This is a genomic window from Shinella sp. BE166 (genome assembly GCF_051201095.1).
In the GTDB taxonomy this organism is placed as follows: Bacteria; Pseudomonadota; Alphaproteobacteria; order Rhizobiales; family Rhizobiaceae; genus Shinella; species Shinella lacus.
Genome location: NZ_JBPEHL010000008.1, coordinates 170,131 through 226,672, shown reverse-complemented (window position 1 = coordinate 226,672; position 56,542 = coordinate 170,131). Strand labels below are relative to the sequence as shown.

At 60.0% G+C, this 56,542-nt stretch carries 54 protein-coding genes, 1 tRNA gene and 2 pseudogenes (2 of these 57 running past the window's edge); 21 read left to right on the top strand and 36 right to left on the bottom strand.

Annotation, left to right across the window (positions count from 1 at the left end):
• A protein-coding gene (locus tag J2Y63_RS20795) for a hypothetical protein (protein ID WP_435267632.1) crosses the window boundary here: on the top strand, positions 1–437 show its final stretch. Its footprint begins 439 nt before the window's first position; 437 of the gene's 876 nt are visible here — the last part of the coding sequence; the start codon falls outside the window, past its left edge; it ends in the stop codon at positions 435–437.
• Between the two features lie 373 nt (positions 438–810).
• Here J2Y63_RS20795 and arsK read toward each other — a convergent pair whose 3' ends face one another.
• From arsK to J2Y63_RS20775, 4 genes are all read right to left on the bottom strand, one after another.
• Positions 811–2,016 carry an arsenite efflux MFS transporter ArsK gene (gene arsK, locus J2Y63_RS20790; RefSeq protein ID WP_435267682.1) on the bottom strand — a complete coding sequence of 402 codons (1,206 nt, stop codon included), beginning with the start codon at positions 2,014–2,016 and terminating at the stop codon, positions 811–813.
• Between the two features lie 2 nt (positions 2,017–2,018).
• Positions 2,019–3,434 (bottom strand): NAD(P)-binding domain-containing protein, encoded by a 1,416-nt coding sequence (locus J2Y63_RS20785; RefSeq protein ID WP_435267631.1) that lies wholly within the window; start codon positions 3,432–3,434, stop codon positions 2,019–2,021.
• 57 nt (positions 3,435–3,491) lie between these two features.
• Positions 3,492–3,818 carry an ArsR/SmtB family transcription factor gene (locus J2Y63_RS20780; RefSeq protein ID WP_435267630.1) on the bottom strand — a complete coding sequence of 109 codons (327 nt, stop codon included), beginning with the start codon at positions 3,816–3,818 and terminating at the stop codon, positions 3,492–3,494.
• Positions 3,819–3,881: 63 nt separating this feature from the next.
• The gene (locus J2Y63_RS20775) at positions 3,882–4,673 is read right to left on the bottom strand and encodes a sulfite exporter TauE/SafE family protein (RefSeq protein ID WP_435267629.1); all 792 of its coding nucleotides are present in this window, start codon (positions 4,671–4,673) and stop codon (positions 3,882–3,884) included.
• Between the two features lie 201 nt (positions 4,674–4,874).
• Between J2Y63_RS20775 and J2Y63_RS20770 the strand changes: the two are divergent.
• Positions 4,875–4,997 (top strand): annotated as a pseudogene (locus tag J2Y63_RS20770) (CapA family protein); the annotation flags it as partial.
• 194 nt (positions 4,998–5,191) lie between these two features.
• Here J2Y63_RS20770 and J2Y63_RS20765 read toward each other — a convergent pair.
• From J2Y63_RS20765 to J2Y63_RS20740, 6 genes are all read right to left on the bottom strand, one after another.
• Positions 5,192–5,500, bottom strand: a complete 309-nt coding sequence (locus J2Y63_RS20765; protein WP_435267681.1) for a DUF433 domain-containing protein — start codon at positions 5,498–5,500, stop codon at positions 5,192–5,194.
• Between the two features lie 447 nt (positions 5,501–5,947).
• On the bottom strand, positions 5,948–6,697 hold the full coding sequence (arsH, locus tag J2Y63_RS20760; RefSeq protein WP_435267628.1) for an arsenical resistance protein ArsH: 750 nt from the start codon (positions 6,695–6,697) through the stop codon (positions 5,948–5,950).
• A 10-nt stretch (positions 6,698–6,707) separates the two neighbouring features.
• Positions 6,708–7,787 carry an ACR3 family arsenite efflux transporter gene (gene arsB / locus J2Y63_RS20755; RefSeq protein ID WP_435267627.1) on the bottom strand — a complete coding sequence of 360 codons (1,080 nt, stop codon included), beginning with the start codon at positions 7,785–7,787 and terminating at the stop codon, positions 6,708–6,710.
• Positions 7,788–7,851: 64 nt separating this feature from the next.
• On the bottom strand, positions 7,852–8,286 hold the full coding sequence (arsC, locus tag J2Y63_RS20750) for an arsenate reductase (glutaredoxin) (protein WP_435267626.1): 435 nt from the start codon (positions 8,284–8,286) through the stop codon (positions 7,852–7,854).
• The gene (locus J2Y63_RS20745) at positions 8,283–8,810 is read right to left on the bottom strand and encodes an arsenate reductase ArsC (RefSeq protein ID WP_435267625.1); all 528 of its coding nucleotides are present in this window, start codon (positions 8,808–8,810) and stop codon (positions 8,283–8,285) included. The genes arsC and J2Y63_RS20745 overlap by 4 nt, the downstream gene beginning before the upstream one ends.
• The gene (locus J2Y63_RS20740) at positions 8,807–9,160 is read right to left on the bottom strand and encodes an ArsR/SmtB family transcription factor (RefSeq protein ID WP_435267624.1); all 354 of its coding nucleotides are present in this window, start codon (positions 9,158–9,160) and stop codon (positions 8,807–8,809) included. The genes J2Y63_RS20745 and J2Y63_RS20740 overlap by 4 nt, the downstream gene beginning before the upstream one ends.
• A gap of 185 nt (positions 9,161–9,345) precedes the next feature.
• Between J2Y63_RS20740 and J2Y63_RS20735 the strand changes: the two genes are divergently transcribed.
• The 7 genes from J2Y63_RS20735 to J2Y63_RS20705 all read left to right on the top strand — a co-directional run bounded on the left by J2Y63_RS20735 (position 9,346) and on the right by J2Y63_RS20705 (position 17,879).
• Complete coding sequence (locus J2Y63_RS20735; protein WP_435267623.1) at positions 9,346–10,182, top strand: substrate-binding domain-containing protein; 837 nt, start codon at positions 9,346–9,348, stop codon at positions 10,180–10,182.
• On the top strand, positions 10,179–11,645 hold the full coding sequence (locus tag J2Y63_RS20730; RefSeq protein WP_435267622.1) for a sensor histidine kinase: 1,467 nt from the start codon (positions 10,179–10,181) through the stop codon (positions 11,643–11,645). Before J2Y63_RS20735 ends, J2Y63_RS20730 begins: the two co-directional genes overlap by 4 nt.
• Complete coding sequence (locus J2Y63_RS20725; protein WP_435267621.1) at positions 11,635–12,945, top strand: sigma-54-dependent transcriptional regulator; 1,311 nt, start codon at positions 11,635–11,637, stop codon at positions 12,943–12,945. The genes J2Y63_RS20730 and J2Y63_RS20725 overlap by 11 nt, the downstream gene beginning before the upstream one ends.
• Before the next feature lie 170 nt (positions 12,946–13,115).
• Positions 13,116–13,637 (top strand): arsenate reductase (azurin) small subunit, encoded by a 522-nt coding sequence (locus tag J2Y63_RS20720; protein WP_435267620.1) that lies wholly within the window; start codon positions 13,116–13,118, stop codon positions 13,635–13,637.
• A 10-nt stretch (positions 13,638–13,647) separates the two neighbouring features.
• Complete coding sequence (locus tag J2Y63_RS20715) at positions 13,648–16,113, top strand: arsenate reductase (azurin) large subunit (RefSeq protein ID WP_435267619.1); 2,466 nt, start codon at positions 13,648–13,650, stop codon at positions 16,111–16,113.
• A gap of 59 nt (positions 16,114–16,172) precedes the next feature.
• Positions 16,173–16,556, top strand: coding sequence for a c-type cytochrome (locus J2Y63_RS20710; RefSeq protein WP_435267618.1), 384 nt, complete (start codon positions 16,173–16,175; stop codon positions 16,554–16,556).
• A 39-nt stretch (positions 16,557–16,595) separates the two neighbouring features.
• Positions 16,596–17,879, top strand: a complete 1,284-nt coding sequence (locus J2Y63_RS20705; RefSeq protein ID WP_435267617.1) for a molybdopterin molybdotransferase MoeA — start codon at positions 16,596–16,598, stop codon at positions 17,877–17,879.
• 200 nt (positions 17,880–18,079) lie between these two features.
• Here J2Y63_RS20705 and phnE (J2Y63_RS20700) read toward each other — a convergent pair whose 3' ends face one another.
• From phnE (J2Y63_RS20700) to J2Y63_RS20645, 12 genes are all read right to left on the bottom strand, one after another.
• The gene (gene phnE / locus J2Y63_RS20700; RefSeq protein ID WP_435267616.1) at positions 18,080–18,898 is read right to left on the bottom strand and encodes a phosphonate ABC transporter, permease protein PhnE; all 819 of its coding nucleotides are present in this window, start codon (positions 18,896–18,898) and stop codon (positions 18,080–18,082) included.
• Positions 18,898–19,710, bottom strand: a complete 813-nt coding sequence (gene phnE / locus J2Y63_RS20695) for a phosphonate ABC transporter, permease protein PhnE (RefSeq protein ID WP_435267615.1) — start codon at positions 19,708–19,710, stop codon at positions 18,898–18,900. Before phnE (J2Y63_RS20695) ends, phnE (J2Y63_RS20700) begins: the two co-directional genes overlap by 1 nt.
• Entirely contained in the window at positions 19,707–20,546 is an 840-nt protein-coding gene (gene phnC, locus J2Y63_RS20690; protein ID WP_435267614.1) for a phosphonate ABC transporter ATP-binding protein, read from the bottom strand. Before phnC ends, phnE (J2Y63_RS20695) begins: the two co-directional genes overlap by 4 nt.
• Positions 20,547–20,617: 71 nt before the next feature.
• Positions 20,618–21,574 carry a phosphate/phosphite/phosphonate ABC transporter substrate-binding protein gene (phnD, locus tag J2Y63_RS20685; RefSeq protein WP_435267613.1) on the bottom strand — a complete coding sequence of 319 codons (957 nt, stop codon included), beginning with the start codon at positions 21,572–21,574 and terminating at the stop codon, positions 20,618–20,620.
• Between the two features lie 165 nt (positions 21,575–21,739).
• The gene (locus tag J2Y63_RS20680; protein WP_435267612.1) at positions 21,740–22,426 is read right to left on the bottom strand and encodes a winged helix-turn-helix domain-containing protein; all 687 of its coding nucleotides are present in this window, start codon (positions 22,424–22,426) and stop codon (positions 21,740–21,742) included.
• A 16-nt stretch (positions 22,427–22,442) separates the two neighbouring features.
• Entirely contained in the window at positions 22,443–23,126 is a 684-nt protein-coding gene (gene phoB / locus J2Y63_RS20675) for a phosphate regulon transcriptional regulator PhoB (protein WP_435267611.1), read from the bottom strand.
• A 14-nt stretch (positions 23,127–23,140) separates the two neighbouring features.
• Positions 23,141–23,869, bottom strand: a complete 729-nt coding sequence (gene phoU / locus J2Y63_RS20670; protein WP_435267610.1) for a phosphate signaling complex protein PhoU — start codon at positions 23,867–23,869, stop codon at positions 23,141–23,143.
• A gap of 51 nt (positions 23,870–23,920) precedes the next feature.
• On the bottom strand, positions 23,921–24,736 hold the full coding sequence (gene pstB, locus J2Y63_RS20665; RefSeq protein WP_435267609.1) for a phosphate ABC transporter ATP-binding protein PstB: 816 nt from the start codon (positions 24,734–24,736) through the stop codon (positions 23,921–23,923).
• 13 nt (positions 24,737–24,749) lie between these two features.
• Complete coding sequence (pstA, locus tag J2Y63_RS20660) at positions 24,750–26,051, bottom strand: phosphate ABC transporter permease PstA (RefSeq protein WP_435267608.1); 1,302 nt, start codon at positions 26,049–26,051, stop codon at positions 24,750–24,752.
• On the bottom strand, positions 26,051–27,421 hold the full coding sequence (gene pstC, locus J2Y63_RS20655) for a phosphate ABC transporter permease subunit PstC (protein ID WP_435267607.1): 1,371 nt from the start codon (positions 27,419–27,421) through the stop codon (positions 26,051–26,053). The genes pstA and pstC overlap by 1 nt, the downstream gene beginning before the upstream one ends.
• A 71-nt stretch (positions 27,422–27,492) precedes the next feature.
• Positions 27,493–28,530, bottom strand: coding sequence for a PstS family phosphate ABC transporter substrate-binding protein (locus J2Y63_RS20650; RefSeq protein WP_435267606.1), 1,038 nt, complete (start codon positions 28,528–28,530; stop codon positions 27,493–27,495).
• Positions 28,531–28,842: 312 nt separating this feature from the next.
• Positions 28,843–29,394, bottom strand: a complete 552-nt coding sequence (locus J2Y63_RS20645; RefSeq protein ID WP_435267605.1) for a recombinase family protein — start codon at positions 29,392–29,394, stop codon at positions 28,843–28,845.
• Positions 29,395–29,614: 220 nt separating this feature from the next.
• On the opposite strand from J2Y63_RS20645, the gene J2Y63_RS20640 reads away from it, so the two are divergent.
• The 8 genes and pseudogenes from J2Y63_RS20640 (at position 29,615) to J2Y63_RS20605 (ending at position 36,121) form a co-directional block, all read left to right on the top strand.
• Positions 29,615–30,247, top strand: coding sequence for a hypothetical protein (locus tag J2Y63_RS20640; RefSeq protein ID WP_435267604.1), 633 nt, complete (start codon positions 29,615–29,617; stop codon positions 30,245–30,247).
• 149 nt (positions 30,248–30,396) lie between these two features.
• Positions 30,397–31,494: a flagellin gene (locus J2Y63_RS20635; protein WP_435267603.1), complete on the top strand. Its 1,098-nt coding sequence runs from the start codon at positions 30,397–30,399 to the stop codon at positions 31,492–31,494.
• 59 nt (positions 31,495–31,553) lie between these two features.
• Positions 31,554–31,724 (top strand): annotated as a pseudogene (locus tag J2Y63_RS20630) (transposase); the annotation flags it as partial.
• A gap of 26 nt (positions 31,725–31,750) precedes the next feature.
• The gene (locus J2Y63_RS20625) at positions 31,751–32,308 is read left to right on the top strand and encodes an IS5 family transposase (RefSeq protein WP_435267680.1); all 558 of its coding nucleotides are present in this window, start codon (positions 31,751–31,753) and stop codon (positions 32,306–32,308) included.
• 730 nt (positions 32,309–33,038) lie between these two features.
• On the top strand, positions 33,039–33,371 hold the full coding sequence (locus J2Y63_RS20620; protein WP_435267602.1) for a hypothetical protein: 333 nt from the start codon (positions 33,039–33,041) through the stop codon (positions 33,369–33,371).
• 153 nt (positions 33,372–33,524) lie between these two features.
• Complete coding sequence (locus J2Y63_RS20615; protein ID WP_435267601.1) at positions 33,525–34,136, top strand: hypothetical protein; 612 nt, start codon at positions 33,525–33,527, stop codon at positions 34,134–34,136.
• Positions 34,137–34,278: 142 nt separating this feature from the next.
• Positions 34,279–34,644 (top strand): glycosyl hydrolase 108 family protein, encoded by a 366-nt coding sequence (locus tag J2Y63_RS20610; protein ID WP_435267600.1) that lies wholly within the window; start codon positions 34,279–34,281, stop codon positions 34,642–34,644.
• Positions 34,645–35,602: 958 nt separating this feature from the next.
• Positions 35,603–36,121 (top strand): hypothetical protein, encoded by a 519-nt coding sequence (locus tag J2Y63_RS20605; protein WP_435267599.1) that lies wholly within the window; start codon positions 35,603–35,605, stop codon positions 36,119–36,121.
• Between the two features lie 14 nt (positions 36,122–36,135).
• Here the strand turns inward: J2Y63_RS20605 and J2Y63_RS20600 are convergent, their stop codons facing one another.
• From J2Y63_RS20600 to J2Y63_RS20570, 7 genes are all read right to left on the bottom strand, one after another.
• Positions 36,136–36,402: a hypothetical protein gene (locus tag J2Y63_RS20600; RefSeq protein ID WP_435267598.1), complete on the bottom strand. Its 267-nt coding sequence runs from the start codon at positions 36,400–36,402 to the stop codon at positions 36,136–36,138.
• Positions 36,399–36,707 (bottom strand): hypothetical protein, encoded by a 309-nt coding sequence (locus J2Y63_RS20595; RefSeq protein WP_435267597.1) that lies wholly within the window; start codon positions 36,705–36,707, stop codon positions 36,399–36,401. Before J2Y63_RS20595 ends, J2Y63_RS20600 begins: the two co-directional genes overlap by 4 nt.
• A gap of 368 nt (positions 36,708–37,075) precedes the next feature.
• Positions 37,076–37,360: a hypothetical protein gene (locus J2Y63_RS20590; protein WP_435267596.1), complete on the bottom strand. Its 285-nt coding sequence runs from the start codon at positions 37,358–37,360 to the stop codon at positions 37,076–37,078.
• Between the two features lie 31 nt (positions 37,361–37,391).
• Positions 37,392–39,308 carry a DUF4209 domain-containing protein gene (locus J2Y63_RS20585; RefSeq protein WP_435267595.1) on the bottom strand — a complete coding sequence of 639 codons (1,917 nt, stop codon included), beginning with the start codon at positions 39,306–39,308 and terminating at the stop codon, positions 37,392–37,394.
• Between the two features lie 48 nt (positions 39,309–39,356).
• Complete coding sequence (locus J2Y63_RS20580) at positions 39,357–40,097, bottom strand: hypothetical protein (protein WP_435267594.1); 741 nt, start codon at positions 40,095–40,097, stop codon at positions 39,357–39,359.
• On the bottom strand, positions 40,081–41,250 hold the full coding sequence (locus tag J2Y63_RS20575) for a RelA/SpoT domain-containing protein (protein ID WP_435267593.1): 1,170 nt from the start codon (positions 41,248–41,250) through the stop codon (positions 40,081–40,083). The genes J2Y63_RS20580 and J2Y63_RS20575 overlap by 17 nt, the downstream gene beginning before the upstream one ends.
• Before the next feature lie 138 nt (positions 41,251–41,388).
• Complete coding sequence (locus J2Y63_RS20570; protein ID WP_435267592.1) at positions 41,389–41,874, bottom strand: hypothetical protein; 486 nt, start codon at positions 41,872–41,874, stop codon at positions 41,389–41,391.
• Positions 41,875–42,231: 357 nt separating this feature from the next.
• Here J2Y63_RS20570 and J2Y63_RS20565 point away from each other — a divergent pair, with 357 nt between their 5' ends.
• Positions 42,232–42,615, top strand: a complete 384-nt coding sequence (locus J2Y63_RS20565; RefSeq protein ID WP_435267591.1) for a hypothetical protein — start codon at positions 42,232–42,234, stop codon at positions 42,613–42,615.
• A 168-nt stretch (positions 42,616–42,783) separates the two neighbouring features.
• On the opposite strand, the gene J2Y63_RS20560 is transcribed toward J2Y63_RS20565, so the two are convergent.
• Together J2Y63_RS20560 and J2Y63_RS20555 are read right to left on the bottom strand one after the other, a co-directional pair.
• Positions 42,784–42,860 (bottom strand) — tRNA-His (locus J2Y63_RS20560).
• 147 nt (positions 42,861–43,007) lie between these two features.
• The gene (locus J2Y63_RS20555; protein ID WP_256120680.1) at positions 43,008–43,457 is read right to left on the bottom strand and encodes a phasin; all 450 of its coding nucleotides are present in this window, start codon (positions 43,455–43,457) and stop codon (positions 43,008–43,010) included.
• 243 nt (positions 43,458–43,700) lie between these two features.
• Between J2Y63_RS20555 and J2Y63_RS20550 the strand changes: the two genes are divergently transcribed.
• On the top strand, positions 43,701–47,318 hold the full coding sequence (locus tag J2Y63_RS20550; RefSeq protein WP_435267590.1) for an ATP-binding protein: 3,618 nt from the start codon (positions 43,701–43,703) through the stop codon (positions 47,316–47,318).
• Positions 47,319–47,508: 190 nt separating this feature from the next.
• Complete coding sequence (locus tag J2Y63_RS20545) at positions 47,509–49,086, top strand: ABC transporter permease (RefSeq protein ID WP_435267679.1); 1,578 nt, start codon at positions 47,509–47,511, stop codon at positions 49,084–49,086.
• 249 nt (positions 49,087–49,335) lie between these two features.
• Here J2Y63_RS20545 and J2Y63_RS20540 read toward each other — a convergent pair whose 3' ends face one another.
• Entirely contained in the window at positions 49,336–51,285 is a 1,950-nt protein-coding gene (locus J2Y63_RS20540) for an acetoacetate--CoA ligase (protein WP_435267589.1), read from the bottom strand.
• 185 nt (positions 51,286–51,470) lie between these two features.
• On the opposite strand from J2Y63_RS20540, the gene J2Y63_RS20535 reads away from it, so the two are divergent.
• On the top strand, positions 51,471–53,306 hold the full coding sequence (locus tag J2Y63_RS20535) for an AsmA family protein (protein WP_435267588.1): 1,836 nt from the start codon (positions 51,471–51,473) through the stop codon (positions 53,304–53,306).
• A 3-nt stretch (positions 53,307–53,309) separates the two neighbouring features.
• Here the strand turns inward: J2Y63_RS20535 and J2Y63_RS20530 are convergent, their stop codons facing one another.
• The 4 genes from J2Y63_RS20530 to J2Y63_RS20515 all read right to left on the bottom strand — a co-directional run.
• A complete protein-coding gene (locus tag J2Y63_RS20530) occupies positions 53,310–54,128 on the bottom strand; it encodes an ABC transporter permease (protein ID WP_256120684.1) in 819 nt (272 codons plus the stop codon).
• 3 nt (positions 54,129–54,131) lie between these two features.
• Complete coding sequence (locus tag J2Y63_RS20525) at positions 54,132–55,043, bottom strand: ABC transporter permease subunit (protein ID WP_435267587.1); 912 nt, start codon at positions 55,041–55,043, stop codon at positions 54,132–54,134.
• 3 nt (positions 55,044–55,046) lie between these two features.
• Complete coding sequence (locus J2Y63_RS20520) at positions 55,047–56,189, bottom strand: ABC transporter ATP-binding protein (protein WP_435267586.1); 1,143 nt, start codon at positions 56,187–56,189, stop codon at positions 55,047–55,049.
• An 80-nt stretch (positions 56,190–56,269) separates the two neighbouring features.
• Positions 56,270–56,542 carry the end of a polyamine ABC transporter substrate-binding protein gene (locus tag J2Y63_RS20515; protein WP_435267678.1) on the bottom strand. 837 nt of this gene lie beyond the right edge of the window, so 273 of the gene's 1,110 nt are visible here — the last part of the coding sequence; its start codon lies off the right edge, out of view — the gene reads right to left on this strand; its stop codon occupies positions 56,270–56,272.

The window sequence follows — 56,542 nt, the reverse complement described above, 5'->3', positions numbered from 1 at the left end:
TTAGCAAAGGCGTACGCGAATACATTGACGCTGCTCACCAGCTGATGCTTTGGGACCCAGCCGCGAGGCTGGATATTGCCGAAGGTCTGACTGACCTGTTCCTCAACCGCGATTGGTCGCCGTTTATCGCGCCCCACGACCTTGAAGCAAGGCCCGTCACCGTTTCTGAGGTGGAGCTTTTTGCCAGGTTGGACGATACCGAATGGCTTGTCAGGTTCCACTACGTGAACGGCGCAGATAGCGGCTACGAGATCGAATTTGCTGATGTGAAGCGCGGCCGGCTGACCGTACGACGCAGTGCGTACAGCGCACTGCGGTCGCCCGTGCCAACGTTTCGAGGCGATCAGCTTTTGCAGGTGTATGACGCGCTACAGCCCGGAATCGATAAGGCGTGGGTGGCAAAGCGCGTTGAAATGCCTTGGGGTTCGGCGCGCTGAGCGCGTCGACCAAATCAATCATCTTTACGGAGGGGAAATATGACGATTGCCACCCTCAACAGCGGCGAAACAGCGACAGCCCGTCAAAACTCGGCCGCGAGTATCGCCGCCTTTTCGGCACGCCGCAGCGCAAGGACATCGTCCGGCCCCAGATCCCTAAAGACGCCACCGGAACGGGCTACGGGTTGTGTCGGAACGACAGATTGGCGCCCTATCTATGCAATTCGGCCCAACCATTGAAGTCGCCAACAGCGGACCTCGTGACGATGGAAAATCGGTCGTGATTGCGTTGAGTCATTGAAATGCCGTAACTGAGAAGCCTTGGACGGATATCCGCCCACAGCCGACATTCTCCTCGGCACGTTAACCGACCTTACCCAGAGACCAATTGCGTGGAGCGTTTTGGAACTAAGAGGATCAGGGCAAACGCCACAGCCCCCACAAGTCCCGCAGCTGTCACGATCCAAAGGGAGGCGGAGACGCCGACCTCCGCCATCGACAAAGACATGGTGAACGGGGCCAAGGCCGACGTCACCTGTTTCGCCGAGGTGGACCAGCCGAGCCGCGATCCGTATCCATGTCGGCCGAACAGCTCTAGCGGCAGCGTCCCGCTCACAATGCTCGTCAGTCCCGAGCCGAGGCCCATGAGAACCGCAAACACGACTGCACCCGTAAAGGACGGCGTGGTCCCCAGCAGAACGACGATGCCGATGGGCATCAGCACCGCTGCGATGACGGCGAGCCAGACCTGCGACAGGTCTCCGCCAAAGACGAGGTTGATCAGACGACTCGCCACCTGCGCCGGGCCGAAGAGAGAGGCGACCACGAGGCCCGCTGCGCCGAGGCCAAGCGCCTGCGTCAAGGGAACGATGTGCACCAGCATCGCCGAAAGCGCGTAACCTTCGATCGCGAAGCCGAGCAACATGAGCAGGAAGACGAGATTGCGGTTTTGTTGGACGACCGTCTCCTCCAACGAAACATCGGCGCGATGAGCGTCGGCGACCGCGCCGGAGGTCAACCGCGCGAGCCCCCAGTGCACGGGCAAGCAGATGACGATATGGAGCGCGGCGTAAAGCAACAGGACCTCCCGCCACGTCATCGCCGAATGCAGCCATGTCGTGAGCGGCCAGAACAGCGAGGAAGCGAAACCCGCAATCAATGTGAGGTGGACGATGGAGGTCTGCGCCTTACGACCGCCCGCCTGGATGATGGCGGTGAAGGCCGTGGAGTAGAGAACTCCTGCCGAGACGACCTGCATCAGGGCAAGCGCGACAGCGAAGGCCCACGCGCTGGGCGTGAGTGCCGTGAGCACCAATGTGGCCGCCGATCCGATCGATCCGAAGGCCATGACCCGGCCAGCGCCCCACCTGTCGGCGAGCTTGCCGGATGTCGGAGCGGCGAAGGCACCGACAAGCAGCGCCACGGAGAACGCACCGAAAACCCAAGGTTCCGACACCGCGAGATCACGCGCGATGTCGGGCACGAGGATGCTGATACAGTAATAAAGAGTGCCGTATCCGATGATCTGGGTTGTCCCCAATCCGGCGAGCGCCCAGGCGGGGAGTTTAGCTTCTGGCATCGTCAAATGCTCTCGATCACGTTCTCTGACGCGGCTTTCGAACCGCAACCACATCCCGACCTGCCCGCGTCCTTCGCGACGGCATCGGCAACGCAACAGGCATCGTCGCGCGTCACGGCCGGGCCACCGCAGCATCCAACCGCTGTGGTTTCCGACCTTGCCGGGCCGAGGGCGACCGAGCAAACGCCCGTCTCCGGCAGGACCAGTTCCACCCGGCGCGCGGCCTCGTGGTCGCCCGCGATCTCGGCGACGACCGAACGGACCTGCTCGTATCCGGTCTTCATCAGGAAGGTCGGTGCGCGACCATAGCTCTTCGAGCCGACGATGTAGAAGTCCTTCTCGGGATGCGAAAGCTCCCCGACGCCATGGGGCGGCACGGTGCCGCAGGAATGCAGGTTCGGGTCGATGAGCGGGGCGAGCGCGGGCGGCGCCTCGACGATGGGATCGACCTCCACACGCAGCTCGCGGAGGAAGCCGAAGTCCGGCCGGAACCCGGTCGTGACGACCATCTGGTCGACGGTGATCTGGAATGGTTGGTTTCCCGTCCGGGCGAGCACGGTGACCCTGTCACCGTGCTCGATCACCGACTCGGCGGAGAACGCGGTCAGCATGTTGAGCCTGCCTTCGTCCATCGCCTTCTTGGCGGCGAGACCGAGAGCGCCGCGCTCCGGAAGCTGGTCGTTGAGGCCTCCGCCGAGCAGTCGGTCGACACCTTGGTGGCGGAGCGCCCAGAAGATTTCCGTCTTGGGATCGGCATCTTGGAGGTCCATGAGACTGATCGCGACGTTGATCGCAGAGTGGCCGCTGCCGACGACGAGCGTCCGCTTGCCGCTGAACTCGTCCCGGCGCGGGCCGGCCACGTCGGGAATGCCGTAGGAGATGTTGGTTGAAGCGCGCTCCCCCCTCACCGGAAGACCGTCGACGCCCATCGGGTTTGGTTGGCCCCAAGTACCCGAGGCGTCGATGACGGCGCGCACGACGACGTCACGCTCTTCCTCTCCATCGAGATAGCGCACCACAAACGGCGCTTGGTCCCGACCTTTGGACGCGATCTTGCTGAGGCCCTTTTTCGTGATCGCGGTGACGGTCACGCCAAGCTTGAGACCAATCCGGATCGACGGGACAGCCGCGAGCGGGACGAGGTATTGGTCGACGAGCTCCTTGCCGTTCGGCAGCGCTTCCGGATCGGGCGCTACCCAATCGTGGGCTTCGAGCAGCCGACGGGCCGCTTCGTCGATGTTGTACTTCCACGGGGAGAAGACCCGCACATGGCCCCAGTCGAGCAGTGCGGCGCCGACTGATGAGCCCTTCTCGAACACCACGGGCCCGATTCCCCGTTCGACGAGGTGAGCCGCCGCCGCCAGTCCAACCGGACCTGCACCTATGATCGCCACCGAGAGTTCTGAGTTCTGTGACATTCTTCTCTCCTTTTATATTTCCAGAAGGATCGAACTATTAGGTAAAAAAAGGGGCGACTAGGCCGCCACCTCGTCTTCGTCGTTCGCTGCGACGCATCCCTCGTCTGCGCAGCACTCGTCCGAGAGGAACCCAATCAACGACTGCATGATCGGATAGTCCGCCCGGCAAATCAATGTCGTCGCCTGCCGCTCCTGGGACGCCAGCCCGGTGTCCACGAGTCTCTTGAGGTGGTGCGACAACGTCGATGCCGGAATGCCAACGCGCTCTTGAAGCTGGCCGACCGCAATGCCATTCCGGCCCGCTCTGACGAGCGCGCGATAAATCTTGAGTCGGGACGTATTGCCCAGCGCTTCGAGTTGGGATGCCGCTTTTTCGATGATCATGGAAATAGGCTATGCAGCGGCGGCCGTCGCGTCAATCTTTATTTCGGCGAAATTCGAAATAAGCTATTTGTGCCGCCAAACCTTCACGGCCGAGATGATCAGGATCACGGCCAACAAAGGGAGCAGGACGGTTTCCGGCACCAGCCCGAGAAGGCGGCCGCCGATAAACGTTCCCACGATGGAACCCGCCGACATCACTAAGAGGAAGGCAGAGTTCCTACCCAGCACAGCGAAGGTGCTGTCGCGGCTATACCGCGTGAAACCGACGATCATAGTCGGCAGACTGATGGCCAGCGAGAGGCTTCCGGCGAGCTTGACGTCGATGCCGAAGAGAAGGATGAGCGTGGGGATCAGCAACTCGCCGCCGGCGACGCCGAGAAGCGACGCTACGACACCTATCACGAAGCCCGCCGCGACCCCAGCAATGACCTGCGCGGGTCCCGAGAATACCGAATATCCTCCCCCACCGGGTTGGTGGCCGATAACAAGGACGGCCGCAATCAAGACAAGCAAGACAGCGATCACCTTATGGAGTGTCTCCGATCTCAGCCGCATCGCCCACCCCGCACCGAACCAAGCTCCGATAAGGCTCCCCGCAAGAAGATTGAGGATGACCGACCAGTGGGAGATGACATCAGAAAATGGAATCGCCGCCGCCCGGAACGGCAACGCCGTTGAGACCACCACGAGGCTCATCGCCTTGTTAAGAATAACGGCATCCAGAGCCCGGAAACCAAATATGCCGATCAGCAAAGGCAACCGGAATTCTGCTCCCCCGAGGCCGATCAGGCCACCCAGAGCGCCGATCACCGCGCCGCTGCCGAATGTGGCCGCCTTGTTCTGTATCAACGCCATCGCCTCCTGCCGCCGTGGCTTAACACGGCGGCAGGAGGTCGCCAACTGAACGGTACGTCTAGGTGGCAGCCTTGAGGCTCACCGGAGCTTCCAGTTTGGCGGCCTCCTCCGTCCGCTCGCTGTAGCGGTCGGTCATGTACTCCATCACCAACATCGAGCTTCTGATCGGTACAAGGTTACGAATGGGCCGGCGCCGTCGCGAAAAAATTCAATGGTTGGGGCGCGGCCATGCTTGTTAGCTATGGCGCCCCCGTTCTCCCGCGGGTCGAAATCTATCGTGACCGACCAATCTTCCACAGCTTGGGCAATTTCGTCTTCCCGTAAAATCCGAGAATTTACAGTGGAACGCGCAGGAGGTGTGGGAAAGCGCGATAGGACTACACGCGTTCGACGAGACGGCAAGCTACCAGTATAGCTTTCCATCCGGTAGCTATCGGAGGCAGCGAAACGTCGCAGACGTGACGCCCTGGAACAACATATGCAAGCTGCACTCGGCTACCAGCCATAAACCGTCGCTTTCAGATGCGCCCTCGGCGCTCCTCGCCCGAGACAGGCCTTGAGGACTTCCGAGGTCGACCGCGAGGCGGATGAGCTGCTGACCAGATTTCAGCAAGCTCGACCATGCGTGGCGTGAACGAGGGATAGCTCTGAATGATTTCTTCGGTACTTGCACCCCGGGCTTTTTCCGCAGCAACGAAACGCACTGCTACGTGCGAACCAATGAAGACAGGCTCGCCACCTGAGAGCCCTTTGCGACATCGGATAGCTCGCTCGGCCTCCAATAGCGCCTTGCTCCGAGCCGCAAGCCGGTCCCTCGCTACTGCCACATTGACGGTCAGAAAGTCGCTAGCTTGTAGGGAATGAGCGTCGGGAGTAGCGGCCAACGCGTCCAGTAGGCCCTTTCGGCGGTCGGCAGAAAGCAGTAGCCCGACACAGCACCAGATCACCAAACGAAGAAGATCCAATTCGGAAAACACTCGTCCCCGGTTCCCCGCCCGTCGACCACGAATAATCTTCTTGTCGATTGCCGTGTAGACCGACTTAACTGGCACTTCGCAGACTACTGCTGCTTCAACCGGTGTGTATTCTCGCGCCCTAGTTGTCAAGAAAATGGTCCTTCATGGCAGCCAGCGTGGCCCTCCCAGAGGGCTGACTGTCGTCTCGAGTACAGACGGCTTTAAGAGGCTGCGTGTGCCCTCAGCCAGCGCGGGTCACCTTCACCCCTAAACGCCGATATTTTCGCAAGCCCTGAGCTCGAGATTTCCGCAAGCGGTCTATCGTCCTTGCGTACCAATTGCGATCGCCGACAGATCCGACTCGATAGCGATCGGGCGCTGTGTCTCCTTTCGCTCCGAGTAGCGGTCTGCAAACACCTCAGCATGCGGGCGGAGAAGAACCGTGAAACGCACAAGTTCTTCCATGACGTCGACAATACGATCGTAGTAGCTCGACGGTTTCATTCGGCCGTCACTCTCGAACTCCTGGAACGCCTTGGCGACGCTTGACTGGTTAGGAATCGTGAACATCCGCATCCAGCGGCCGAGGATACGGAGCGTATTGACTGCGTTGAAACTCTGCGACCCCCCGGAAACCTGCATGACGGCAAGCGTTCGGCCCTGCGTCGGACGAATTCCGCCGATGCTGAGCGGGAGATGGTCAATCTGCGCCTTCATAAGGCCTGTAATCTGCCCGTGCCGCTCAGGTGAGCACCAGACCATGCCCTCCGACCAGATCGCATGGTCGCGTAGCTCCTTAACGGCCGGATGGTTGTCGTACTTCACCTGATCGGGCAAAGGCAGATCGAACGGATTGAAGATGCGTGTTTCCGCACCGAAATACTCCAGGAGCCGAGCCGCTTCCTCGGTTACGAGACGTGAATAGGAGCGATCGCGCAACGAGCCATAGAGCAGGAGAATCCGTGGCTTCGGCTCCAGCGGCGCAAATCCCTGCGCCGGCTGGCGATAGGCGTAGGCAGGGTCAAGCGCCGGAAGGTGGGCGGCATCGGCAAGAGAAAGCAGTCGCATCAGAACCCCCTCACGCCTTTGAAGCCAGAGCCGACGGCGCGGTCTCAGGAAAGTAGCGGCGGCCAAGCCAAAGCGCGAGTTGCACAAGCAGGATCAGCACGGGCACCTCAACCAGCGGCCCAATGACGGCGGCGAACGCTACAGGTGATGCAAGGCCAAAGGCGGCGATCGCCACGGCGATGGCGAGTTCGAAGTTGTTTCCGGCAGCAGTGAATGCGACGGCGGTAGAGCGCGGATAATCGGTGCCAATCATCTTTGCCATAACGAAACTGACGGCGAACATGACAAGGAAGTAGATCGTTAGCGGAATCGCGATCCGCACCACGTCGAACGGCAAGCGCACCACGTCACTGCCCTTGAGGCTAAACATGGCGACGATGGTGAAGAGAAGAGCCGCCAACGTGAGCGGGCCGATCTTCGGCAGGAAGACGTTTTCGTACCAATCACGTCCCTTAGCGCGGGTCAAAATACGGCGCGACAGGTAGCCTGCGAGGAAAGGAACACCCAGATAGAGAAGGACGGCCTCGGAGATCGTCCAGAAGGAGACATCGATCACGCTGCCTTCCAAGCCGAAAAGCGGAGGCAGGAAGGAAAGGAAGAACCAGGCGTAAAGCGAGAAGAACAAGATTTGAAAGATCGAATTGAATGCGACGAGGCCGGCGACATACTGGTTGTCGCCGCGTGCGAGCTGGTTCCAGACCAGCACCATGGCAATGCAGCGGGCAAGTCCAATCAGAATGAGGCCGGTCATGTATTCCGGCTGGTCCCGCAGAAAAACGACCGCCAGCGCGAACATAAGGACGGGGCCGATCAACCAGTTTTGCACCAACGACAATGCCAGAACGCGGCGGTCCTCAAAGACTCGATGGAGTTCCTCGTAGCGCACCTTGGCGAGCGGTGGGTACATCATCAGAATGAGGCCAATGGCAATCGGCACATTTGTCGTACCGAAGGACATGCTGTCGAGTGCGGAAGGCAATCCTTCGAAGACGGTGCCTAATAGCAGGCCGAGCGCCATTGCGGCAAAAATCCAGACAGTAAGATACCGGTCGAGGAAGGAGAGGCGGACGGTCGGTGCGGCGGGCTGCATGGTATTCTCCACGAAATGCGGGGCCGGCAGAGCACACCCTGCCGGCGACAAACGGAGCTTTGGGTCAGGCGATCCTGTGGCCCGAAACGTCGACGATCTGCTCGCCGTCCTCCTTGGCAAAAGCGCCCTGCTGCGGTTTTGGCAGGATGTCGAGGACGACTTCGGAAGGACGGCAGAGCTTGACGCCAACAGGTGAGACCACAATCGGGCGGTTGATGAGGATCGGGTGTTCCATCATGGCATCGATCAGCGCGTCGTCCGACAGCGACATATTCTCTAGGCCTAGCTCGCTATAGGGCGTGCCCTTTTCGCGCAGAAGATCGCGGGCAACGATCCCCATTCGGCCGATCAGTTCCTCTAGCATCGCCCGGCTTGGGGGTGTCTTCAGATATTCGACGACATGCGGCTCAATGCCTGCGTTCCTGATCATCGCCAGCGTGTTGCGTGACGTCCCACAATCGGGGTTGTGATAGATGATGATGTCGATGGCGGACTTCATGCGACGTCGGGCCTCCGGTCAGTAGAACCTTCCATCTGGCCGATTTCTGTGAGCTTCGCAGAAAGGGTCAGACGCTCAAGACTCTCAACAGGCAGGGCAGTGAAGGCAGCTATGCGCAATTTCATCTGGCGGAGAGCCGTGGCAAAGGCGATGCGTATTTCAGCGTCGCTTCCCTCGACGGCCGCGGGATCCTCGAGCCCCCAATGAGCTGTCATGGGCTGCCCCGGCCAGACGGGGCAGGCTTCACCCGCCGCATTGTCGCAAACTGTGAACACAAAATCGAGTTCCGGCGCACCGGGCACTGCAAACTCGTCCCACGCCTTCGAGCGAAGCCCTTCGACCGGATAATTGTGCCCGGCGAGCGTTTCAATCGCATATTGGTTCACGACACCCTTCGGCTGGCTGCCGGCCGAAAAGGAATTGAACTTCGTGCCTCCGTCCTTGCGCAGGACGCTTTCGGCGATGATGGAGCGAGCTGAATTACCCGTGCAAAGAAAGAGCACATTGAATGTTGATTTAGTCATGAGGACACCTTTTGAGGCGGACAACAGGGAATGAGTTCGGCAATAAGCGGGGTGCAAAGCCTCGCGTCCCCACCGCAGCAATCCTTGACGAGAAAGAGCGTAAGATCGCGCAACCGCAACATGTCAGCGCGGTAGACGATGAGGCGGCTACGTCGCTCTGACGTCACGAGCCCGGCGCGAGATAGAATATTTAGGTGCGCCGACATCGTGTTCTGCGGCACCGCAAGTGCACGAGCGATCTCCCCAGCGGGCAGGCCGTCTGGCTCGTGTCGCACGAGCAACTTATAGGTCTCAATTCGAGTTGACTGCGCAAGCGCGGCGAGCGCAAGTATCGCGTTTTCTTGTTCCATATATCCAGATTGCTGGAAATATGGACGTTGTCAAGTGTCGGTGATAAGAATGTATGGTGCTGTTGGAGGACGGCACCCAGTTTTGCCGAATTGGCAGACGGTGGGAGGGATCATTGGGACAGGCACAACGGAGCGACATTGTCCGTCATCGAAACCAAGGCGTGTGGCCGACCCGCCGAAGGTTCATGGTCGGCGCAGCCACATCTCTTGCTCTGCCCAAGGTCGCAAGCGCAGCCCGTGCAGAGCGCACGATCCGCTTTGGCCTCACGCCGGTCTTTCTATCCAATGATCTCGATGTTCTCGACGAACTGCAGTCCTATCTCGCTGAAGCCGTCGCGCGGCCAGTCGAGCTTATTACGCAGCGGACCTATCAGGAGGTCACCGCCCTTCTAGTTTCTGGTAGCCTCGATGCAGCATGGATTTGCGGTTACCCTTATGAGGCATACAAAAATGAGCTGGCACTCGTCGCAACGCCGTTGTGGCGAGGCAAACCTCTCTACCAATCCTACCTGATTATCGGTACTGGCCGATCGATACATTCGTTCGAAGACTGTCGGGGCGACATTCACGCGTTTTCAGATCCCAACTCGAATTCTGGTTATTTGGTCACAAAGGCCTATCTGGCCGAACGGCGCCTCTCCGAAGACACTTTCTTTCGTCGCACATTCTATACTTACGGCCACCGAAACGTGATTCGGGCCGTCGCCTCCGGGCTTGCGCAATCCGGCAGCGTGGACGGCTATGTCTGGGAAGTGATGCGCGAGCTTGAACCAGATCTCGTCGCAGGAACCAAGGTGCTGATAAAGTCCGACTGGTACGGCTTCCCTCCAATCGCGGCGCCTGCGCGCCCTTCGGATGACGCCATTCAGGAAGTTATGAAATCAGCTTTCCTGAACATGAAAGAGCATCCCACGGGCCGCAGCGTTCTGGCGAGATTGCGGCTCGATGGCTTCGCAGATCTGCCGCCTGCCATCTTCGACAGCATCGCCGCAAACGTTGACCTCGTGAGGAGGCTCGGATGAACGTTCTCTCATGGCTGCGCCGCACGCCGCTTGTCATCAAAGTACCGGTTTTCGTCGCCGGCTTGATGATCGTCATCAGTGCGGTCATCTCGGAGCGGGTATTGTCACGTCTGTACGATTCTCAGCAGGAAAACTTGAAGGCGATTGTTGAAACCTACCTCGACGGCCTCGCTACGACCCTTACACCACCGGTGCTCCGCGATGATATATGGGACGCCTACGACATTCTCGACCGCACACCTCCGATATACGGCGCACTCGCCCCGATCGAGACGGTAGTGACCGGCAGGGACGGGCGAGTGCTCGCCTCTAGTAATCCAAAGTCGGTACCCGTGCTTTCGTCACTTCCCGCGGACTATCGAAGTGGAAATGTCATCGCGTCAGGCCTCGAGATCGACTGGACGTCCACGATCGGCTACGCAGAACGCGCAATCGAATACCAAGGGAGGACGGTCGGCGCGATCCATGCCTCCTTCGATACAGCCCACCTTGTTGCTGAACGTCGCGACGTACTCCACACCCTGCTTGTAACGAATTCCGCGCTGGCGCTGATTTTTGCCGCAATCGGATATGCCCTCGTGCGGCGTATGGTACAGCCAGTCAAGACCCTTGCCGACCACATGCAATCTGGAGCACGAGGAACACCTCAGACCATCGCAGAGAACGAGTTTCCCCAGAAGGAAGGCGAGTTCGCTGACCTTTTTGAGGGCTTTAATGCATTGGTCGAAGCTGAGCGAGAACGCGTCTCACTTACGAAGAGGCTTGCGGAGGAGGACAAACTATCAAGCCTCGGGCGCCTCGCCTCAAGCATGGCGCACGAGATCAACAATCCACTTGGCGGTCTTTTCAACTCAATCGACACCTTGCGTCGCCACGGTAGCGATGCCTCGGTACGCGATAGCACTCTAGCACTTCTTGAACGAGGGCTGGCAGGAATCCGAGACGTTGTTCGCGCAGCACTCGCCACTTACCGCCCGGAACGGAGCATCAGACCGCTTCAACTGCAAGATTTAGACGACATTCGAGTGCTTGTCGAACCGGAGATTTCGCGGCGGCGGCAGACGCTGGATTGGGAACGATGTCCCGTCACGGCGCACTGCGGCACGCTGCCTGCGGCAGCGGTCCGACAGGCGTTGTTGAACCTCGTGCTGAATGCGAGCACCGCCTCCGGCGATGGCGGGAGGGTGGCGGTCAAGATGCGTCTCGAAGGTTCCGGGGAGACCCTCGTCCTGTCGGTCTCCGATACTGGTCCAGGTTTACCTGAAAATGCCCGTCGCATTCTAATGGCGCACGAAGCCGTCGCAACAGCGCCTGGCGGTGGCGGCCTCGGCCTTTGGATGGTGCGCCAAATGATAGACGAAAGCGGCGGGCGCCTGGCGGTAGCGACGAGCGACAAAACCGGAACCTGCATCGAAATACACCTGCCCTATAGGCAAAATTTGGAGAGAACCCATGCGGCATGATGGGGTGCGGATCGGCCTGCTCGAAGACGACCCTATTATGGGAGAATCCCTTGTCCGCGGCCTTTCCCTCGAGGGCCACAGCGTGCGCTGGTGGAAACGCGGTGAAGAGGCTGTGCGTGATTTAACCTCCGGGCAGGACGATGTTGATCTCGTCATCTGCGATATCCGATTGCCCGACATGAACGGAGAGGATGTGTTTCGCCAGTCGTCGCGGATAAGTTCTACGCCGTTCCTTTTCATGTCCGGTTATGCGGAAATTGATCAGGCTGTGCGCCTCATGCGCAGCGGCGCTGTTGATTTCATCACGAAGCCGTTCGAGATGGGTGCCCTGCTGGACCGTATCGCAAACAACGCACAGGCAGCGAAAGCGGGCCAAGGCACGCTCGGTGTCTCGCCCCAGATGTGCAGGGCGGAAACAATCCTTCATCGGTACGCGGACCACCATCTTCCTGTTTTGATCCAAGGGGAAACCGGGACCGGCAAAGAGGTCTGCGCCCGCCTCCTCCATCGGACGTCAGAACGCCGCGACAAACCATTTGTGGCCGTAAACTGTGCGGCTATTCCGGCAGACCTTCTGGAGAGTGAGCTTTTCGGGCATGAGAGGGGCGCCTTCACCGGTGCACATCAACAGCACCGCGGTTATGCGGAGCGTGCCGGCGAGGGCGTACTCTTCCTTGATGAAATCGGCGACATGCCTGCGAACCTTCAGGCCAAGCTCCTACGCCTGATTGAGGACGGTTCCTTCCATCGACTGGGAGGGGAAAAACCTCTTACGTTCCGGGCGCGCATCGTCTGCGCCACGCACCGCGATATCATCTCCAGCGCGGTGAGCGGGTTCCGACAGGACCTCTTCTATCGTCTGTCTGCTCTTCCTCTGCAATTGGCACCGCTGCGTGAGCGACCGGACGATATCGTCTGGCTCGCCCAAACTTTCCTTGAGGAGATCATCGCAGCCCGGGATACGTGTGTGAGGGGCATTGGCGCAGCGGCAGAAGAGGCATTGATCGAGCACGACTGGCCGGGCAATGCGCGAGAGCTGCGCAATAGACTTGAGCGCGCCATCGCACTCTCCGAGGGTACCCTGCTGGTGCCGGCCGATGTCTTTCCAGACCGCGCTCACGTCGCCGATCATCCAGCGACCGCCACACTGGCAGAGATCCGCGACGCTGCAGAAAAGCGCCAGATACAGCGCGCACTCAACGACTGCGGTGGCCAGGTCGCAAGAGCCGCGCGAGCTCTCGGGATTTCACGCACTACCCTCTGGGAAAAGATGACTCGTTACGGCATCGCCATGACATGACGTCCGATTTTCCGAACGTCGGGACGTCTGTTACGTTCGAAAAGCCGAACGCGAGCGAAACTTTTGGAGAATAGTCACTCCAGATACCATATGATTTCAGCTGGATAGCGGACTGGCACGGCGATTGCTGGCAGATTCATTGCACACATCTCATTCCGGGAGGGAACGCAATGAAAAACTGTCGCACTCTGGTCGATATAGGCCGGCGGCAATTCCTGCGGGGCAGCGCGCTCGCGGCTGCCGGCGCTACAGCTGCTGCTGCCGTGGCGCCTCAAGCACGGGCGGCTTCACCCGCAGCGGGGGTCGAATACCCGTCTAATCGACTCGCAAACCTTGCGGAGCTCAAGGTCAACGAACCGTTCGATATCGCTTATCCAGACGATAACGCAACCGGCGTCCTGCTAAAGCTCGGCACCCGGGTCGAGGGCGGTGTCGGTCCAGACGGCGACATCGTCGGTTTCTCGACCATCTGTCCGCACAAGGGCTTCCCGCTCAATTATTCGGCTGATCAAAAGACATTCAACTGTCCCGGTCACTACTCTGTCTTCGACCCCGAGCGGGGCGGCCAACAGGTGTGGGGCCAGTCGACCCAGAATCTTCCGCAATATGTGCTGCGTGTCGCCGAGAACGGGGACATCTTCGCCGAGGGCGTCGATGAACTCATCTACGGGCGCCTGTCAAACGTAATCTGAGGAGGAAATCATGGCCTACAAGCGTCGTATCGACCGTCTGCCCATTATTCCCGCAGACGCCAAAAAACAGAATGTCACCTGCCACTACTGCATCGTTGGATGTGGCTATCACGCCTACACTTGGCCAGCGAACAAGCAAGGCGGTACCGCGCCCGACCGCAACGTGTTCGGCGTGGATCTCTCTGAACAACAGTATGCCGAGACCGACGCGTGGTATTCGCCCTCCATGTACAACATGGTGAAGCAGGACGGGAAAGACGTACACATCGTCATCAAGCCGGACCAGGCCTGTGTCGTTAATTCCGGCCTCGGTTCCGTGCGCGGTGCGCGCATGGCGGAGATGAGCTTCTCCGAGGCGCGCAACACGCAACAGCAGCGGCTAACCGATCCGCTCGTCTGGCGTTACGGCCAGATGCAGCCGACGAGCTGGGACGACGCGCTTGATCTCGTCGCGCGGGTAACCGCCGCTATCGTCAAAGAGAAGGGCGAAGACGCACTCTATGTCTCGGCCTATGATCATGGCGGCGCTGGGGGCGGTTACGAGAATACATGGGGCACGGGCAAGCTCTACTTCGAGGCGATGAAGATCAAGAATATCCGGATCCACAATCGGCCCGCCTACAACTCGGAGGTTCATGCTACCCGCGACATGGGGGTCGGCGAACTCAACAACTGTTACGAGGATGCCGAACTCGCCGACACTATCTTCTGCGTCGGTGCCAATCCGCTGGAGACCCAGACAAACTACTTCCTCAACCACTGGGTCCCGAACCTACGCGGCACGTCGATGTCCAAGAAGGAGGAGCAGTTGCCGGGTGAAGAACATCCGCCAGCGCGCATCGTCTTCGTCGATCCGCGACGCACCGTCAGCATCAATGCGGCGGAGGCGGAAGCCGGTCGGGACAATGTTCTGCATCTCGCGATCAACTCCGGCACCGATTTGGCGCTCTTTAATGCGATCTTCACCCACATCGTCGAGAGAGGCTGGGTCGATCAGGCGTTCATCGACGCCAGCACGGGGGGATTTGACGCAGCCGTCGCAGCCAACAAGACGACGATCATTCAGGCCGCCGAAATTTGCGGCGTCTCTGCCGCCGACATCGAGAAGGCCGCACAATGGATCGCCGAACCGAAAGCCGACGGCAAGCGCCGACGTACCATGCTTCCCTACGAAAAGGGGCTGATCTGGGGCAACGACAACTATCGCACCAATGCGGCGTTAGTGAATATCGCACTTGCCACCGGCAATGTCGGTCGTCCCGGTGGCGGTTGCGTTCGCCTCGGCGGTCACCAAGAGGGCTATGCGAGACCGTCTGATGCCCATGTCGGAAAACCTGCCGCCTATGTCGATCAGTTGCTTATCGGCGGTCTGGGCGGGGTGCATCATATCTGGGGCTGCGATCACTACAAGACTACGCTGAACGCGCACGAGTTCAAGAAAGTCTACAAGAAGCGCACGGACATCGTTAAAGACGCGATGAGCGCGACACCGTATGGCGATCGCGACGCAATGGTTAAGGCGATCGTCGATGCTATCAATGCGGGCGGCCTTTTCGCGGTTAATGTCGACATCATCCCGACAAAGATTGGCCAAGCCTGCCACGTTATCCTGCCCGCTGCCACATCCGGCGAGATGAACCTGACCTCGATGAACGGTGAGCGCCGGTTGCGTCTGACGGAGCGCTACATGGACCCACCCGGACAAGCTATGCCGGATTGCCTAATCGCGGCCCGGCTGGCCAACAACATTGAGCGTGTTTTACGCGACATGGGTGATGCGGCCTACGCCGACCAGTTCAAAGGCTTTGACTGGAAGACGGAGGAGGACGCCTTCATGGACGGCTTTCACAATGTTGCGCATGGCGGCGAGCACGTCACCTACGAGCGGCTGCGCGAAGCCGGTAACAACGGTGTCCAGGAACCGCCGACTGGCTATGAGAATGGCAAACTCATTGGCACGAAGCGTCTCTACGAGGACGGTAAGTTTGGCACCGAAGACGGCAAGGCCAAGTTCATGGCGTCGGAATGGCGCGGCCTCCAAGCACCTGGCAAGCAGGAACAGAAGGACAAATTCAAGTTCCTGATCAACAACGGACGAGCAAATACTGTTTGGCAGTCTGCCTATCTGGACCAGGAAAATGACTTTGTCATGGACCGGTGGCCCTATCCATTCATCGAAATGAACCCCGAAGATATGATCGAAGCGGGTGTCAAGGAAGGTGACTTGGTCGAGGTCTACAATGACGCGGGCGCAACACAAGCGATGGCCTATCCGACGCCCACAGCGCGGCGCGGAGAGACTTTCATGCTGTTTGGCTTCCCGACCGGCGTGCAGGGCAATGTGGTGAACGGGGGAACGAACGAATTGATCCTGCCGAACTACAAGCAGACCTGGGGCAATATCCGCAAGATTGCGGATGCTCCTCGCAACGTCGCCCACCTTACCTTCAAGTCGAAAGAGTATCAGCCCGCTTGATGCTCTACGCGGGCGGTAATGCCGCCCGCGTCCTCTCAGATATAATTGGAACATAAACAATGCGTTATGGACTTTATGCCGTATTCATCTGTCTGGCCGCTACCGCCCCTGCCCTTGCAGAGGGCGATACCGCGAAGGGCGAAATCGTGTTTAAAAAGTGCATCGCTTGCCACGCAGTCGGCGAAGGAGCCAAGAACAAGGTTGGTCCAGAACTGAATGGTATTCTCGGTCGCAAAGTCGCAGCTGTCGAAGGCTTCAACTATTCACCTGCCTTCAAAGCCAAAGCGGAAGAGGGTTGGGTCTGGGACGAAAGCCACTTGACCGAATATCTCGCCAATCCACGTAAATACATCAAAGGCACGAAGATGGCCTTTCCCGGCCTGAAGAAGCCCGAGGAAATCACGGACATCATCGCTTATCTAAAGACGTTCGGCGCGCCCTGACATGGACCCAAGCAATGAGACTGTAAGGAGGGAGGCCATATGAACATCCAGCTCGACGCGATCCGTCCGGAAGACGATTGTTTCGGCACGGTTTCGGACCGGCAAATGCTCTCCTTTCCCGAAGCGGTGGCAACTGCGCTCGCAACCGCCGTGCCGCCCGGAGGCCGTGAGACGGTTGCGCTCTCGCAGTCTACCGGTCGCGTTCTAGCTACGGATGTATTGGCGCCGTCGGCGCTACCTCGCTTTGATCACTCTGCGATGGATGGCTATGCCGTGCACTGCGCAGACTTCAACGGACGGGAGCCGTGGATGTTGGAGGTGGTCTCCTCGGTCGCGGCAGGCGAGGTGACGAGCGGCCAGCATGCCGGGTTTCGCAAAGCTGTTGGTATCAATACCGGCGCCCTAATCCCCGATGGGTTTGACGCTGTCGTCGTACAAGAGCGCTGTTCGCAGATGGGGTCCGGGCGGATCCTTGTAACGTCCGCGCCGCGGGAAGGAGCTAACATCAGGCGGCGCGGTGAGGATGTGGCTGCGGACACACTCATCGCGTCCGGGGGCGCCGAAATATCCCCACATCACTCTGCGTTGTTTGCAGCCATGGGTATAAAGGAGGTGTCGGTTCGCCCACGAATTCGCATCGCCTACCTTGCTACCGGTACAGAGCTTCGCCGACCGGGCGAGCCGCTCGGACCAGCGCAGATCTACGATTCCAACTGCTTTCTCGTGCAATCCGCCTTGCTGAAGCATTGGGCCGAGGTCCACGATTTCGGCTACGTTCCTGACACGCTTGAGGCGGCAGTCCGTTTGCTTGAAGAGGTCGCGGGGAGCTTTGACGTGATAATCTCCTCCGGGGGCATGTCCCATGGCCCCATGGATTTCATGCGTGCGGCCCTGAAAACCTGCGGTGCTCGTCTCTCGGTTCTGAATGTGAAGATGCGACCCGGCAAACCATCGGCTTTCGGGCGCCTGAGCGATTCCTTGTTCATCGGCCTGCCGGGAAATCCCATGGCCGCCGCGGTCGCGTTGACGCAGCTTGCAATGCCGGCAATCCGGCGAACCGCCGGCATCATGAAAATCGGAAATGCGTGGGAAGTTGGCGTCGCAGATTTTGAGTATCGAAAACGCTTAGGCCTGTCGGAGTTCGTTCCTGTCCGGTTCTCCGATCAGTCGGGTGACCTCTTCCCCAGTCTTGAGCTTCTGGGAAAAGGTTCTTCTGGCAGCCTACTGCCTCTTGCGCAAGCCGATGGTTTGGCCTGCCTCGGACCTGATCTCGAGGTAGTTCAGCACGGCGCGGCTATTCAGTTCACCCGTTTCCGCGATTGACCCGGCAACATACATGCTCTCAACCGAAGCAAATCACTTGGTGGCATTCACCGAACATTTCCGCCTCAACACGAATGCGGAAACCGGACGATCTGGCTGGCGAGAACTGCTGAGCGTATTTGGCGGGCGGCCTGAGAAAAGTAAGACGCGCGCTGCCAATGCTCAGTAGCTCGTGTCCTACGAGACAGGATGCCTCTTTGCTAGGTGATAGCCCTGCGCACAGCTGCCGACACCCATTCGGAAACCACGACGGTTGCAAGGATGACGATGAAGATCGTCGTCACCTGCGGCCACGCCAGCATGTTCAGCGATGATTGCAGCTTCAATCCGAGTCCGCCGGCGCCGACGAGGCCAAGGATGGCCGATTCACGGATGTTAATGTCCCAGCGGAACACGCTGATACCCAGAAACGACGGCAAGATCTGCGGAACGATCGCGTAGTCGATGACCTGCATCCGGCTCGCCCCGGTGGATGATACCGCCTCCACCTGTCTCTCGTCGATTTCTTCGATCGCCTCGTAGAGCAGCTTTCCGACGAAGCCGATCGACCGGAGCGCAATCGCGATGATACCGGCGAGAAGTCCTGGACCGAGGATCGACACGAGCAGCAGGGCCCAGATCAGCGAGTTGATCGACCGCGACGCAACGATCAGGAAGAGGGCGACAGGCCGCACGACGAGGCGACTCGGAGTGGTGTTGCCGGCAGCAAGAAAAGCGACGGGCACCGCGATCAGCGTTCCCGCCAACGTACCCAGCGTCGCCATGTTGAGGGTGTCCCAGAGCGGAACCAACAGTTCGGGCAGGTAATCGAGCCGCGGCGGAAAGGCCCGGCGCAGGATGTCGCCACCCTGCTTCGGGGCGTCCTGTACAAAGGCCCAGATCGTGTCCTTCGTCATTACCTGCCAGCAGAATACGAACAGCGCGACGAATGCCAGCCAGCCGAGCCACCGGATCAGTTCGGCCTTGGTTGTCTTGTGCTGCCAGACCTTCTGTCCGTCGGATGTGCTAGAAATAGGCATTACTGGATCCGTTTGCGTATGAGGCCGGAGCCGTATTCGGCGAGCATCACAATAACGATGATGAGGATCAGCACAGCGCCGGCGCTGTCATATTCATACCGGTCAATCGAGGTGTTGAGCGTTGCCCCGATGCCCCCGGCGCCGACGATGCCGATGACGGCCGATTCACGGAAATTGATGTCGAAGCGGTAGAGCGACAGGCCGATGAGACGCGGTATAACCTGTGGCTGGACGGCGTAGTTGACGAGCTGCAGCCACGACGCTCCGGTCGCGCGAATGGCTTCGGCCTGCGCCTCGTCGATTTCCTCAATGTCTTCGGCGAGAAGCTTGGCAATGAAGCCGATGGTGGCGAATGCGAGCGTCAGGAACCCGGCGAAGGGACCGAAGCCGAACATCGTCACCAGAAGAATGGCGATGATAATCTCCTGAAAAGCTCGCGACAGGGCGATAATCGAGCGGCAGGCATAGTAGACCGGCGCCGGTGCCATGTTGCGAGCAGCCCCTACGCCGATGGGGATTGAGATCAGAATGCCAACGATGGTCGAGCAGACCGTCATCGTCAGGCTCTCCTGCAGCCCTGCGACGATGTCGCGCCAGCGTGACGTGAAATCCGGCACTAGAAAGCCTTGGAGGAAGCGCCAGCCGCGATCCAGCCCTTCATAGACGCGCAGCCAGTTAACGTCGATGGTCGAGGTTGCGGCGAGGAGATAGATCATCGCGCCTGCGTAGATGGCCCAGCGCACCGCGTTGTTCTGGATGAAAAGCGGCGGTCGCCGCCACCGGGTGGGGTAGGAGTACGCCGAGGCCGTCATGCCACCCCTGCCATGCGTTCTTCGGCCCGAAGCCGGTCCGCGGCGGCGGCGCGGTCTTCTTCGGCATCGTCGGAGGCCTGCTTGCGCATGGCGTCCCAGTCCTCCTCGCCATAGATGCGAGTGAGCGCGGCCGTGTCGAGTGCGTCCGGCGGACCGTCGAAGACGACTTCGCCGGCCCTGAGCCCGATGATGCGCTCGACAAAGGCCTGTGCCAAAAGCACATCGTGAATATTGATGATAGCAGGCAGATTACGCTCGCGGCAGACCTCGATGATCAGGCGCATGATCTGGCGCGATGTCTTCGGGTCGAGCGAGGCGGTCGGCTCGTCGATCAGCAACAGTTCGGGGTCCTGTTCGAGCGCGCGGGCGATTCCGACGCGCTGACGCTGACCGCCGGAAAGCGCATCGGCCCGTTTGTCTGCATGGTCCGTCAAGCCGACCCTGTCTAACAACGCAAAGGCGTTGGAGACATATTCGGCGGGGTAGCGCCGAAAGAAGCTGCGCCAGAAGGGCACGTAGCCGAGCCGGCCCGACAGCACGTTTTCCATCACCGTCAACCGTTCGACCAGCGCGTATTCCTGGAAGATCATGCCGATGCGGCGGCGCGCCAGCCTTAGGTCGCCGCGCGACAGGCCCGTGACGTCGAGCGTATTGAGAAAGACCTTGCCTTCGCTTGGCTCGATCAGCCGGTTGATGCAGCGGATTAGGCTGGATTTGCCGGCACCCGAAGGGCCGATCAACCCGACCACCTGGCCAGCTGGAATCTCCAGGCTGACGCCCTTCAGGGCTTTGTCCCCGGTCCGGTAGGTCTTGGTCAGCCCAGAAATCCGCAGCATCCGATGGTCTCCGTCCAAAATACAGGAAGCACCGGACCCTTTCGGGCCCGGTGCTTGGCATGTTTAAGCGTCTACTTGCACTCGTAGGAAACGCCGTTGGCCTCATCGATTTGGCGGATGACCGACCAGTTGTCCTTGAAGCTGATCGGGATGAAGGATTCCTGCGGCGGTTCGGAGGTTTCGAATTCTTTCAGGAGCGCAGTGCCTTCCCAGTTGAACGAGAAAAATGCGTCCTTGATTTTTTCCTGGAGTTCAGGCGTCAGGTTGTACGCAACGCCATAGCCAGTGGTCGGGAAGGTTTGCGACTTGAAGATCGAGACGATCTGATCAGCCTTAACGACGTCACGTGCGATCATGCGCTTCATCACCGAGTTCGCGACCGCCGCAGCCGGATAGTCCTTGTTGGCAACACCGAGAATCGAATTGTCGTGTTTACCGGAGAAAACCGGCTCAAAATCTTTTCCAGCCTCGAGCTTGTACTCGGACTTCAGCAGCGCCGACGGCGCCTTGAAACCAGAGTTGGATGTCTCGGAAGTGAAGGCCAGCTTCTTACCCTTGAGGTCTTCGATCTTTTCGACGCCTGAGCCCGGATAGGTGATGATTTCCATCTCGTAGCCGAAGGCGCCGTCCTTGGATGCCATCATGGCAAACGGGCGGAAGCCGGCGCAGGCGACAGCGATCGGGTTCGAGCCTGTATTGAAACCCGAAACGTGTAGACGGCCCGCGCGCATCGCTTCGATCTGTGCGGCGTTTTCCTGAACAGGGAAGAATTGAACCTTCTTACCCGTCTTTTCGGCGAGATGATCGAGAAAGCCCTTCCAGACATCGGCATAGACCGCCGGATCTTCAACCGGCGTATAGGCAAAGACCAGGGTGTCAGGGTCGACGAGTTGGCTGGCATCCGTCGGGATGTCGGCGACCAGGTCACCATCGGCATCGGTGTAGCGGCTGTCCAGGTTGAACTCCGCATTTGCCGGTAGTGCGACGGCGGCGGCCGAAAGGACGAGGGCTGCGAAAAGCGACTTCATTTGTGTCTCCAAGGTCAGATCCAATCGACCCCGTTATCAGTCAGACGCGCTACAGTTTTGTGACATCTGGCAATTAAAGCCCGATATTTCTAGAATTCTGGATATATCTCCCCAGACGGCTAGGTCCACTTGGTGAGCGACGGCAACTTGGGCCGCTTGTGCATACTAATAGTCACCCAACGAATAGCCCGAACCGCGAACTGTTCTAATAAGCTTGTCGCTTTTTCCGAGGCTAATTCCCTTTCGCAACCGCCCGATATGCACGTCAACCGCACGTTCATCGACGGAAGCGTCATCCCCCCACAGGGACGCCCTAAGTTCGGAGCGAGAGTAAACGCGCCCGGGTGAACGCATGAGAAATTCGAGCAAACGAAACTCGGTCGGACCAAGTTTGACTTCACGCTTTTGCCGGTGAACACGCCGGCTCATGATATCGAGGGTCAGATCGCCGACGCGCATCAAATTTTGTAAGACCGCTGGATTGAGCCGCCGCAGTATATTCTTTATTCGCACGACAAGCTCGACCGGCGACAACGGCAACAACATGCAGTCGTCTGCACCAGCGGAAAGCGCACCAATCCGTTGTTCGCTCAGCCGAGCGTCCAATAGGATCAATATCGGAAGGCTGGCCGTTGCGGGCCGCTCGCGCAGCCGTGTGCAAAGTTCGATAGCCGATGGACGAGCAACGCCCGCGCCAATCACCAAAATGTCTGCTCCCTTCAGGGCGAGATCTGCCTCGACATCGATCGATCCATCATTTTCGGAGACATTAAAGCCTTCGCGTTCTAAGGCCGCCCTGATGATCGAGCGAACAACATTATCATCGTCTGCAACGAGTACACGCGCTGTCACTTCGATACTTCTCCTACTAAGTTTCGAGTGAGTATCCGGCGCCCCTCACAGTTCTGATAACATCTTGCAAACTCCCGAAATTCAAGGCCTTGCGCAGGCGCCCGACATGCACATCGACGGTGCGTTCGTCGACATAGATGTCATGGCCCCAAACGCCATCGAGAAGCTGCGCACGAGAGAAGACGCGACCTGGGGAGGCCATAAGGAATTCCAGCAGGCGAAATTCCGTCGGGCCGAGGCGCACTTCGCGGGTGCGGCGATGCACGCGATGCGTCTCGCGGTCGAGCTCGATGTCGCCGCAGCGCAGCACGGTCGACACGACCTCCGGCTTCGCCCGGCGCAGCATGGCGCGCACGCGGGCAACGAGTTCCGGCGTCGAGAACGGCTTGACGACATAGTCATCGGCGCCGGTGGCGAGCCCGCGCACGCGCTCGCTTTCCTCGCCGCGCGCCGTCAGCATGATGATCGGCAGGCGTTCGGTCTCCGGCCGCTGGCGCAGCCGCCGGCACAGTTCGATGCCCGAAACGCCCGGCAGCATCCAGTCGAGGATGAGGAGGTCCGGCATGCGCTCCTGCAAGCGCACTTCGGCCTCGTCACCGGAGAGGATCGTATCGACCTCGAAACCTTCGGCTTCGAGGTTGTAGCGCAGGAGAACGCTCAGCGCCTCCTCGTCTTCCACGACGGCGATTCTTGGCACCATGGAGGCAAAACTCCTTACTCGGAGGCTTCGGTGACGTCGGCAGTGACCACTGACGTCGAGGTGTCGTCCTTCGGGCGTTCGCCCTCGGGCTGCGAGCCGGTTGCCATGTAGTAGATGGTTTCCGCGATGTTGGTCGCATGGTCGCCGATGCGCTCGATGTTCTTGGCGCAGAACAGGAGATGGGTGCAGGGCGTGATGTTGCGCGGATCTTCCATCATATAGGTGAGGAGTTCGCGGAACAGCGAGGTGTAGATCGCGTCGATCTCGTCGTCGCGCTCGCGGATAGCCTTGGCCTTTTCCACCGAGCGGGTGGCGTAGACATCGAGCACTTCCTTGAGCTGGATCAGCGTCAGTTCGGCGAGGTGCTCCAGGCCGCGGGTGAGCTTGCGGGGCATGCCCGAGCTCTGCACGGCGATGACGCGCTTGGCGGTGTTCTTGCCGAGGTCGCCGACGCGCTCCAGTTCAGCCGCGATGCGGATCGCACCCATGATCTCGCGCAGGTCCGCCGCCATCGGCTGGCGCTTGGCGATGGTGACGATCGCCTTCTCGTTGATCTGGCGCTCGGCGGTGTCGAGGATGATGTCTTCCGAGATCACCTTCTGCGCCAGCGCACCATCGGTGGTGACGAGCGCGCGGACGGAATCCGCCACCATCTGCTCGGCCGTGCCGCCCATTTCGGAGATGCGGCGGGAGAGGTACTTCAGTTCTTCGTCGTAAATCGACATGATGTGGGTCAATGACATGGTTGTGTCCTTGCTGCGCTCGGGTTTTCAGGGTGTTCAGCGACGATGGCGTCAGCCGAAGCGGCCCATGATGTAGTCCTGCGTGCGCTGGTCGTCCGGGTTGGTGAACATCTTGTCGGTGTCGTTCTCCTCGACGAGGTTGCCGAGGTGGAACATGGCGGTGCGCTGCGAAACGCGGGCCGCCTGCTGCATCGAGTGCGTCACGATGACGATCGTGAAGTTGGCGCGCAGCTCGTGGATCAGTTCCTCGACCTTGGCGGTCGCGATCGGGTCGAGCGCCGAGCAGGGCTCGTCCATCAGGATGACTTCCGGGCTGACGGCGACGGCGCGTGCGATGCACAGGCGCTGCTGCTGGCCGCCGGAGAGGCCGGTGCCCGGCTCCTGCAGGCGATCTTTTGCTTCGTTCCACAGACCTGCGCGTTGCAGGCTGGACTCGACGATGCGATCCATGTCGGCTTTGGTCTGGGCAAGACCATGAATACGCGGACCGTATGCGATGTTTTCGTAGATCGACTTCGGGAACGGGTTCGGCTTCTGGAACACCATGCCGACACGGGCACGAAGTTCGACCACATCGACGCTCGGATCGTAGATGTCTGCGTCGTCCAGCGTGATTCTGCCGGTGACGCGGCACCCATCGATCGTATCGTTCATGCGGTTCAGCGTGCGCAGGAACGTCGACTTGCCACAGCCGGACGGGCCGATAAGGGCAGTAACCGTGTTTTTACGCACGTTCAGGTTTACGTCGAACAGCGCACGCTTCTCGCCGTAGTAAACTGATACATCCCTGCCGACCATTTTCACTTGCGCGTTACTCATAGTTTTATCCAGCGCCTTCTCAACTGCTGCTTCTGACATCATGTTCATCTGCGTATTCTCCCTACCAGCGGCGCTCGAAGCGCTGTCTGAGAAATATGGCGATGCCGTTCATCAGCACCAGGAACCCAAGAAGCACAAGGATAGCCGCGGAGGTGCGGGCAACAAATCCTCGCTCCGGGCTATCGGCCCACATGAAGATCTGCGTCGGCAATGCAGTCGAGGCTTCAAAGACGCCATCCGGCGGGCTGGTGATGAACGCGTTCATACCAATCAACAGGAGCGGCGCGCTTTCGCCCAGAGCACGTGCGAGCGAGATGATCGCACCCGTCATAATTGTCGGCATCGCAAGAGGCAGGATGTGATGAAAGATCGCCTCATGCTTGGACGCGCCAACACCAAGCGCGGCCTCGCGGATAGAGGAAGGCACTGACTTCATCGAGACACGGGTAACGATGATAAGGGTCGGAAGCGTCATCAGCGATAGCACCAGGCCGCCGACGATCGGAGCCGACCGCGGCATGCCGAACCATCCAAGAAAGACGGCCAGTCCGAGAAGGCCGAAGACAACCGACGGAACAGCTGCGAGGTTGTTGATGTTCACTTCGATCAGGTCGGTGAACTTGTTCTTCGGAGCAAACTCCTCAAGATAGATCGCGGCTGCGATACCGACCGGGAAGCTGATCAGGAAGCAGACCAGCAGCGACCAGAAGGAACCGGAAATCGCCCCTGCCAGACCAGCGAGCTCGGGGAAACGGCTGTCGGCATTGAAGAATAGAGCCCAATTGAAAGGCCTCGAAATAATGCCCTGGCTTACCAACTGATCGAACATGCCGATCTGCTGGTCGGTCACCCGGCGCTGGGATTCCGGCGTGTCGCGGCTTACCTGACCTTTCGCCAACTGATCGAAAGGATCAGCAAGCGGGATCGTAAAGGTGCTCTTGCCGTCGAGACGGCTAGGATCTGCGACCACGGCATCACGGACAATGAACTGACCTGACGACGTGAACATTTCAAAATACTTGCGCTCGTCACTCCGGCTCAAGCCAGGAAGCTGCGCGCGCAACGCCCCGCGAACAATGCCACGCCAATCGGCATCAGCAATCTTCGTCCGATCAACGCCTGCGGTCGAAAGATCGATCTCGATCTTTGCCACGGACTGGGTGAAGGCGGAGTGGCCGGTATAAATCAGCGAGGATATCAGCAGCGCCAGAAAGCCCAGCGCAAAGATGATGGCGACCAAGCCATAGGCCTGCAACCGGCGGTCGGCGGCGTAGCGCCGCTTTCTGCGGGATTTCATATCGTCCGACTGCCAGTTGATCGCAGGCACACTGACGGCGAGGTCTGAGGAGGCGGTAGCCGACATTAGTATTTCTCCCGGTACTTGCGAACGGTGTGGAGAGCAATCAGGTTCAGGATCAACGTCACAACGAAGAGCACGAGGCCGAGTGCAAAGGCAGCGAGCGTCTTCGGGTTGTCGAACTCGGCGTCGCCAATGAGCAGCGTCACGATCTGAACGGTTACCGTTGTAACGGCATCCAGCGGGTTCAAGGTCAGTTTCGCGATCAGGCCTGCTGCCATCACCACGATCATGGTTTCACCGACCGCACGGCTAAGTGCGAGGAGAACACCACCGACAATGCCCGGGAGTGCAGCAGGAAGAAGGACCTTGCGGATCGTCTCGCCCTTGGTCGCACCGAGTGCATAGGAGCCTTCGCGCATGGCGCGGGGCACAGCGGCGAACGCATCGTCTGAAAGCGACGAAATGAACGGAATGATCATCACGCCCATGACAGCACCAGCGGCCAGCGCGCTGTTCGGCGATGCCTCGAAGCCTACGGCAATGCCGAGGTCGCGAATGGCCGGCGCAACAGTCAGAACCGCGAAGAAACCATAGACGACCGTCGGGACACCGGCCAAAATCTCAAGAAGAGGCTTCACCACAGCACGGAACTTCGCAGGGGCGTACTCGGTCAGGAAGATGGCGGAAAGAATGCCTGTCGGCACGGCGACGATCATGGCGATCCCTGAGATCAGGAATGTCCCATAGAGCACTGGAAGTACGCCGAATGCACCCTGCCCGGCCACCTGGTCGGCACGCATGGCGATCTGAGGTTCCCAGCGGAGGCCAAACAGGAACTCGTTGAACGGAACCATGGTGAAGAAGTGGAACGCCTCGAATACGAGGGAGAAGACGATGCCAAGCGTGATGAGAATCGCGAGGAGCGACGAAAACATCATGAACAAGGTTATCGAAAGCTCGACGCTGTGCCGTGCGCGATATCTCGATTCGATGACTTTCAGCCCGAAGAACGCGCCGATCGCCGCGGCAACTGCCACTGCGGCAGCCATTAGATAAGCCGAAATGCTCTGCAGAGACTGATAGTGGGCCGCAGCCGCTTTAACTTCTGCCGTAGGCTCTTTGAACAGGTTTCCAGCGGCAACCTGACGAACCTCACTCATGAGGATTGAGCTTGTGGATGAATCCAGATTCTCAGAGCCGGGAATTCCGGAAAGAACGAGGCTGTTGACGATCGTTGACTGAAACACGAGCCAGACAAGAAGAAGAACGAGTGCCGGGACAGCGGTCCAAATGGCAACGTTCAGGCCATGGTAGATTGGCCGCGAGTGAACTTTTCCGATGGCGCCGTTATGCGTTGCCTTCGCACGACTCTTGCCAACATAAACCATCGTCAGCGCGGCAAGCGCCAGAAATGCTAGTAGATATCCCGACATGACGCCCCCAAAATACATATGCGAAAAGCGCTGCCCGCCTTCATGGCGGACAGCGCAGTTATTTTAAGCGATTAGGAGCCGAACTTCTTGCCTTCGAGAACAGCCTTCTGGGCTTCTTTGAACTTTTCCGGAGCAAGCGGGGTCAGACCGCGTTCAGCCATATAACCATCCTGGCCGAGGGCCGCGTCCGACATATATTCCTCGAGGAATTCCTTCATGCCCGGAATAACGTCGCGGTGCGCGTTCTTGACGTAGAAGAACAGCGGACGGGCAACCGGATAGGTGCCGTCAGCGATGGTCTCGAAAGTCGCCGGAACACCGTTGATCTTGACGTCCTTCAGCTTGTCGCTGTTTTCGAACAGGAACGAATAGCCGAAGATGCCGATTGAGTTGGCATCGGCTTCAAGACGCTGAACGATAAGGTTGTCGTTTTCGCCGGCTTCGACGAACGGGCCGTCCTGGCGCATGCGCGAGCAGACTTCGTTCCACTTGTCGGCATCCGCCTTCTGAAGGTCAGCCATGCCGGGCAGGCCCTTGCAGCCATCGTGCATGACTAGTTCCACGAAAGCATCGCGCGTGCCGGACGTCGGCGGCGGGCCGAACGCGACGATCTTGGTTGCCGGAAGAGCGGGGTCGATATCGCTCCACATCTGGTTCGGGTTGGCAATGAAGCCACCCTTGCCATCCGGCAGTTCGGCGGCGAGCGCCTTGAAGATCTGCTCTTCGGTGAGGCTCCAGTCGGTCGTGTTGGCGCGCGATACCGCGATCGACAGACCGTCATAGCCGATGAGGGCTTCGGTGATGTCGGTCACGCCATTGTCGGCGCAGAGCTTGACTTCGGAATCCTTGATAGCGCGCGATGCACCGGTGATATCGGCGAAATCTTCGCCAATGCCGCCGCAGAACGCCTTGAAGCCACCGCCGGTGCCAACCGATTCAACAACCGGAGCAGCCTTGCCGGTCTTGTTTGCATATTCTTCAGCAGCAGCCTGCGAATAGGGGAACACGGTCGAGGAACCGGTCACCTTGATCTGGTCGCGAGCCATGGCAGAGCCTGCCGTCGCCAGCACGATAGCGGCAATCGCGCAGCTTCCGAGATATTTCTTCATGGATTTTCTCCCGTGGAATTGGACTGACGCTTCGGCGTCGCCATCCATCTACGGGAGTTGCATAACAGATTTGTGACAGTTTTTTGTAAGAAGTAAAACGGACCTTTAAGCGGCCCGTCGCGTCTAGGTAATGGGAACGCAATCCTACATGCGCTAACACGGCGCTTCATGTTTTCGCGTTCATGTCGACCGTAGCATTTGCACGGAGCAGCCTGCAACAATGCAATGACAGCGAGTGTGCTATTCGCCGAAATTCGACTTATCGCCCTCGGCCGGCTGACGCTGAACGTACCGGGAGCGTCTGGCAATCGCTCAGCCGATCAGCCGTTTCAGCGTTCGCGGATGGACCCTGTAGCGGCGGGCAACATCCGTCAGACTTTCACGACCCTGCCGTAGCGCCTTGACCGCATCGGCGCATTGCTCTTCAGTCAGCGATCGACGGCGTCCAAGGCTTTGGCCGCGCTGGCGCGCCGCTTCCATCCCCGCAATCGTCCGTTCGCTGATCATAGACCGCTCAAACTCTGCCATTGCCGCAATGACATGAAAAATCATCCGCCCGCCTGCCGAACTGGTGTCGATGCTTTCCGTTACCGAACGAAACTCGATCCCCCGCGCCTGCAGCTTGCTGATGACGTCGATCAGGTGGCGGATCGAGCGGCCGAGGCGATCCAGCCGCCAGACGACGAGCGTGTCGCCCCTCCGGAGATTACGAAGGACAGCGTTAAGGCCGCGGCGTTTCTCCACCGCGCCGGAAATTCCATGGTCCTCGAACACCTTCTCGCACCCGGACGAACGCAGAGCGTTCACCTGAAGGTCGAGGTTCTGGTCGTTGGTCGAAACCCTTGCATATCCGATCATTGCCATGCCGGTGGAAAACCTTGTGCTGGCCGCACCATGCCGCCGTTACCTTGACAAAAAGGAACCTTTTCGCGGGGAAGGCATGCGTAGGGGCGACCCTTGAGATTTCCGATCGTGGCAAGGGCTTTTGCAAGGAACAAACCCGTTGCTGCGGTGATGACAAAAAGGTTCGTTTCTATCCCGTCCGCGCGCGCTGACCTCCTTCACGCAATGCGCGGCCCGACTTATGGACGCCTGGATCACGAATGCAGCTTCAACGAACGGTGCGGACGTCCTCTGTGCCCACGTCCTGCAATATCTCGGTCCTGACATGATATTGACCGTCACGGACACGTCGGCAGCCGACCCGCTCGACTGGACCTTTTCTTTCTTTCACAGTTACGCGCTTCCTTCGGGCTTTGCCGATATACTAGACTTCGAGCAAGGTCGGCCGTTTCGCGATTTTGCAGATCAGCGGTTCGCACTCGAAACACTGGTGGCGGGGCGGCAACGCGCGATCCTGCAGGAGCGCCCGGAGATCGAGCCTGTCGATGCCCGCCTTCTGCATGCCCGGATCGTCGGGAATCGCATTGTCCTGCCCTACAGGAAGACGGGCGGACATGCCGCGTGGTGCCTATCCCTCATGCGTGTCCGCTGCATTCTGCCTGTCGCACCGATGGTGCCGGATCTGGACGCCACCTCACTCGTGATCCTGCAATTGCTTCGGGAAGGTTTTACCGCACGGGAGATGGGCGGCCAGATCGGCCTTTCCTTCCGCACCGTCGAGCACAAACTCGAAAAGCTCAAAGCCGCATTCGGTGCGCGTAGCGTGGCGCACCTCGCTACGCTGTCCGTCACAGCGGCTATGGACCAGGGTTGAGCGACGTTCGCGCAAATCGGGTATTTCTACCCTTGCGACTTGCTGCATCCCTTAACGTCTTATGAACCATAGTCGGCGGGCGGCATCAGGTCGCGCTGGCATCATGACGATAGCGTTGATTTCAGGCATCGATAAATTGGCGTGGTCCGATGACAAGCATTTTAACGAACATCGCCGCAATGTCCGCTCTCCAGACCTTGCGAGGTATCGGCTCTTCCCTTGACGAAACCAGCCAGCAAATCAGTTCGGGGCTGCGCGTGAAGACCGCAGCCGATAACGCTGCTTACTGGTCGATATCCACCACGATGCATTCGGAGGCGCTGGCGATGTCCGCCGTCACCGACAGTATCGGGCTCGCCTCGGGTATTGTGGACACCGCCTATGCCGCGATGAAGACCGTTCAAAAGAGTTTCGTCGAGATCAGGAACCTCGCGATCATCGCTAGCGACATGCCGCCGCCGGAGTTCGAGAACCTCGTGATCGGCGGGTTTTCGCCAGACAAGTATTACGCCAGGTCGGACGTCGCCGAAATCGAACAAAAGATGCAGCTTTTGCAGGACCAGGCTCGTGACGCCATGATTTCCGCCTCATTCTCCGGCGTGAACTTGCTTTACAACCAGAAGGGCCAGCCGCAGAAGGCGAGCGAGAAGGTCTACTCGTTCGTCATCGGATACGGTGAAGCCAAAGTTCAGACGCTGGATGTGGAGGCCATGGACCTACTTCTTCTGAACGACGACGCAGGCTACCCGATGAGCCATCCCTCGGATTACAATCCCGAGCGCTCGCTGTTCGATCTTTCCGACGTGATCGATACGCCCGGTTCGTTCGTTCCCGCCTCCGCCACCTGGTACAACATCCTGCTCACCAACCCGACCACGGGTGAGCCCGAGGCATACGACGTCCATCCGTCCTATACATTGATGAGGCTGGAGAACAACATCGCGCGGAACGGCGGTGATCGAGCCGGGCTGTATTCCAATGTTATCGACTATCTGGATACCAAGCTCCAGGGCCTGACGGACCGGATGGCCTATCTCGGCACGCTCCAAAACTCTCTCGATACGCACGATGAACTGAACAAGAAGCGGATGGAAACGGTCACTCGGGGTATAGGCAGGCTGGTCGACGCCGACATGAATGAAGCGTCCACGCGTCTCAAGGCTTTGCAGACCCAACAACAGTTGGCGATGCAGGCGCTTCACATAGCAAACTCGGAGCCGGAGACGATACTCCGTCTGTTCAACTAGGCTCAGGACCTATTAATTTGGTTTGAGATGTGATTCACGGTTTCTGAAAGGAGACCTTGATGAGTGATTTGTTTCTGCTAAGCGAGCGCCAGATGGCTCGGATCGCGCCGTATTTTCCCTTGGCCCATGGGGTTCCACGCGTTGATGATCGCCGTGTCGTCAGCGGCATTGTCTACGTCATCAAGCATGGCCTGCAATGGAAGGATGCACCAAAAGATTACGGACCCCACAAAACGCTCTATAACCGTTTCATTCGCTGGAGCCGCCTTGGCGTGTTCGACCACATCTTCGCGGCACTGGCCGGTGCAGGTCCCAGGCCCGAGCGTATCATGATCGACGCCACGCACCTGAAAGTACATCGCACGGCGGCGAGCCTGCTCAAAAAGGGGATGTTCCCCGTCGTATCGGGCGAACCAAAGGCGGACTGAATTCCAAACTGCACACCGTCTGCGATGGCGAGGGACGCCCAATCATCATGCTGCTTAGCGAAGGCCAGATGAGCGACCATAGGGGCGCTCGTCTCGTGCTGGATGCCTTGCCGCCAGCCAGGACGCTGATTGCCGACCGGGGATATGACAGCAAGACCTTCCGGGAAGCCTTGCAGGCAAAAGGCATCGAACCCTGCATCCCTTCGAGCCGCAGCAAGAAGGTGCCATATCCCTATGACAAGGCGCTCTACCAGAAGCGCCACAAGGTCGAGAACCTCTTCGCCAAACTCAAGGACTGGCGCCGCATCGCAACCCGCTACGACCGATGCGCGCATACATTCTTCTCAGCCATATGCATCGCTGCAGGCGTAATCTTCTGGCTTTGATTTAACGATTCCTCAGCCTAGCAAATGGGCGCGCCGGCTCTAAACTGAATACCTCGCTGGGGGCCATCGGTCCCGGCGCCCGTTGAAGGGGCAGCGCTCCGCTGCTCCTGCTGCGGCTGCCCTTGCATCCGATCTCGGCATGCGCGGTTTCCTGCATCATACCCTCTCGCCGTGAAACAGAAGCTCGAAAAACTCAAAGCCCCTTCGGTGCGTAAGCGTGGCGCATCTCGCCACGCTATCACTTAGGTAGGCGATGGGGCCGACGTGAGGCCGGCTTCGAGAGACGCGAATATGTAGGTGCCGCAGTCCGGGGAGTACTTTAGGCGACGATAGTACGGTGCGCATGCCGAGGACGACTGGTCCAATGCCGAACCAGGGCGTCGTGAGCGATAGGAAACTGTTTCAGTGGATGCTGACAAACGTTGTGATGCCTGGCTGGTCAAAGCCGCAAACGAGACCGATCGGACAGTCGCGATCGAAGGTCGCAGGCTGGCATTAGGTCGATTCTTATCACGACTTGCGACACCAGATACCCCTCCGTCGGAACGCTCTCGATGTGCGGATGGTGGCCTGAATGGCACCAATGTGATTTTCAATTGCGTTATAAGACAATTGAAAATCACATAAGGGTATCAATCACTTATTCCATAAAAAATATTACCAGACTCGCTTGCGATCCGCATTTTTGGAATTACCTGGGGACTCTAACCATTCTCAAAAGGAACCTCTGATGACCCCTGACCGCAACGACCGCATCTCCGCCGCACTCAGCGCTCTCGACGCACTTCGCGTGACCCTCGTCGATCTCTCTAGCGACATCGACGTTCTCCACGACGAGGAAGCCGACGCTGAGAAGATTCCTGATACTGACGATCCTTTCTCAGCCGCAGCCGAAGAAGCCCTGCTTGATGCGTACGACAAAATCTCGACAGCGATCGAACAGCTCGCCGCCGCTGGCCAGAAGCTCGATGAAGCGATTAGCGCCAAGCCGGACGGTACCGAGGAAGATAAGCGCCCCGTGGACCCTGAGATCTTTTCCACGTATTTCCGGGAGCGGGCGTAAGTAAAATTTGCCGACATCCGTATCTATTTCGCGTATAACATATCGCCAGAGGAATTATTGGAATATTTTTCGGTATACCCTCTTTTATATCTCGCCGACTCCGGCAATCATCTAAATACAGATCGTGATTTACATCTGAAAATGGAGATCAAAATGAATAATGCACTTACAGACACCAACCTCGTTGCGCTGGCGGATCGCATTTCCGTCATTAATGCAAAGTTCGTCAACTCCTCCGACGTTCAAATCGCATTCGATATCGCCGTTGACGGCAATGTGGTTCACGGCTCGCTTGAATGGCTGACCGATGATCTCGAACTCTGCCACGAGGACGCACACCTCGATATCAACAGTGAGTTTCGTCATGACATCGCGGCCGCGCTTGGCGAAGCCGATGTGGCTATCTACCGAGAAGCAAGTCTCGACGCGCGCAGCGGCGTGCTGGGTGATATCGCCGAGATCGTACACGACAAGCTTGTCGCCGCTCATGCCGAGCTGAAGGATGAAATGCTTCCGGAGCTGGAAGACTGGTGGTACATTGCAAAGCCATCCGCTTCCGGAGACGGAATTTATGGCTTTGGCTCCGAACGCGAAGCTGCCGAGTACAGCGCGTTGCTCAACGAGCGGGATGACAGGGAGTACGATTGCTGGGCGAAGTCAGAGGTAAAGCTGGCTGAGGCTCTCAGTGTCGTTGACAAGAAGCAGGGTTTCGTCCTCGAAGAAGGCCTTGCCGAACTGAAGGATCAGATCGCCGAAGCAGCGTAAATCCATCCCACGAACGATTGACAATGAGCGGCCTGTGGGCCGCTTTTCCTTTTTTCCGTGTGGTCTTACGCGCTAGCCCAGCGCAACAATCGAGGTATTCCAGGAGTACCTCGCCATCGTCGCATTGACCTATCCGTCAGCCATGACACATCTCCGCCGCGACGAACGTGGCTATGTCAATCAGCCCAAGACCCCGGGCGGAGCCACGAACTTCGGCACCACGCAGGCTGTTTACGACAGCTATCGCAAGCCGCTGGGCCATCGCGTGAGGTCGGTCAAGCTGATCGCCGAGCCCGAGGTCGCGACGATCTACAAGACGCAGTACGCCGATATGGTCCGCTATGACGATCTTCCGGCAGGCGTAGACCATGCAATCTTCGACGCCGCCGTGAATCGGGCGTCTCCCGTGGAGCGACGTGGCTCCAAGCATCCGTCGGTACGCTTGTCTCCCAGCGATTACCTGACAATGGAGTCGTCAATCTCCGGTAGAGTCGAGCCCGTGGGATAGCTTTGTAGTGAAGAGGCCATGAATTTCGCCCGCGGTGTTGATGTGGGCAGTGGCCGGCAGCATTGTGAATATGCAGACGATGTCGCGGTCTCCCCATGACACGGCATTGGCTGCATAGGAAAGACTCCATCTTATAGGCTGCCTGTGTCAGGGCCGGGGATACGCCCGGGCCTTTCGTTGTGGTGTCGACGTAGCAAGGGAGCCATCAGGCTCCCCTTATCGAGTTCATCCAAAATCGCTTGATGTTCGGGTGATCCCGAGACCACATACCTGTCCGGAAGCAAAAGCTTCTGCGCCACGGACTTCGGGTCTTGAAATAGGAACGCTGGTCGTGCTCGGCGCAGGGCACCGTCGGAGTGCCTTTTGAGAACGATAATGTGGCTCATGCCGCTCTCCCAGCCTGCGAAAGCGCTTCCGCAGCAATTGCCCGTCGGACCAAGTCTTCGGTCGGTCGGATGCCAAACATCGTGTCCTGATGTCCAACCCAGATCACGCGTCCCGCATCCAGGCCCGCGATCTTAGGAAGCACGGACCGAGGTACGCGGCGCCCTTCGAGGACGGCGAGCCACTCCTTGGAGAGTCTTTCCGCTGCAGTTCCCTCGGGAGGCAGGACTTGGTCGAAAAGGCGCGCACACACATCGCCATCGCATCAATCGCCTTCAAGGGGGCTAAATCGAAGACTTCGTGCCTGGCTCGCACATGTACCTGCGGATCGTTTGCTCCGATCGCCCGAAGGAATGGGAGACTTCACGCGGAGAAGCACCTAAGGCACGACTATGTCGATAAATATCCCTGAGTAGTTTGTAGTAGGTCATATGTTCAGAATTCACTTCCCGCTCACTTTCAGTGCATCTGATAGTAGTGTTCAGGCTATACAGAGAATTATACAGCACGTCGACGAAATTTATTTTTGCAATAATGAAGTACAACATCCCTACAGACAAACAGGGGGACCAAAATGTTGAAAAGAATCGCCGCTATTCTCGCCTCGGCCGCGAGCAAAATCATCGGCTCGATGCCGACGGCTGGAAAATGGCTGGACGACATCATTAGTTGGCCGTTCAGAACCCTTTTCGGCGGCGGGCGGGAAGCTCCGTCGTATACGCCTGACATTCCAGCCGCGAACTACGTCGATGTCCTCAAGAACGCCCGCGAGACCGCGGCATCCCAGGCGAAGAAGTTCGACCGGAACATCATGGAATCTGTCCTCGAGTACTGCCGCGCGCACCCCGACGCTCGAGCGACCATGAAGCTACCCACAAACCTCGATCCTCGTATTCAGGCAAAGCTTCTGGTGATGGATGACGCCGCGCTGCGCGCGCTCGCGAGAGGTGGCGCGAGCCAATTGAAGAGGTTCATCGAAGGCATCCCGAACGACGCGGCGATGTCGCGGGGCGACATCGTACTTTGGAAGGCGCGCGCGAATGCCGAAAAAGACGCCGCCCCGTTCGTTCACCAGAGGGCGATGGGTTTCTAAACGACAAAGCCCGCCTAGTTGGCGGGCTTTGTCGTTTCAGGGAGTTCGTCTCCTGCCTCCGGCGGGACGTCCGGGGCGCGGTCAAGGATCGCAAGAGCCTTCTCGACGACATCGTCGACATCGACACTCTCGCCGCGATCAAGCTCGCCGAGGCCCTCGGCGACGTTTTTCTGCTCGGCGCGGATCGCGGCGAGATACCGGGCGTGATTATGGGGCTCTTCGTACGCCAGGTCGCCGTAGTGCCGTTTCAGCAGCTCCCATTCTCGATCCGTGATTGTCATGCGCGGCCGACCAGGTTATTGATGACCGCCTGGCGCTGGGCGCATGCCGTACGGAGACCAGCGACCTCCGCTTCGAGTTCTGCGATCAGCTCGACGGCGACGCGAGCGACGTTTTCCAGCTCGCGGGCATGCGTGGACGCCGCGTCGAAGGCGTCGTGGTAGCGGCGCTGATAACGAGCCTCCGCTACGGCGTCGAGGGCATCGGACACACCGCGCGCCAGGCACATTGCGCCGCCCGCAACCATCATCATGCCGCCCAAGTTAGCCATAGCCGCCTGGTGTGCTGGTGCGCCAAAATTCGCCATGTGCCTGCCTCCGTCGTCGTTGTCAGGCGCTCCTTGTGCCGGGCTCGATTCCCCTCGGCAAGTCGACACCGGTGAAATTGGCGATCGATCCGTTAACGGAGCTCATGTAAGGCGTTCCGCGTTGTTGGTGTGAAAGGAGAGCCGACGTGAAGCACCCGAGACTTGTTCGCCTATGGATGTCATCGCTACAGGACCCAGATACTCTGCGCCGCAATGACATCAAGCGTACATTTGTCCATGAGCCCACGACCGTTAGAGATATGCTCGCGGAACTCGATGCGCAGCGCGAACGGGAGGCACCTGTAGCCCTGGCGTACGTACTCTCGGTGCTAACGGTAGCCGTGCCGATCGGCGGCCTGATCTGGTGGCTAATCGCGCGGTAGTCTGCCGAGGATCACGCGATTGCCCACGGTGTTGCCGCACGCTCGACAGCGCAGGTGTTGGGCGACCTCACTAAGAATGATGCTCGAGCGCCCTCGTTGCAGTTCCCATCGATCAAGCCAAGCTTCCCGTTCGCACCGCGCGCAACGGCCGCCGATGCATTCCCACTGCATCATGCTGTTGACGTCACGCATAACATCCTCGGCATCGCCGACGTAAATTGGCTGGCCGCGTCCGCCCTTGGTGAGATCGATGCCACGTCTGTGTTTCATGCCTCCATAGAACGGAAAGTGAACAAAATAGTCAATCCTCGGCCATGGGTCGTTCACGGCTTCCACGACGAGGTCGATCTCGACGAATTGACGCGTCGGGCTTGTCGTCCATTGCGGCTTCGAGCGCAGCGTTGATGAGGTCGTCTTCCGCGGCCTGGACAACGATAGCTTCAGCTTTCTCTTTGGCTTGTTGCTTCCGGGCGTCGGCGATGTTGTTGATAACGGCCATCACAAGCATCGAGTGGATCAAGACATTGGCGGTTCCATAGTTGATCTCGCCGCGACCGATCTGCCCATGCGCCACGCGGTTTCGGTAATTCCGTCCCCGCGGATCGGAAAACACGAGCCGCATATAGAAGGTCAAATCTTCTCCAAGCGCTTCTTTCACGATGGGATTTGCCAGCATGTCGCCCATGTTGAGTGGAATTTCTCTCCCTGGCATGGTCGGGTGGGCCTTGTTCACCGCTTGATTGAGGCCTCGGACAAATTCCCTCAGCGCGCATTCGATTTGCGGCGTCAGCACGAAGACGGTTTTGACATAGTCGCCGTCGATCCAGCCCTGGATGGCGCTTTTCACGAGAGCAATGTCAGGAAAAAGCCCGTCTTTGTTGGCGAAACCCGCCAAAATGTGTGTGTCCAGATCGTGTCTCTCAACCGCATATTCAAGCGACTTGTCGAGCCATAGGACGTCGGTTTGCATCAGGAACGAAGCGTGATGGAAAAGGCGGCCGTCGGGGTCTTCGTCAACGCCTCCGACTTTTGCCATCACGTGATCGTCAGCCAGTATCTGCATAGTGATCATCGAAAGGATGGGTGACTCTCGCTTCATGCTTTCACGCCTGTCAGCGACCCTCGGCACGAAAGCATTCGCGATACGGGCAAGGGAATTTCCGAGATGGTCATCGACGAGACCTTCGACAAAGCTGTCGACGTCCTCCTTGGAAACCTTCGTTTGCCAACTCATAGGCTTCATCTCATCCGAAGCTCGAGCGATAGACTTCTCGCGCTCGATTTTCAGTCGGTTTACGTTCTCTTTGTCTCCAGCGAGTTCAGCGTATTCGACGGCATCCTCAAACCACGACATTCCCTGAAGACCCGATGCCTTTCCGCAAAGTGTCTCGAAGCTCTCGGAAACACCTTTCGCGATCCTGACGAAGTCTTCCTTCGAGCCTAGCTTCCGATAGTGCTGAAGAAGGAGGTCTGCGGCATCCTTTTGTCCGAACGGATCGAACCCGGGTTGGCCAGACCCAGTGTTCGCATAAATCGCTTCCAGTCCGTCTACGAGTTCCTGCTTCTGGGCATCGGTCAGTCCGGCCTTCTTGTTGCTGGCCAAACGACGATAAGGTTCGCTCCAGCGGTTCCCGTCGGCGACGCCGCGGCGGAAGAGATCGAGCAAGAGATCACGAGCTATCGTAACTCGCTCTTTGTCATTGATGGACAGGGCCAGTTCCAACGCCCGGCAGGCGGCTGGGACCATTTCGTAGCGCTCGATCAACAGTCCATTGGTGACCGCAGATACATAGGCGTCAGCCGCGATCTTCGCGAAGTTAACGTCTCGCTTGCGGCCATCGACATGCCGCCCCAGCTCCCACAACAGGTCTGCGTACCGAGCCTTGAGAACCGGATGTGCAAGTGCCTCCGCCCGAGAGGCCCAGAGGTCGAGAACCTCGCCGTCCAACTGATCGGGATCGGGGCTATATAACACCGTGCCGTTCTCGTAAGTGGAACTTCCCATCGGCCCGAAATATGTATGCCATGGGCCTTGCTGCGACGCGTCCTCTTGAAACTGAAATGCAATCATATCCGGCCACGCTCCGCCCTGCGCGATCTTGTCCTTCAATGCGCTTTGAGCCCCAGCCAAGGCAGCGCTTATGGCATGGGATGTGGTCGGTTCGCCGCTCGTATCAATTCCCAACAGGACGGCTTCGAATTCTTCTGGAACTGGCAAGCCGTCCTCCGTGAAGAGTTAAAACGCTCTGAGACTGATCGGATTTGCTCAGCCCGAGTAATCGCTCTCCATATCCCTCTCCAAGTCGCTCTCCATGTCCACCTTCGTCTGAAGGAGGTTCGCGGCCCAACTTTCCAAACCATCGAGATAATCGGCGAGCTGTTCCATGTGAGTTGCAAATACCCTAATATTCACCAACCGCAGTTCTTCCTTGATTGAGCGCTCGTGTTTTACGGGGAGACCTGATTTTTTCGGCGGGCGCACCTTTATTGTAGCATACCGAAAGCGTTGCCCGTCGGGGTCGTGTTCCTTCAACTGGCTAAGATACGAACGCACCCCCTCTATATCTTCGGGCGGTATGCCATCTGCACCGCCAAGCCGACATACTGGCTCAAGCATAGGTGCTATCATCTCCCAAATAGGTGCGAGATCGTGTCTCCCGAGGTTCCATTCATCGTCGTCGGAAATCGGGTGATCTAGAAGTCTGGCTATCGTCCTGAAGACATCTTTGAGAACAAGTTCAAGATGATGTCTGTAGAGATAGAGTATCGGATACACCAACGAGTCCTGATCGGAGTGGGTCTCACATACCTGCATCGCCAAACGGCGCGCAGCCACCCGGAAGCCCTTCTTGTAGGGATAGTTGACGTTGTGCCAGTAGGATATGCAGGCATTCGTGCCTGACTCTGCCGAGCGGAAAAGAACGTCCTCTGGCCGCGGCGGTGGAGATTTTCCGAATATCGACTCTGAACTTTCCAAAGTAGCGCCACTCCTATTTCTTGTTGCCATTGCCGCCTTCGGTCCACCGCCGATGGCGTTGCTTGAACCAGCTCAGGTCCGGCACCTCATAAGGCTTGGGAGCAACGGTCTCCTGCTTTGGCAATTGATACTCGATATCCCGCGCCTTTCCGCAGATCGCCTTTAGTTTTCCTAGAAAGAGGGAGACGTCGCCGAAGTAGTTGGGGAACGCAGACACGATCGACGCCGCTTCTTTCGCATCGACGAGGACAGCGCTGTTCTCCGCCAGACCCGATTCTTCCATTGCCATTTCTTCGTGCTGCAATGCGAGAGCACCTACAGAGGGGTCGGAATAACCCTCTACGCTGACAGTATGATGGACATTGTCGTAGCGGATCAGGAATACCCTCGCGTCGCCAGACAGAATGTACGAAGCAATGTACCGGGTGGTCGAGCGGTGGTTCTCAAGAACGTCCGTCGCCCTGAGAATGTTGTTGCAGTCCCGGATTTCATCGAGGCGCTGCCGCCTCCCTGACGCCACGCGGTCGAGCTCACAGCCTTCTTCGAAGGAAAACTCGTCGGACATCAGGCGAAAGAATCGAAGCCACTCCGCGCTGCCTTTGCCGGATTTCAGCTCCTCCAGCCTGGTCTGGCCTACGACCTCGACGGCGGTCGCCCAGGAATGTTGGAGCTTGGTGCGAATTTGGAGTTCTACACGCCGCCCACGATACGCCGCCCGATCCGCCTCGCCATCGAAACGAAAAATGACGTGGTGGCTGCGGTACCCGTCAGGCTTTGCCTTATCTACGTAGTTCTTGTGATTCCGAACCTCGTGCGGCACGCGCTGGCATTCGGCCACTAGAGCGTTGACACCGTTGATGTCGTCCATTATCGCGCGACATCCCCCCAGGTCCTGCATCTGGTCCAGCTTACCCGGGTGCCGCCTCAGCTTTCCACGGATCGACGACATGCGCTTCGCCCGCGCGACGACGTCACCCGATAGCTTCAGATGGCGCATCCGATGTGCGATCGAGAGCCGAATGCTTTTCATCGGCAGCACATGGCTGTCACGCCAACTATTCGCGACGGAAAAGACCCGACGAACCTCATCGTCATAGTCATCCCACGGAATAACGTCTTTCAAACGCTGTCCCGCCCTCGCTACATCGTGCATGCTGTATTCGTAGACCGGATAGCTCGACAACGTTCGTCACCGTGAATCTGATTTTGTTCACGCAGACAATAGTAGAGTTCAAGAGCGTTTTACAACTCGACTTCTCGGCGATCCCCCGCTGAATGCGAACGAAGGTAACGGAGCAGTTCTACATCGAGGTCACGAGGGTCAGTCCAGCCGATCACACGATACTGGTCTCGCCGCATATTGCGGTTTGACGCTCAGGATATCGTACATGTTGTACATCGCACTCTCCTCAAGCCAACCCGCAGTTCCGCCTTTCCAGTCGATGTAGAGCGCGTATCGTTGGGTTACGGAAGATTGCAGCCGCTTGGGGCCATCGAGATCGTAATGGTCTTGGGGGTAAGCGCGCCCCAACTCGATCGAGAACTTCGACAGATAGTCATCGTTCCGAACGGCGACGTTGTCGAAGTAATCCGTCATGTTTCTTGCTGTTTTCGGATCGTACCGCCCGATCTCGATCTTATCAGACGTGTCGCCGTCAGTGATCGTGACGTTGAAAAAATGCGGATACACGGTGTCATCGACATCAAAGGACATCATGAAAGCGGGACTGCTCGAGTTCTGAGGGTCGGGCGCGGTCATAACGAGGCACGACGCTCTCCTAGCTTCTGCATCCGTGATCATCACCATGCTGGCCGCTGCAAGGACACCTAGATATCGAAGCATTTACTTGTTCCCGATCACCACGCGATAGACGACGGCGCATAGAAGCGCGCCGACTATGGCGGAGCCAAGGACATATCCGAACTCCGCAGGCGACGGGTTCTTCAGGAGTCCGACAACCGTAAACGCTCCACCGATTAACGCTCCGAAGAGCGCCGCACCTCGAATGCCCTGTGGCCTTGCATGACCGTCCCCCCCCGCAACCAAGGATGTACGTCAGCGTAACCAACGGAGATTGTCAATTCCGGCCGGCTAAATTTGGTCCTCTGATGTCCGGTGCAAAATATCCCTAGAGCGCCAGGAAGGCGCATAGGGAGAACTGACATGAGAGACAGCGTCGAAGACCTGATAGTCTACTCGGTTCGCATAAACGACGGAGCAGTCCAGAGCTTCACGCCGCGCTGCACGCTTGGGGCCGTCGCGGTTGCCGTAGCTGTCGGTACGCTCGAATACCAAGAGGCGAAGGACGGAATCGCCGTCGTCGAAATATGGGTCGAGGAGCATCTGCCGGACTACCCGCCGATGTTCTACGAGGCGAGCTGGGACAAGTACGGTGCCTTCAAGATTTCGCATCTCCCAGGATGCGATCGTCGCGCCGACGACACCGTGATCATGAAAGCATATCAGGGGCGTGGGGAGTTTGAATGGTACGAACGCGTAGACGGGAACTGGAAGCCGCTGGCGATGTGGCAGCCCCAGCAAGCCTGATTCCAGACGTCCGTTCCCCTACCGTTCTGCGTTGTCAACACTGCCCAAATGTTATGGGCGTGTTATGGGCTTCATAACACGGCGATCTTGGTGATGGATTTGAGATGGGAAAATTCTCCCCTCTCCCTGTAAGTCCTTGTGACTATTCGACTTACTGGGAGAGGGGAATGGTACGGTTGGGGGGTCTCGAACCTCCGACCTCAGGTGCCACAAACCTGCGCTCTAACCAACTGAGCTACAACCGCACAACGGCGCGTCGACCGCGCTTGGTGCGTCACATACGGGCAGCCGCACCATTTTTCAAGCGTTTTTTGCATGCTTGCACATACGAAAATGGCCGGGCTCATGCCCGGCCATTTTATCATGCCGTGTAAAACCCTGCCAAGCGGGGCTTAGGCGGTCTTGAAGGACTTCATGGCCTTCTCGGCGGCGGACTTGCCGGGAGCCGAGACCTTTTCGGCAACCTTCTTGGAGGTTTCCTGAAGGGTGCGGGCCTGTTCGACGACGACTTCGGCCTGCTTGCGCAGGAAGGCGGTCTGCAGTTCGAACAGTTCGGAGACCGACTTCACGCCGAGCAGGGCTTCCATGTGGGAAAGCGAGTTTTCGGCATTGGTGCGCAGCGCTTCGATGGCCTTGAGGCCGAGTTCGACGGAGCCGGCCTGGGCGCTTTCGAGCGTCGCTTCGACGGTCTTGGTCGCGTCTTCGGCTGCTTCCTTCATCTTGGCATAAGCTTCCTTGCTCTGAGCGGCGCCCTTTTCGGCGAACTCGCGGAAGCTTTCAGAGACCTTGCTGGGGTCGATGGATGCGATGGAGAATACGTCGTCGGTCTTCTTGGTAGCCATTGTCTGCGCTCCTTGGTTTGGCCCTCTCTAGAGGCGCCGTGTTCTTGGATGAGCCGTATATAGACGATCTCTTTTCGCATTGCAACAAAATTGTGCGGTGCACAATAATTCGAGGCGGCGTTAACCCTTCTGCCCGAAAGCCCGGGCCTTTGCGGGCGAGGCGCTGGACCCTCCGCACATGCACCGCTATTAATAAAGCGTTAATCGAAAGCCGGGGCCCCGGAAGCAGACACAGGCCTGAATATGTCCGCAAAGCAGTATCCCTTTATCGACGTCGCCGTCCATGAACGGGTGCGCCTGCCCTTCGCCCGGGGCGAAGCGGTCGTGCTGTTTTCCAAGGACATGGCGCGCGTGCTCTGGTCGAATGGCCGGGGCGCCGCCCTTTTCGGCCACGACAACATCTATGATTTCCTTGATGCCGGACCGGACCGCGCGGATGTCGCCTTCCGCCAGCTTTCCGCCACCGCCCAGCAGGTGCAGGCGCCGGGCGAGCGCCGCAGCTTCATCATGCGCATCGGCAGCGGGTTTCGCAGCGTCCCGGTAAGTTCGGCGGTCGAGGGCGTCACCATCCGCCCCGGCGACGAGGCGATCCTGTTCAGCACACCCGTCAGCGCCGGCCGACAGAGCCAGCAGGACGCGGCCGCCGCCATGCTCACCGGCTTCGACGATCCCGACACCCACATGGCCGTGCTCGACGGTGACGGCACGATCATCGCCGCCTCGGCGGATTTCGAAAGCCTCGCCGTCAGCCCGGAAACCCGGCGCGCGCTCGTGGAGGCCGCCGGGCGCAGCACGGAGCGCCTCGTCAAGCGCCCGATCGCCACCGGCCGCGGCAACCTGCCCGCCGCCATCGGCCGCATCGCCACCGATCCGGCGCTGCACCTGCTCTTCGCTGTCGAAACGATCCTCGGGCATCTCGATCCGGACGAGGCCGAGCCAGCGCCGGCGGCTATTGCCGCAGTGGAAGCTGAGGCAGAGCCGGAGATCGAGACCCCTGTGGCGGAGGAGCCGCAGGTCGAGGACGTGCCGGAAGCCGAAGCGGTTGAAACGGTTTCCGAGCCCGAAGCGGTCGCCTTCGCCGAGGAAGAACCTGCAATCGAAGACGTTTCCCCGTTGGAAAGCGCCGACGAACCGGTTGCGGAAGCGCTGCCGGAAGTCGACGAGCCAGTCGCGGAGGAACCTGAAGTCACCGTCGAAGACGTCGTTGCGGAAACCGTGGAAGAGGCCGAAGCGGCGTTTCCGGAGGAACCCGTCGCCGACATCGCCGAAGCGCCCGTTGAAAAATCCGGCTTCGTCTTCAATCCGCAGGGACGGCCGATCCGTTTCGTCTGGAAGATCGATGCGGAGGGGCGGTTCAGCGAGATCTCGGAGGAATTCGCCGCCGCCGTCGGGCCGCATGCCGCGGCCATCTCCGGCGAGCGTTTTACCGATGTCGCGGCCCGCTTCGACCTCGACGCTGAAGGCAAGATCGGCGACCTGCTGCGCCGCCGCGATACCTGGTCGGGCAAGACGATCTTGTGGCCGGTCGAAGGCACGGCGCTCGTCGTGCCGGTCGATCTCGCCGCATTGCCCACCTATTCGCGCAACCGCGAATTCGACGGCTTCCGCGGCTTCGGCATCGTGCGCATCGCCGATTCGAGCGAGGACCCTCATGCGCGCGGCCTGACGCTCAGCCACAGCGTCGAGGCCGCCGAGGAAGAGCAGACCGTTCTGGTGGAAGAGGTTCTGGCCGAAGAGGCGGGTACGCTGTTGGAGGACGCGGCGGAAGGGCTGACCGAAACGATCGAGATTCCGGATCATGCCTCTGCGCAGGTGACGGACGACGCTTTCGCGGCACCGGATGAGACGGTTGCCGAAGAACCCGTAGAGCCCGAGGAAACCGCAGACACCTCCCCGGCTCCGGAAGAAGAAACAACGCCGGCCGTGCCGGCCGATGACGAACAGGATGCCTTCCGTGGCGAGCGCCCGGCGTTGCGCCTGGTCGAAAACCCGGCCCGCCGCCAGTCCGACAAGGTGGTGCAGCTCGAAACCCGGCGCAATCGCGGCGGTCTTTTCGATGGTCTCTCGACCGGCGAGCAGGCGGCGTTCCGCGAGATCGCCCGTCAGCTCGGCGAGACTTTCGGCAAGCGCAAGCCGGAGGACCGTCCGGCAGGCGACCGCGCTGCCGAAACGCCGGCTGAGACGATCCGCGACGAAGAGCCTGAAATTGCAGCCGTCGTGCCCACGAGGGGCGAAAACGATGCGGAAATGCCGGGCCTCGAAATCGGCCCGCATGCCGACGACCTCCTGAGCGAGGACCATGCCGAGACGCGCACGGCGATCGCTCCGCCTCGCCGGCAGATGGATTACGGCCTCACCGCCGCCGTGGTCGACGCTCTGCCCGTGGCGTTGCTGGTGCATGTCGGCGACCGGCTGATCCATGCCAATCCGGAATTCTTCCGCCTGACGGGTTATTCCAGCCTCGACGACCTCGAAGCCTCCGGCGGGCTCGAAATCCTGCTGGGCGGCCCGGACGAGGACGCCGGCGATGGCGACGGCACGATGGCGCTGCGCCATGCCGATGGCGAGAGTGCCAGCGCCGTGCGCGCCCGCCTCCAGTCGATCCGCTGGGAGGACGGCACCGCGCTGATGCTGGCGCTGACGCCAATCCAGGCCAACAAGCCGACCCTTTCGCTGGTCGAAACTGCGCCCGCGCCCATCGAGACCGAGGAGCGGAACGCCGACCATGCGGTAGCCTCGGCACTGCGCATCGAGGTCAGCGAGCTGCGCTCCATCCTCGAAACCGCCACCGATGGCGTCGTGGTGGTCGGTCAAGAGGGCGACATCCGCTCGATGAACCGCTCGGCAAGCGCCCTCTTCAACTATGACGAGGACGAGACGCGCGGCCGGCCCTTCGCCATGCTTTTTGCCCATGAAAGCCAGAAGGCGGTGCTCGATTATCTCGCTGGCCTCGCCGGCCATGGCGTCGCGAGCGTGCTCAACGACGGGCGCGAGGTTATCGGCCGCGAGGCTTCCGGCGGCTTCATCCCGCTGTTCATGACGATGGGCCGCCTCTCCTCCTCCTCCGGCTATTGCGCGGTCATCCGCGACATTACCCAGTGGAAGCGGACCGAAGAGGAGCTGCGCAACGCCAAGCGCGCGGCCGAGACGGCGAATGCCCACAAGAGCGATTTCCTCGCCCGCGTCAGCCATGAGATCCGCACGCCGCTCAACGCCATCATCGGCTTTTCCGACATGATGGCGACGGAGCGCTTCGGCCCGATCGGCCACCCGCGCTACATCGAATATGCCAACGACATCGGCCGCTCCGGCCGCCATGTGCTCGATATCGTCAACGACCTGCTCGACATTTCCAAGATCGAGGCGGGCGAGATGGAGTTGGAGTTCACGGCCGTCGGCCTGAACGAGACGATCGCGGAAGCCGTGTCGCTGGTGCAGCCGCAGGCGAACGGCCAGCGCGTCATCATCCGCACCTCGCTTTCGGCCAATGTGCCGCAGATCGTCGCGGACCTGCGCTCGATCAAGCAGATCGCGCTCAACATCCTGTCGAACGCCATCCGCTTCACGCCGGCCGGCGGGCAGATTGTCGTGTCGACCGCCTACGAGCCGAACGGCAGCGTCGTGCTGCGCATCCGCGACACCGGCGTCGGCATGACGCGTAGCGAGCTGGAACAGGCGATGAAACCCTTCCGGCAGGTGACGACGGGTGCGCGCAAGCGTGGCGACGGCACCGGCCTCGGCCTGCCGCTTACCAAGGCGATGGTGGATGCCAACCGGGCGAACTTTTCAATCAGCTCCACGCCGAACGAGGGCACGCTGGTCGAAGTGAGTTTTCCCTCGCCGCGCGTGTTGGCAGATTGACCCTATTGGGCTAGACCGGGAAAAACGCTTCCCCGCGCCCCTGCCCCGGCAGGGATTGCCGCATCGTCGAGGTAAAGCCTTGCAGGTCCTGTCTGAAAGCGTGCCGGCGCATAGCCAGCTCCGGCGATCCGGCGCCGCCCGCCACCCGCTGCTCTCAGTCACCGCCGTGCTGGCGGCCCTCATCGTGCTGATGCCGGCGATCGCCATCGTCGTCATTGCCGCGACGGGCGGCATGGAGAGTTGGCCGCATCTCATCAGCAATGTCATTCCACGCGCGACCCTGCGCACGTTGATCCTGCTGGCCGGCGTCGGCACCATCAGCGTCGTCGTTGGCGTCGTGACGGCCTGGCTGGTCGCGAGCTGCGAGTTTCCGGGCCGCCGCCTGCTTTCCGGCCTGCTGGTGCTGCCGCTCGCTATTCCCGCCTATCTCGGCGCTTATGCCTTTGCGGAATTCTTCTCCTTCACCGGCCCGGTGCAGACCGCCTACCGTGGCCTTTTCGGCTTCCAGACGAGTCGCGACTACTGGTTTCCGGAGGTGCGCACCACGGGCGGCGCGATGCTGGTGCTCTCCAGCGTGCTCTATCCCTACATCTATCTCTCCGCGCGCTCGATGTTCCTGATGCAGGGCCGGGCGGCGGCGGATGTCGCACGCACGCTCGGCGCCGGTCCCTTGAAGGTCTTCGCGAAAATCCAGATCCCAATGGCGCGGCCGGCGATCATGGTGGGGCTGACGCTCGTCGCCATGGAAACGCTGAACGATATCGGCGCCGTGGAATATCTCGGCGTGCAGACGCTGACCTTTTCGATCTTCGACACCTGGCTCAACCGCGGCAGCCTTGCCGGTGCGGCGCAGATCGCCTGCGTCATGCTGGTCTTCGTCGTCTGCCTGATGCTGGTGGAGCGCGCAGCGCGCCGCCGGCAGCGTTTCGCCAGCCAAAAGACCACGGCGGCCGTGCATGATTCGGTGCGCCTCAAACTCGCGGGCTGGAAAAAATGGGCGGCGAGCCTCGCCTGCCTCGCGCCGCCGGTCATCGGTTTCGCCATTCCGGTCTTCGTGCTCAGCGGCTATGCCGCGCGCCGGCTGGAGCAGTTCGTCTCGACGCGGCTGCTCTCGGCACTCTGGAACAGCGTGCTCGTCTCGGCATCGACCGCGCTCGTCGCGGTGTTGCTCGCCTTCCTGCTCGCCTATGCCGCGCGCACGACGCGCTCGCGGCTGAACGCCGCCGCCGGGCGTTTCGCCTCCTTCGGCTATGGCGTGCCGGGCACGGTGCTGGCGATGGGCGTGCTGATCCCGCTCGCCAATTTCGACAATGCGGTCGATGCCTTCCTGCGCGCCCAATTCGGCATCTCCACCGGCCTGCTGCTCTCCGGCACCGGCTTTGCCATCATCTATGCCTGCACGGTGCGCTTTCTCACCATGGCGGAGGGCACGATCGATGCGGGTTTTCACAAGCTCTCGCCGCATCTCGACATGGCGGCGCGCACGCTGGGGCGCACCAGCGGCCAGACGCTGCGGAGCGTGCTCTTGCCGATGATGCGGCCGGCGACGCTGACGGCGGCGCTGCTCGTCTTCATCGAAACCATGAAGGAACTGTCGGCGACAATCATGCTGCGCCCGTTCAACTTCAACACGCTGGCGACGCTGGTCTATGAGGATGCTTCGCGGGCGAAGGTAGAGGATGCCGGGGTGCCGGCCATCATCATCGTCGCGGTCGGGCTCATCCCGGTCTTTCTAGTATCGCGATCGCTGGATCGACATACCGGGTAAAAAAGAGGGCGGCAAAAGCCGCCCCGATAGTTTGAATGCTGTCCAACGTAAGCGTGGGTGAACGGCCTCATGCCATCGGGGTCGGGTGCGACCGGAACGCCCATCATCGGGCGCGCTCAAGTTGGCACGACATTGCCCCAATGCGGTTTAACAAATCCTTACCTGGCCGGTTCCGGCACAAAGGTTTCGTTCACAACTTCGCGAGCTTGGTTAATACGGCCGGCTCGAAATCGCGAGCACCGCTCACCTTCATGACTTCAACGCGTCCAAGCCCGCAAAGAGCGCCAGCGCCTCCGGATTGGCGAGCGCCTCCTGGTTCCTGACCGGCCTGCCGTGCACGACCTCGCGCACCGCAAGCTCGACGATCTTGCCGGATTTCGTGCGCGGGATATCCGCAACCTGGATGATCTTCGCCGGCACATGGCGCGGCGAGGCTCCGGTGCGGATCTTTGTGCGGATCGTCTTTTCCAGCGCCTCGTCCAGCACCGCGCCGGGCTGGAGCCGCACGAAGAGCACCACGCGCACGTCGTCGTCCCAGTCCTGGCCGATGCAGAGCGCTTCGGCGACTTCGTCAAGCTGTTCGACCTGGTTGTAGATCTCCGCGGTGCCGATGCGCACGCCGCCGGGGTTCAGCGTCGCGTCGGAGCGGCCATGGATGACGATGCCGCCATGGCGGGTCCATTCGGCGAAGTCGCCATGGCACCAGATATTGTCGAAGCGCTCGAAATAGGCGGCGCGGTATTTTTCGCCCGCCGGGTCGTTCCAGAACATAACGGGCATGGAGGGAAACGCCCTGGTGCAGACCAGCTCACCTTTTTCGCCGCGCACCGGCTGCCCGTCCTCGTCCCAGACATCCATGGCGAGGCCGAGGCCCGGCCCTTGGATCTCGCCGCGCCAGACGGGTTTCAGCGGAATGCCCAGCACGAAGCCGGAGACGATATCCGTGCCGCCGGAGATGGAGGCGAGTTGCACGTCCGGCTTGATGCCTTCATAGACGAAGCTGAAACTCTCCGGCGAAAGCGGCGACCCCGTCGAAGCCAGCACGCGCAGGCTGGAGAGGTCGTGTGTCGAGAGTGGCGTGAGGCCGCTTTTGCGCACGGCGTCGATATATTTGGCGGAGGTGCCGAGCACGGCGAACCGTTCCGCAGCCGCATAGTCGAACAGCACATTGCCATCCGGATGGAAGGGCGAACCGTCGAACAGACAGAGCGTGGTGCCGAGCGCGAGGCCGGAGACCAGCCAGTTCCACATCATCCAGCCGCAGGTGGTGAAGTAGAACAGCCGTTCGCCCTCAACGAGACCGCAATGCAGGTGGTGCTCCTTCAGGTGCTGCAACAGCGTGCCGCCGGCCGAATGGACGATGCATTTCGGCACGCCCGTCGTGCCGGACGAGAAGAGGATATAGAGCGGGTGTCGGAAGGGAAGCTGCGCGAAGGTGAGCGGCTTTGCCGCGTAAGGCGCCGTCAGCGTCTCCAGCGTGCGGCCATCCGGCAGCGAGGCGGCGAGCGCTTCGGCGTCCCCCGCATAGTGCACGACCACGACCGGCACGCCGAGCTTGCCGGCAATGGCCTGCACCTTGGCGGAGACGTCCTGGAGCTTACCGGCATACCAATAGGCATCGCAGGCGATGAAAAGCTTCGGCTCGATCTGGCCGAAGCGGTCGAAAACACCCTGCTCGCCGAAATCGGGCGAACAGGAGGACCAGATGGCACCGAGCGAGGTGGCGGCGAGCATGCAGGCAATGGTTTCCGGCATGTTCGGCATCATGGCGGCAACGCGGTCGCCCTCGCCGATGCCTAGCGCCGCGAAGGCCTGCTGGAGTTTGGAAACGCGGGCGCGCAGCTCGTCCCAGGACCAGCGGTACGCCACCTTGTCCTCGCCACGAAAGACGATCGCATCGTCCGGACCGGCCTTCTTCAGCAGGTTCTCCGCAAAATTCAGCCGGCCCTCGGGGAAGAAGCGGGCCTCCAGCATGCGGTCGCCGTTTTCGAGCGCCGTGCCGCCCTTTTCGCCGATCACGCCGCAATCGTCCCAGACCGCGGTCCAGAAGGCCGCCCGGTCTTCCACCGACCAGGCGTGGAGATCGTCATAGGACGTGAAGGCGCGCCCGGCGATGCGGCCGGCCGACTTCATGAACAGGGCCATCGGGCTCGTCGCCAGGATTTCCGCCGAGGGTTCCCACAGGGGCATTTCCGACATCACGCTGTCCTCCACTCCAGGGCCATTCTACAACATGTTGCACCGCAGTATAATGCCGCGAATGCCGGTTCGCGCCGTTGCCGAACGCAATTCCGCCATGCCGCCATTTGATTTCTTGGCCCCAAGCGCCTATCCCCGTTCGCTTGAAGAGATGTGACCGCTGCCGGTAGAGGACCCGCCCCCGAATGACGCTTTCCCGTTTCATGCAATCGCGGCTTCTGGTGCGGGGATTCCTGGTCGTTCTAGCACTGTTCGTCGCCGGGCGCGTCGGCTTTCCCTTCCTCATCCAGACAGACACGGTCGGGCGGGAAATCGAGGAGACGCTGGAGGCCTGGACCGGCGCCGACGTCGAGATCGGCCGCGCGGCCGAGTTCTCCTTCTGGCCCTATCCGCGCGTGACGCTCGGCAATGTGCGGGTCGTCACGGGCGGCAAGCAGGAACTGGCGCATATCGAGGAAATATCGGCAAGCTTCGACCTGGTCGGCGCCGTGCGCGGCAAGCCTGTCTTCAGCGATTTCGACCTCGTGCGGCCGACGGTCCGTGTCGGCTGGGACGCCGAGGGCGTGTTCAACTGGCGCCACAGCGGCTGGCTGATCCAGGCGATCGACGCCACCGCCTCCGCTCCCGAAGGCCAGGCGATACCGGAACTGCCGGAGGAGCGCATCGGCACGATCAACGTCGTCGACGGCATCGTCGAGGTGGCGCAGGACGACGGGGCCACGCCCTATCGCATCTCTGATATCAACGGCAATATCGACTGGCCGGCGCTGCGGCGTCCGCTCGACCTGACGCTCTCCGGCGTCGTTAATGGCGAGATGACGCGCTGGACCTTCGATTGCGACCAGCCGCTGGCGCTGCTGGCCGGGCACAATGCCAATATGCGCACCAACCTTTCCGCCGATCCGACCACGGTGAATTTCGAGGGCGTCGCCAATCTCTCAACCAACGCCTTCGTGGCCGGCAACATGATGCTGTCGACGCCCTCGCTCGGCCACCTGCTCGCCTGGCAGGGCAAGGACATCCCCTCGGTCGGCAATCTCGGCCATGTCAATGTCGAGGCGAAGGTGACGACGGCGGGCTATTCGGCCAAGCTCGAAAACGTCAAGCTGACGCTTGACAATGCGCAGGCGACGGGCGTGCTGGACGTCGACATGCCGCCGGACGGCGTGCCGCAGGTCGGCGGCACGCTTGCCTTCGACCGCATAGACCTGCGCGCCTTCCTGTCCGCCTTTTCGCCCGGCGCCGAGCAGAATGCCGCGAGCATCGACACGGCCTTCCTGCACCAGTTCGGCATGGACCTCCGGCTTTCCGCCAAGACGGCGGATTTCACGCCGTTCTCGCTTCAGGAGCTTGCCGCCGGGGTGCGCGTCGAGAACGGCCGCGCGTCCTTCGATGTCGGCGACAGCGGCTTCATGGACGGGCGCATGACCGGGCGCATCGCGCTCACCGAACAGGGTTTTCGCGGCGGCGGGCGGTTCCAGATGTCGCTCAGCAATGTCGATATCGGCGCCATCGTCAACACGCTGGCGCTGCCAGGCCCGCTGCCTTCCGGGCGCGGCTCGGCCGATTTCGAGCTTTCGACCGACCGGCCGCTCTGGGCGACGACGGCGTCCGACATGTCCGGCCAGTTCCGCTTGAACATGGGCTCGGGCACGCTCACCCATTTCAACCGGCAGGCCTTTGAGGAGCGCGCGGCGAAAAACGCCTTCTTCAATTTTTCCGAAGCAGCCGACGGCTCGTTCGATTTCGTGCGGGCCGACGTGGAGGCGAAGCTCGACCGCGGACTGGCCGAGCTGACCAAGGCGGAGATCGAGGGCAACGAGAAGCTTCTGACGCTCTCCGGCATGATCCCCTATCGCAGCGGCAGCGTGGCGCTGGCCGGCGCGCTGTCCGACCGCCCGCAGGCGGAGGCCTCGGCGGTCGTCAATCCGGCGATCAGCTTCTTTGTCGGCGGCTCCTGGCCGGAGCCGGTGATCTCGCCGCTGTCGATCCTGACGGGGCAGCAGCCCCGCCAGGAATAGGGTTCATCGGCCCGCGAAGGCCGCTTGCTCGTCGCGCTGGCGCTGCACTTCGCGCCGCTTCGTCATGATAGACGCAATAACGACCCCAATGGCGACGAGGCCGATGAGCAGGGTGCAGGCCGCGTTGATTTCCGGCGTCACGCCGAGGCGCACTTGGCTGTAGATCTTCATCGGCAGCGTTGTCGCACCCGGACCGGAGGTGAAGCTCGAGATGACGAGGTCGTCGAGCGACAGGGTCAGCGCCAGCATCCAGCCGGACAGCACCGCCGGCAGGATGACCGGCAACGTCACCTCAAGGAAGGTGCGGACCGGTGTTGCGCCGAGATCGAGCGCCGCCTCCTCGATCGAGCGATCGAAGGAGAGCAGCCGCGACTGCACCACGACCGTCACGAAGCACATCGAGAATGTGATGTGCGCCAGCGTCACCGTGACGAAGCCGCGGTCGAAGCCGATGGCGACGAAGAGCAGCAGCAGCGACAGGCCGGTGATGACTTCCGGCATGACGAGCGGTGCATAGACCATGCCGGAAAACAGCAGCCTTCCGCGAAAGCGGGTGTAGCGCGTCAGCGCCAAGGCCGCCATGGTGCCGAGGATGGTGGCGATCGTCGCCGACAGCAGCGCCACGCGGATCGTCACCCAGGCCGCATCCATGAGGCCCTGGTTGTTGAAGAGCGCGACGTACCATTTCGTCGAGAAGCCGGCCCAGACCGTCACGAGCTTCGACTCGTTGAAGGAGAAGACCACCAGCAGCACGATCGGCAGGTAGAGGAAGGCGAAGCCGAGGACGACGGAGACGATGTTGAAACGGGACCAGTTGCTCATGGTCTACCTCCCCTGCTCTTCGGCCTTGGCCTGCGCATTCTGGAAGAACACGATGGGCACGACCAGGATGAGGAGCAGGATGGTGGCGACGGCGGCGGAGACCGGCCAGTCGCGGTTTGCGTTGAACTCGTTCCACAAGGTCTTACCGATCATCAGCGTCTGCGACCCGCCGAGCAGATCCGGGATGACGAATTCGCCGACGGCCGGAATGAAGACGAGCATGCAGCCCGCGACCACGCCCGGAAGCGAAAGCGGGAACGTGATCTTCCAGAAGGCGGAAATGGGCGGGCAACCGAGATCCTTTGCCGCCTCGATCAGCGAGTTGTCCATCTTCTCCAGCGCCGAATAGAGCGGCAGGATCATGAAGGGCAGGTAGGAATAGACGATGCCGATATAGATCGCCCAGTTGGTGCCGATGATGATCAGCGGCTGGTCGATGACGCCGATGCTGAGCAGGAACTGGTTGAGCAGCCCTTCCGGCTTGAGGATGGCGATCCAGGCATAGACGCGGATCAGGAAGCTCGTCCAGAACGGCAGGATGACGAGCATCAGCAGCGTCGGGCGCAGCGTGCGCGGCGCCTGCGCCATGCCATAGGCGATGGGGTAGCCGATCAGGAGCGTGATGAAGGTCGAGACACCGGCGATCCAGATGCTGGACAGGTAGGCGTTGAGATAAAGCGCATCCTCGGTCAGCCAGATATAGTTCGCGAAGCTGAACTGCCCAACCTTGCTGAAGAAGCCGGAGAGGCCATCCGCCAGCGCGAAGACCGGCTCATAGGGCGGCTGCGCGATCGCGGTGGTGGAAAGCGAGATGCGGAAGACGATGAAGAAGGGAACGAGGAAGAAGAACAGCAGCCACGCATAGGGAAGAATAATGACAAGGCGGCTGAAGATGGCGGAGCCGAGCTTGTTCATCGGTCAATCCTTCAAGACGACGCCGGCGGTTTCGCCGAAGGAGACCCAGACCTTCTCGTCATAGGAAATCGGGTCCTCCACCTCGCGCAGCGCGTTCAGCATGGAGGCCTTGACCACCTTGCCGCTGTCGAGCTTGACGTAGAAGACCGTCATGTCGCCGAGATAGCCGATGTCCCAGATTTCGCCCGGCGCCGCGTTGACGGAGGCATCGACGGGGGCGGCCCGCGTGACCTTCATCTTTTCCGGCCGGATGGCGAAGCCCGCGGCACTGCCCGGCGTGGGGCCGTTGGCGGTCGCGGTGCGGATGGTGAAACCCTCGTTGACGGCAAGCTCGATCTTGCCGTTGCCATTGGCCGAAACCTTGCCGTCGAGGATGTTGACGTCGCCGATGAAGTCCGCGACGAAACGCGAATTCGGCGCCTCGTAGATTTCCGCCGGTGTGGCCACCTGGATGACCTTTCCGTGGCTCATCACCGCGATGCGGTCGGCCATGGTCATGGCCTCTTCCTGGTCGTGCGTGACGACGACGAAGGTGAGGCCGAGTTCCTGCTGCAGGTCCATCAGTTCGAACTGGGTTTCCTCGCGCAGCTTCTTGTCGAGCGCGCCGAGCGGCTCGTCGAGCAGCAGCACTTTCGGGCGCTTGGCGAGCGAGCGGGCAAGCGCCACGCGCTGGCGCTGGCCGCCGGAAAGCTGGTGCGGCTTGCGCTTGGCGAATTGTTCGAGCTTGACGAGCTTCAGCATCTGCGAGACGCGCTCGGCGATCTCGTTCTTCGGCATGCCGTCCTGGCGCAGCCCGAAGCCGATATTGCTCTCCACCGTCATGTGCGGGAAGAGCGCGTAGGACTGGAACATCATGTTGACCGGCCGCTTGTAGGGCGGGATGCCGGCAATGTCCTGGCCGTCGAGGATGATTTCGCCGGAGGTCGGCCGCTCGAAGCCGGCGAGCATGCGCAGCAGCGTGGACTTGCCGCAGCCGGACGCGCCGAGCAGGGCGAAGAACTCGCGGTGATAGATGTTCAGGGTGAGATCATCGACGGCGGTGAAATCGCCGAACCTCTTCGTGACATTGCGGAACGTGATGAATGGTTTTGCGTCCGGATCCGTCCACGGCGCGAAGGAACGACGGATATTGCCGAGAGATTTCATTACCTGTCCCCATCTCTTTTTTCTGGCAGTCAAAATGAAATTGCCCGGAAGAGACTTCCGGGCAATTCGTCCTGTGCCGGTTATTGGCCGGTCACGATTTTGGTCCACGCCCGTGTGAACAGGCGCTGCGTTTTTGCGTCCAGCGTGGTGTTGGTGAAGAGCTTTGCGAGCGTAGCGTCATCCGGATAGATCGTCGTGTCCTTGATGATCTCTTCCGGCATGATGGCCTGGGCCGCCTTGTTGCCGTTGGCATAGTGGATGTAGGTCGAGGCCTTGGCGATGACTTCCGGGCGCATGATGTAGTCGAGGAAGGCATGCGCCTCTTCGACATGCGGCGCGTCGGCGGGAATCGC

Coding starts and splice junctions, on each gene's coding strand:
- arsK (WP_435267682.1), bottom strand. CDS start 2,016: ATGCCAGAAGCTAAACTCCCCGCCTGGGCGCTCGCCGGATTGGGGACA.
- J2Y63_RS20785 (WP_435267631.1), bottom strand. CDS start 3,434: ATGTCACAGAACTCAGAACTCTCGGTGGCGATCATAGGTGCAGGTCCG.
- J2Y63_RS20780 (WP_435267630.1), bottom strand. CDS start 3,818: ATGATCATCGAAAAAGCGGCATCCCAACTCGAAGCGCTGGGCAATACG.
- J2Y63_RS20775 (WP_435267629.1), bottom strand. CDS start 4,673: ATGGCGTTGATACAGAACAAGGCGGCCACATTCGGCAGCGGCGCGGTG.
- arsH (WP_435267628.1), bottom strand. CDS start 6,697: ATGCGACTGCTTTCTCTTGCCGATGCCGCCCACCTTCCGGCGCTTGAC.
- arsB (WP_435267627.1), bottom strand. CDS start 7,787: ATGCAGCCCGCCGCACCGACCGTCCGCCTCTCCTTCCTCGACCGGTAT.
- arsC (WP_435267626.1), bottom strand. CDS start 8,286: ATGAAGTCCGCCATCGACATCATCATCTATCACAACCCCGATTGTGGG.
- J2Y63_RS20745 (WP_435267625.1), bottom strand. CDS start 8,810: ATGACTAAATCAACATTCAATGTGCTCTTTCTTTGCACGGGTAATTCA.
- J2Y63_RS20740 (WP_435267624.1), bottom strand. CDS start 9,160: ATGGAACAAGAAAACGCGATACTTGCGCTCGCCGCGCTTGCGCAGTCA.
- J2Y63_RS20735 (WP_435267623.1), top strand. CDS start 9,346: ATGGTCGGCGCAGCCACATCTCTTGCTCTGCCCAAGGTCGCAAGCGCA.
- J2Y63_RS20730 (WP_435267622.1), top strand. CDS start 10,179: ATGAACGTTCTCTCATGGCTGCGCCGCACGCCGCTTGTCATCAAAGTA.
- J2Y63_RS20725 (WP_435267621.1), top strand. CDS start 11,635: ATGCGGCATGATGGGGTGCGGATCGGCCTGCTCGAAGACGACCCTATT.
- J2Y63_RS20720 (WP_435267620.1), top strand. CDS start 13,116: ATGAAAAACTGTCGCACTCTGGTCGATATAGGCCGGCGGCAATTCCTG.
- J2Y63_RS20715 (WP_435267619.1), top strand. CDS start 13,648: ATGGCCTACAAGCGTCGTATCGACCGTCTGCCCATTATTCCCGCAGAC.
- J2Y63_RS20710 (WP_435267618.1), top strand. CDS start 16,173: ATGCGTTATGGACTTTATGCCGTATTCATCTGTCTGGCCGCTACCGCC.
- J2Y63_RS20705 (WP_435267617.1), top strand. CDS start 16,596: ATGAACATCCAGCTCGACGCGATCCGTCCGGAAGACGATTGTTTCGGC.
- phnE (WP_435267616.1), bottom strand. CDS start 18,898: ATGCCTATTTCTAGCACATCCGACGGACAGAAGGTCTGGCAGCACAAG.
- phnE (WP_435267615.1), bottom strand. CDS start 19,710: ATGACGGCCTCGGCGTACTCCTACCCCACCCGGTGGCGGCGACCGCCG.
- phnC (WP_435267614.1), bottom strand. CDS start 20,546: ATGCTGCGGATTTCTGGGCTGACCAAGACCTACCGGACCGGGGACAAA.
- phnD (WP_435267613.1), bottom strand. CDS start 21,574: ATGAAGTCGCTTTTCGCAGCCCTCGTCCTTTCGGCCGCCGCCGTCGCA.
- phoB (WP_435267611.1), bottom strand. CDS start 23,126: ATGGTGCCAAGAATCGCCGTCGTGGAAGACGAGGAGGCGCTGAGCGTT.
- phoU (WP_435267610.1), bottom strand. CDS start 23,869: ATGTCATTGACCCACATCATGTCGATTTACGACGAAGAACTGAAGTAC.
- pstB (WP_435267609.1), bottom strand. CDS start 24,736: ATGAACATGATGTCAGAAGCAGCAGTTGAGAAGGCGCTGGATAAAACT.
- pstA (WP_435267608.1), bottom strand. CDS start 26,051: ATGTCGGCTACCGCCTCCTCAGACCTCGCCGTCAGTGTGCCTGCGATC.
- pstC (WP_435267607.1), bottom strand. CDS start 27,421: ATGTCGGGATATCTACTAGCATTTCTGGCGCTTGCCGCGCTGACGATG.
- J2Y63_RS20650 (WP_435267606.1), bottom strand. CDS start 28,530: ATGAAGAAATATCTCGGAAGCTGCGCGATTGCCGCTATCGTGCTGGCG.
- J2Y63_RS20645 (WP_435267605.1), bottom strand. CDS start 29,394: ATGGCAATGATCGGATATGCAAGGGTTTCGACCAACGACCAGAACCTC.
- J2Y63_RS20640 (WP_435267604.1), top strand. CDS start 29,615: ATGGACGCCTGGATCACGAATGCAGCTTCAACGAACGGTGCGGACGTC.
- J2Y63_RS20635 (WP_435267603.1), top strand. CDS start 30,397: ATGACAAGCATTTTAACGAACATCGCCGCAATGTCCGCTCTCCAGACC.
- J2Y63_RS20620 (WP_435267602.1), top strand. CDS start 33,039: ATGACCCCTGACCGCAACGACCGCATCTCCGCCGCACTCAGCGCTCTC.
- J2Y63_RS20615 (WP_435267601.1), top strand. CDS start 33,525: ATGAATAATGCACTTACAGACACCAACCTCGTTGCGCTGGCGGATCGC.
- J2Y63_RS20610 (WP_435267600.1), top strand. CDS start 34,279: ATGACACATCTCCGCCGCGACGAACGTGGCTATGTCAATCAGCCCAAG.
- J2Y63_RS20605 (WP_435267599.1), top strand. CDS start 35,603: ATGTTGAAAAGAATCGCCGCTATTCTCGCCTCGGCCGCGAGCAAAATC.
- J2Y63_RS20600 (WP_435267598.1), bottom strand. CDS start 36,402: ATGACAATCACGGATCGAGAATGGGAGCTGCTGAAACGGCACTACGGC.
- J2Y63_RS20595 (WP_435267597.1), bottom strand. CDS start 36,707: ATGGCGAATTTTGGCGCACCAGCACACCAGGCGGCTATGGCTAACTTG.
- J2Y63_RS20590 (WP_435267596.1), bottom strand. CDS start 37,360: ATGAAACACAGACGTGGCATCGATCTCACCAAGGGCGGACGCGGCCAG.
- J2Y63_RS20580 (WP_435267594.1), bottom strand. CDS start 40,097: ATGGCAACAAGAAATAGGAGTGGCGCTACTTTGGAAAGTTCAGAGTCG.
- J2Y63_RS20570 (WP_435267592.1), bottom strand. CDS start 41,874: ATGGTGATGATCACGGATGCAGAAGCTAGGAGAGCGTCGTGCCTCGTT.
- J2Y63_RS20565 (WP_435267591.1), top strand. CDS start 42,232: ATGAGAGACAGCGTCGAAGACCTGATAGTCTACTCGGTTCGCATAAAC.
- J2Y63_RS20555 (WP_256120680.1), bottom strand. CDS start 43,457: ATGGCTACCAAGAAGACCGACGACGTATTCTCCATCGCATCCATCGAC.
- J2Y63_RS20550 (WP_435267590.1), top strand. CDS start 43,701: ATGTCCGCAAAGCAGTATCCCTTTATCGACGTCGCCGTCCATGAACGG.
- J2Y63_RS20545 (WP_435267679.1), top strand. CDS start 47,509: ATGCCGGCGATCGCCATCGTCGTCATTGCCGCGACGGGCGGCATGGAG.
- J2Y63_RS20540 (WP_435267589.1), bottom strand. CDS start 51,285: ATGTCGGAAATGCCCCTGTGGGAACCCTCGGCGGAAATCCTGGCGACG.
- J2Y63_RS20535 (WP_435267588.1), top strand. CDS start 51,471: ATGACGCTTTCCCGTTTCATGCAATCGCGGCTTCTGGTGCGGGGATTC.
- J2Y63_RS20530 (WP_256120684.1), bottom strand. CDS start 54,128: ATGAGCAACTGGTCCCGTTTCAACATCGTCTCCGTCGTCCTCGGCTTC.
- J2Y63_RS20525 (WP_435267587.1), bottom strand. CDS start 55,043: ATGAACAAGCTCGGCTCCGCCATCTTCAGCCGCCTTGTCATTATTCTT.
- J2Y63_RS20520 (WP_435267586.1), bottom strand. CDS start 56,189: ATGAAATCTCTCGGCAATATCCGTCGTTCCTTCGCGCCGTGGACGGAT.